Origin of the sequence: Eubacterium sp. 3_1_31 (genome assembly GCF_964249515.1) — a bacterium.
Classification (GTDB): domain Bacteria; phylum Bacillota_I; class Bacilli_A; order Erysipelotrichales; family Erysipelotrichaceae; genus Longicatena; species Longicatena caecimuris.
Genome location: NZ_CAXUBY010000019.1, coordinates 1 through 57,671, shown reverse-complemented (window position 1 = coordinate 57,671; position 57,671 = coordinate 1). Strand labels below are relative to the sequence as shown.

Here is a 57,671-nt window from a genome sequence, read left to right as displayed (position 1 = left end):
ACATATGACAATAGCATTTTCTTGCAAATTATCACGTAATTGATCATCAAGCTTGCTTTCATTAATATATAAGGATGCACTGTTTTCATCAATGATCAGATAACTTAGCATTACCGGGAAGTGGGCAATATCCCAGCCACGCATATTCAAGATCCAAGCAATATCATCCAAAGATGTTACGATATGATGTGTCGCTTTTTCTTGTTTTAGGACAGCACGAATGCGTTTCAGTTTTTCTTTTGTACTTTCTCCACTGTAGCACTCTTCTAAAAAGAACCCTTTCTTTTTGGGCAATGCCGGTCTGTCTTTCCAGATCATTCCTACCAAATCTTCTTCACAAGCAAAAGTACTTTTTTTCGCCTGTAATTTATCCGCTAGTTTTTCCACAAGGGCAGTGTTCATTACGCGCCCATCAAAGCCTACCGTACCATGTTCAAAAACATTTTCATATAAATATTCTTCCATCGTAGGGACGCCTTCTTCACCTTGTTTCATTAAATCAATCGTTGTTCCCTGTAACTGGTTTTCAGCCTGAATAAAATAGCGCCCATCCGTCCACAACGCTGCCTTATCCTGACATACGATTAAAGTTCCCTGAGACCCACTAAAACCAGACATATATTTTCTTGCCTTAAAATGTTCTCCCACGTATTCGGTCTCATGAAAATCGGATGTTGGAATGATATAGGCATCCATATGGCGTTCTTTCATCAGCGAACGCAAAGCTGTTAGTTTTTCAATAATCGTCATAGCATTTGCCTCCTCATCAATCGTCTATCCTATTGTACCTCATTTTGCATATTCTGCCCACTCCTTTACGCAAATATGCGTTTAAAAAAAGAAGTGATGTTTCATCACTCCTGTGCATCCTCCATATTTTTATACGAAAGAATAGCTATGTGATAATGCGCTATATCTTTGGCATGTAAATGCGTATAAGAGAAATCTTTACTTTCCTTAGCAAGTATCCCTTCTTTACCACAGAGATACCATTTTTCATGGAAGAGTTCATGTTTTTGCTCATCATAGAAAGTCAGTTTTGCAACTATGTAAGAAACGGCTTCAGGAAAATAATTTGTCAATGTCCCATGCAGGTGGAGCGTGTCATTCATATCGATAAAGGAAGTAAGCTTTGTGATGGATAGCCTTTTCTGCATTTGTTTCTTTACTTCTGATAATGCCTTTTCTTTTTCTTTGATTTCTTTATCCTTTTCTTCCCATCGTGTGCGTATTACACGATTTATCAGAAAAATCACTGCTAATTCTGCATACATGAGTAAACCAAAAGGGCTTTTTAGAAAGAGGAAGATCTTTCCCAAATAAGGAATATGAAACATATATTTTCCGATAATATCTGAACGTGTTGTTTCATAATTATCATAATCTTTTGCACTCGCACCTTGTGTTCGATAATAAGTTATTCCATCTTTGACCTGTGTCTTCTTAAAATAATGCGTCAATAAAATATCTTTACCAAAACGATTGGCATGAAAGGTAACGATGGTATCTGGCTGCAATGGTTCATCTTCATCAATCCGTTTACTAAATACTAGAGAATGTGTAGGAATGATCGGCTCCATGCTATCCGTTAATACCGTATAAAAACGATAACCGATGAATTGAGAAGTCTTTTCCGGCCAAAAGACAGCACTTAACAGACATGATAAAAGTACTGTCAAGAGGGCAGCACTTATCAATTTTAGCCATTTTTTTCTCAATTGCATGACAATCTCTCCTTTAACATATTCTATCTTAAAGAGAACCTCCTTTTAAAAAAACCGTCGTTCGACGGCTTTTTGCTTAGCTATGACTTGCAGTACCTGTCACTTCAACATCTAATGTATTACCAGCTAAAGCTTTATTTTTTACAGTGACTTCTACCGTATATTCATTATCACCACTTGTTAAAGTAGTATCTGTATAGTTAGCATCTGTTTTAGTTAATTCTACTTCACCTTTTTTGATTGTGACATCAACATCAGCAGCATTTACAATATTTTCTCCATTTTTCACTGTAGGTACTAATGTCATCGTATTCACATTGTTACCAGCATCTGTTACTTCAAATTTAGCTGTTCCAGTATACGCTATACTATCTTCTCCAATTGTATCTGTACCTTCTACAAACGTCATATTTGTTGCGGCAACTGTAACGCTAGAATTAGCAACAGTGATCTGACCTGTTGATGTTCCACTTAATGTATCCCAAACAGCGTAAGTTCCTGCTGATGTTAATACGATGGCACCAGCGGTAGCGAGTGATAATAATGTACTTTTTTTCATGATAATTCTCTCCTTTTCAAAGTAATGTTTTTCTTGCAGACAATTTATGTCTTTTTCTTTACATCCTTATTGTAAGCCAGAAAAGGAAAGTTGCATAATGCTAATAGCATCATATCTGGTTATGTTTTTTTCGCATAACTACATAAACCCATATTCTTTTTTCAAAATATCAAGAAAGATTTCTCCTGCACTGGATAAGATCTCTCGCTTTCTTTTTATAATAACGAAATTTTCCATGATATCGCAATTTTTAAAACGCAGACTGCGAATATTAGAATGTCGCAATTCATCTATTTGCCATTGATTTCCTAATAAAAAGGCTTGAGCGTGATTGATCATGTTGATAATAGCATGATAATTACTCATCGTAATCATTTTTTTAAAATCCGATAACAACGTTTTGTTGATGGTTAGTGATTGATTTAAATCTGAAAAGAAATCTTTCGGTAAATGTATATAAGGATACTCAATTAACTCTTCAGCATCGACAAAGCGACTATCTTGTAACGGTATCTTTTCGTTAACATGTACATATAATGGCTTACGATCCATTACCATAACTTCAATTTCTTTTATCTCTGCCATTTTTGAAAACACGCCAAGTTGTAAATCATTCAAAATCGTAATGCCGATTTCAGAGCGTAGCTGTACCACATTTTGTAAAACTTCTTCTGCTGTGGTTTCAATGAAATGTATCTCTGTTTCGGCTGAAGAAGCACGTTTATAAAATTCCAAAATCATATCATCATGTAGAAATATAGAATTTACAGAAATTGATAGTTTACTATAGATTTGCTCATTTTCTAATTTTTTCAAACGCTCTAATACACGAAACTGATTTAAAATCGAACGTGCATAATAATAAAGGAGATTACCAGTAGGTGTAAGGGTGATACCACGATTTGAGCGGATAAAAAGTTTTCTCCCCATTTCTTCTTCTAATGCGTGAATCGAACGACTTAAGCTAGGCTGACTGATATAGAGTTTTTCCGCTGCCTTGTTGATACTGCCGCAATCAGCGACCTCAACGAAATTCTTTAATTGATCCTTTTTCATAACATTCTCCCATATTGTATAATATGATTGTACCATGTTTATTTCAGATATGATATTCTTATGATTAAATGTATATGAAAGATTCTAAAAAAACGAATAAATCCATGATGATAGTTTCTTATAAAGATGACATGTCATCGATATGAAAATTAAGGAATCGATCAAAATGAAACTACATTCAAAACATCGTTAGAGAATTAAAACTTTTTAGTTTTGTCTATGGTTAACAGCATAGGAACCATTGGCTGTAGCAACAAGCGCATTGCTGTCAGAAAAGTGTGCAATTGCTCGAGCTTGAACGATGCGGCTTCCCACATGATCACAATAGCCTTCAATCACCAATGTTTCATGCTCCGCTATCCCCTTATCAAAGTTTACAGACATTTGAATCGTTGGTGTAAAGCTGGCATCACTAAAGATATAGGATGCACATCCCATCGTAATATCCATAGCGGTTGAAAGCATGCCTCCATGCATATGCCCGGCAGGATTTAATTGCCATTTTTGCACAGGGAATTGTAATATCACCTGTTTTTTATTTATGTTGATAGAAAGCACGCGCATTTCCATCATTGCATTAATCGTATTTTGGGCCTGTAAACGGCGATTGATAAAGTCATGTAAACGCTGCTGTATATAATCCTTTTCCATAACAATACCTCCCATGCCTCTATTATAGATACATTCCATAAAAATAACAACGCAAAGAGCATGGAATCTAACTGCTAAGATATTCCTTGCTCATCCATAAAGATAGTAACTTTTCTTTTAAATCATAATTCAATTGCGTAGAAAAACGTATACTCTTTTGCTTATAGAAAAAGAAAACAACCCGCTTGTACAGGTTGTTTGTGTATTGGTTTTAGTTTACCTCTTTTTCTAGCTTTGCGATACCAACTTCAATACGCTTTAATGTTTCATCTTTACCTAAGATATGCGCAATTTCAATAGCTCCACCCGGAGTGAACTGTTTTCCCGTAATAGCGGTACGTACCGGCCATAAAATCTGCCCATTTTTCATTTCCATCTGTTTCGGCAATGCTAACAGTAATTCATGAAGGGTTTCTTCATTTGACCAGTCGTTCAGCTCTGATAAAACCTCTTTCGCAGCTTTTAGCGCCTTTAAGGCAATTTCATACGTTGTCTTCATCTTCTTATGAACATACATGGCAATATCATATTCCGGCAATTCATCAATAAAGTCAATACTTTCCGGTATCGTGGATAAAACATCAGTACGTGGCTGCAAAATGCGCGCTACAGCCATCATATCCACAGGGCGATGAACGCTTTGTTCAATATATGGTTTTGCCAGTTCATAGAATTCTTCAACGCTCATCTCACGTAAATACATACCATTCATCCAAGTCAGTTTATCAATATCAAAGATGGCTGGTGATTTAGAAATACGTTTAATGTCAAATACTTTAATTAATTCTTCTAACGTATAAATTTCCTGTTCTGTTTCCGGAGACCATCCTAATAATGCGATGTAGTTTAAAATAGCCTGTGGAAGATAGCCTTTCTTGACTAGATCCTGGAAACTGGCATCCCCATTACGTTTGCTCAACTTATGCTGTTCATCCTTCATAACCGGTGGAACATGTACATATGTTGGAATGTCCCATCCATAAGACTGATAAATCAGATTGTATTTTGGTGTGGAAGACAAGTATTCGTTTCCACGTACGACATGGGTGATTCCCATTTGGTGGTCATCAATGATATTCGCAAAGTTATATGTAGGATACCCATCAGATTTTAGCAGTACACTTTCATCTAAGATACTGTTATCCACTTCGATACGTCCATATACTTCATCATCAAAATAGGTTTCGCCACTATGCTTGATGGTCTGACGTACGACATATTTCTCGCCATTTGCGATACGTTCTCTTGCCTCTTCAACAGAGATGTGTTTACATGGATCATCATATTTAAAAGAGATACCAAGGCTTTCGGCTTCTTTGCGCTGTTTTTCAATCTCTTCTTCACCGCAGAAGCAATAATGTGCACCACCAAGATCAACCAATTCATCGGCATATTTTTTATACATAGGCAAGCGTTCAGATTGAACGTATGGTCCAAAATCACCACCAACATCTGGCCCTTCATCATGGGTTAAACCGACCTCTTTTAATGTATCGTAAATAATATCTACGGCACCCTCTACTAAACGTTCTTGGTCGGTATCTTCAATACGAAGAATGAAGTCACCATCTTCATGCTTTGCGATCAAATATTCAAATAAAGCAGTTCTCAGGTTACCGATATGCATATAACCGGTAGGGCTTGGTGCAAATCTCGTTCTAATTTTACTCATATATGTATTGTCACCCTTTCAATCAGCATACTAATAATATAATAAAGAAATGGCATTGGCAATGAATTTTTTATCCATTTCCAAACTTTTTCGAAAGTTTCCTTAAAATAATGAAATTTGTTGTTGACAAATGCATGGTTTTTTATTAGAATATCGGTGTTGCCGAAATTGGGGTATAGCCAAGCGGTAAGGCACCAGACTCTGAATCTGGCATTTCCTTGGTTCGAATCCAAGTACCCCAGCCATATAAAAAATGAAGTCGCAGATGCGACTTTTTTTGTGCAAAAATGATTGCTGGGGTGCTTGGATGTGTTAGTTTATAATCAAGGTAATTACCAAAAAAAAGTGCTCGTCTTCCTTTTGGATTTCTTGCACTTTTTTCATTCTTTATCGTTTCTCCCCTAGTTATGTCCCTTACGATTACAGATGACCTATTGTATCACCTGTATCATTTTAGCCTATAGAAAAAAGGCAAAAAATCTTTTTCCTTTAAATAGACGCAATACGACATTGCATAACTTTGGTAAGAAAATCTTTCTTATATGTTCTTCCTAATTTCACTTTATTTTGATTACTTAATAAAACATGCGATTTTTCAATCTTATTTATATGACAGAAATTCACAAGCATCCCATTAGATGCCTGTATGAAAACATCCCCTTTAAAATTTTTTAACTTTTCTCTATTACGATATATCTGCTTGGACGTTGCATAATTCAAATAATTTCCTTCTGAATATATACAAATAATTTCTCGCAAGTAAACCACCATCTCATTGCCTTCCTCATCCTTTGCAATAAGATAACGATTTCTGCGATCCAGCTCCTCTTTCACATCTTTCATATAAGTTTCAAACACAGAATCCAAATCATTTTTTCCTATAAAACGGAATACTTGATATTCATAACCAACCATTGATAACTCCGTATGGCTAGTTAAAAATAATATCAAAGCATTCTTATATAATGAATGAATTTTCGTAGCTAGCGCAAAGCCATCCGTATGTGGCATTTCGATATCCAACAGATACGCATCATATTCTTGTGATAGATCAATCGTTCTATCATCAGCTAAAACAACATCAAAATTTATGTTATCAAGGCTTTTTAATTTCTTGTATATCATATCACGCATATCTTTGCTATCATCACATACAACAATTTTATAATTTTTCATAACCCATGCCCCACCTTTTTACTGTTGCATTATTTCACTGTTGCGATAAAGCGATGCATGATATCCTTTGGTAAGATAATTTGAAATGCATAGCCATCCTTTTGAAATTGCAAAATGCCTAGCGTATTTTCGGTTTGTAACTTTGCCTCAATCTTTCCTAGCTGTACCGTTTTTGCCGAAGTCAGTTGTTCTAATTCGTATCCATGACGCTCATTCACTTTATTCACAATCAAATGTAATAAAGCATGTTTTTCATTGACGTAAAAAGAGTATGTGCCACTAAGTGCTGCCCATGCATCTGATGAACAATCCTTTTTTGTAAAGGATATTTCAAATTGTCCATTGCTTACAGAATCAGCTATGTCAGCTACTGCATCTTCGATAAAAGCTACATCTACACCATAGTTTTTTTGGATATCTTTACTGTTCACATTTGTCATCATACCGTTTTCACAAACAGCTGTTTCCTTTTTTTGCATTATTACAAAAAGCATGAATATACCTATCAAAAGAATACTTATAAAGATAATAAGGTTCTTTTTTTCCTTTATCATAATTTTCACCACCGTTTATATTATACTATATTTTTATATAACATCATAGAAAGCATCACTTAATTTTACAATTCTTTACCGTTTTTTTATAATACGTAGTTTTTCCAGTATGTTCATCCCAAATTTCTGTTGGTTGCATTCCATACCTAACTCTCGCTAATAAACTACTATCTGAGAAATACTTACCTGTTTGTTTTTTCATTGTGCCTAACTCACAAGTTTTAGAAAAATGTTTACCTTTTTTATTATAACCACTAGCTAATATATAGCTTGAATACTTTTTTTCTCTAGATTGTGCTTTACCTATCCATCCATTTTCATAAATCTCACCTGTCTTAATTGTTAATATAGTATCATATTTTGTTTTACCACTAACAGATTTCGTGGTTGTGACCTCACCTTTTGGTATACCTAAAATAGTAGTTGCTATTGCCAGTAACGAAATTTTAAATTGCATGGTACTTGGAACCAAACTAGCAAAACTTAAAACAATATTAGCTAAAGTATTTAACGAACCAATCTTACTTTTTGATTGAAGATTATTATCATAACTATATAAATATTTTTTAGTAATACGTTTTTTTCCATTACTTGTTCTACTCTTTGAATTTTCATATATAACTTCTTCTTTAACAACATATTTATCAAGTTTTGCATTAATTTCTTCAATATCGGACGATTGCTTCACTATGTTTTCATATGTTTTAGGATTTAAAACTTTCTTATCTTTTATAGCCTTTTCTTTGATTTCTTCATCTAAAGAACTTGATTCTTTACCATAAACTACCTGCATACTGCTGAAAAGCATCAATAAAGCCATACTAAAGTTAATAACTTTTTTAAATTTCATATTTTCATACCTCATCTTTCACTAGCATTATAAATATCTCACCTCTTTCTTTCCATATACCTGCTATGATTTTGCATTCTCTGCTAATCTTTTACACAGTAATCATCGTAATTGCGTATTGGGATATGCTTTTCAACTATATCGCATAAAGAAAAGATGGCACATGTTTCATACCATCCATCTTATACCTTATGCATGTTTTAAGAAAGCTACATATCCTCTTGTTGTTTCATAGATATCTGCTTTTGAGGCGATTTCCCATGGTGCATGCATATTATGCAATGCGACACCACAGTCAATGACTTCCATATCATATTGTGCCAGAATATAGGCGATCGTTCCTCCGCCGCCCTGATCAACTTTACCAAGCTCAGCTGTCTGATAAGATACGTTTTCTTTTTCCATGATATTTCTTAAAGCTGCGATATATTCTGCATTTGCATCATTACAGCCACCTTTTCCACGTGAGCCGGTGTATTTATTAAAGACAATACCTTTTCCCATGTATGCGGAATTTTTAGGTTCCATAACAGATGCATAGTTAGGATCAAAGGCTGCACTTACATCACTGCTCAGCATGCGAGAATTAGCTAATGCGCGACGTACTTTTAATTCGCTGTAATCTCCCAAACAATTCATGACTTCTGCCACCATATTTTCAAAGAATTTTGATTCCATACCGGTTGCCCCGATACTTCCAACTTCTTCTTTATCCACTAATAAACAAACAGCGCTACGATCAATTTCTTGCATCTCTAATAAAGCCATTAAAGATGTGTATGCACAGATGCGATCATCATGACCATATCCCATTACCATACTGCGATCCAATCCATAATCTCTTGCCTTGCCGGCAGGTACAACTTCGATTTCCGCAGATACAAAGTCATCTTCTTCGATCTGATAGGTTTCTTTCAACAGCTTTAAGACATTCATCTTCACTGCGTCTTTTTCTTCATCCTTAAGAGGAATGCTGCCTACCGTGATATTTAAGTCTTCACCCTCAATAACCACACTACCTTTTTTACCTAGCTGATCACTTGACAAATGAACTAATAAATCACTGATACCGACAACCGGATCATTTTCATTTTCACCAATGTTCACCTGCACACTGCTGCCATCTTTACGAACGATGACACCATGCATCGCAAGTGGCAATGTAACCCACTGATATTTTTTGATACCACCATAATAATGGGTTTCCAGCATTGCCAGATCTTTATCTTCATATAAAGGATTCTGTTTTAAATCCAGACGTGGGCTGTCAATATGTGCACCAAGAATTTTCATTCCTTTTTCTAAAGGTTCTTTACCAATCAAAAATAAGGCAATGGTCTTCCCCATATTATTCGCATACACCTTATCACCTGGCTTTAAAGTTTCCTGATTGCGAATGACATCTTCCAGATTACGATACCCGTGTGCTTCCGCAATTTTTATACTTTCTGTAACACATTCTCTTTCTGTTTTACATTCCGAGATAAATTTCTTATAGCCTTCAGAGAAGTCCATGACTTCTTTCATCTTTTGCTCATCATATTTGTTCCATGCAATTTCTCTCATTTTCATTTCCTCCATTCTGTATGACATTATATAACTGTTTGCCTTTTGATTTCAACTTAAAAACTTTCTATGTTCAACAGCTTTTTACTCAATGCTATGTAAGCAGGATCCGGGGATGAATTTAATATCGTAATATCATGATGACCATCCTCTGTTTGACAAGTTCCATGCTTCTCTAGCAATTCTAAGACATGGCGGCTGGTGCCGGCATTGCCATCCACAAGAGCTATTTGATTTCCTACGATATGACGTATCTGTTCACGGAAGAACACAAAATGTGTACAGCCTAATACGATACTATCTATACCTGATAGATCATAAGGGGCAAAGTATTCCCTTAGCGTAGCTTCCACAAGAGCATGATCTTCCAACTTATCTTGTTCAACTAATTCTACTAACTTAGGAGTTGGTAATTTATAGATACAATGCTCTTTCTGATAGCGTGACATCAGTAACTCAAATTTTTTCTCTTTCAAGGTGAAGCGTGTTGCCATAACGATGACCTGTTGAGCCTGCTTTCCTTCAACAGCAGGTTTTAAGGCTGGTTCCATACCAACGATTGGTAAGTGCGGATAACGCTTGCGCAGTTCTTCTACACAAGCACTCGTTGCGGTATTACAAGCAATCACAATCGCTTTTACACCTCTATTTACCAATTCATCACATATCTGTATGCAGCGCTGTGTGATGTCTGTACGCGCTTTTTCTCCATATGGCGCAAAGGCAGAATCGCCAAAGTAGAGATATCGTTCTTTTGGCATCCATCTGCGTAATTCTCTTAATACGCTGATGCCGCCAAGTCCGGAATCAAAAACCCCTATTGCTTTTTCTATTTCCGTCACATCATCACTCTCCTCATAAATCATTACTGCCTTATCATTATACCCTTTTTTCTTCATTCTTTCATCTAGTTTCAATAAATTTTACACACGGAAGGAAAGTTTCTGCAGACCTTAAATCATTTCGCATTCTCTAGGATTCTTTTCTTACTATGTAAAATTTTAAAATTGCATAAAAATCGTGTGACAATGGTTTTTGAAGCATTAAAAAAAAGCCCATGTTAGAAAAAATAAGATTCATTGAGAAGTATATTGACAGATACTGGAAATAAAGGTATGATATGAATATATTAAGAATCATTCTTAAATATGGAGGAAAGTTTATGAGCAAACATGTAAGTATAGATATACGAGTACCAGTTGAAAATGATAATCCGGCAATACGACGAATTGAGAGCTTATGTATTCGTTGCGGACAATGTAAAGAAGTTTGTAAGAAAGAAATATCTGTCGGTCATCATTATGATTTATTAAAAACAGAGGATACCGCCATTTGTATTCATTGTGGACAATGTGTAAATGTTTGTCCAACAGGTGCTTTGGTTGAGCGTCAGGATTGGATGGAAGTAGCGGATGTCATTAAAAGCGGCAAGAAAAAAGTGGTGGCAATCACGTCGCCAAGTGTGCGCGTTGGCTTAGGTGAAGAATTTGGCATGGAAGCCGGAAGCTATGTAGAGAAACAAATGGTTGCAGCTCTTCGCAGTGTTGGTGTGAATTATGTATTCGATACAACGTTTGCGGCAGATTTGACCATTATGGAAGAAGCCAGTGAACTGATTGATCGCATTCAAAACAAGAAACCATTACCGCAATTTACCAGCTGCTGCCCGGCATGGATAAAATTCGTTGAAACCTATTATCCACAGCTATTACCAAATATTTCATCTAGCAAATCTCCAATCAGTATGTTTGCGCCGACCATTAAAACATGGTTTGCGAAGAAAGAAGGAATCGCTCCTGAAGATATTTATATAGTAGCCATTACCCCATGTACCGCAAAGAAATTTGAAATTACCAGAGAAGAATTTCATGATGCCGCAAACTATCATCATACCCAAGGGTATCGTGACTGTGATAAGGTAGTTACCACAAAAGAGTTAGCGAATTGGCTGCGTGCAGAAAATTTAGATCTAACTAGTGTTGGGGAAAGTGACTATGATAGCCTCATGCCTAGAGGTAGTGGTGCCGGTGTCATCTTTGGCAATACCGGTGGTGTTATGGAAGCTGCTGTAAGAAGTGCCTATTATTTTCTTACAAATGAACAGCCTGGTGATGATTTATTGAAGCTTGAAGCGATACGCGGGCTTGCCGGTGTACGTGAAGCCAGTGTAACGATTGCCGATATTCCTGTACGCGTTGCTGTTGTGCATGGTACAGATAATGCCCGTAAATTTATTGCGCATATGGAAGAAACCAAAACACATTATGACTTTGTGGAAGTTATGACATGTCCTGGTGGTTGCATCGGCGGAGGCGGACAGCCAAAGCATATCGGTGAAGATATGCAGGATATCCGTAAAAAACGCATTGCTTCATTATATGATAAAGATGCTTCTATGAGCTTGCGTAATTCCCATGATAATCCACATATCAAAGCTGTCTATGAAGAATTCTATGGCACACCTTTAAGTACTTTGGCCGAAGCTTTATTGCATACGACCTATCATGAACGCAAAGATTTAGGTGAAGATCCCGCTGTTTACGCAAAGGCATTTGAAGCTGATTCAACTGTAGCAGGAACACCTACATCTTCTGATGTGAAATATCGCTGTACGATCTGTGGCTACATCTATGAAGGTGATATCACAAAGGAAAGTGACGACTACAAGTGTCCGATTTGTACGGTTCCTAAAGAAATGTTTGAATTAGTTAAGGAGCCAGCTACACAAGCACCTGCAGAAGAAACAAGTACGGATGTAAAATATCGCTGCACGATTTGTGGTTACATCTATGAAGGTGATATCACAAAAGAAAGCGATGACTACAAGTGTCCGATTTGTACGGTTCCTAAAGAAATGTTTGAAAAGATTGCATAAACAATAGACCTCATTGCCAAAACAATGAGGTTTTTGATTTATTTTTATGAAAGACTTGGCTTCTTTCACATTTTTACGATACAATAATGGACAGTGAGGTATTCCTATGGAAAAAATTAATTCAATACAACAATTAAAAGATTGTTTAAAGGCACATGCCATCGTTTGTACGACAGATAAAAAGGGGATGGTGTATGCTATCCAGCATAAAGATGGTGTTCGCATACAAAATGAATATTCCCGTTTTATGCTTTCAATGGAAGACTTTCTGGCATTATATGGCAATCAGACCTTCTATATTTATGAAGAAGAAATGATAGAAGAAATCGCAAGTGAAAAGGATGAAGAATACTATAGTTGGTATCATAAATAATAGCTGCTTGAGCTTCATCGCCATCTTACGCAACTGCTTAATGAATATTATTAAGCATATGTCGTTCTTGCCTTCACCTTGACTATCATTATGAAAAAAGTACAGGTTACTGATGATCATTTCATCATCAGCTCTCTGTACCTTTTTTAGAATTGATAAGGATTACGGATTATCTTCCTATCCCATTTGCGCATCGCCATACGATACATCGCCTTTGCATGAATCGTATCGTGCCAGATAAAACGACGCATGACCTTTGCCAGTGTCCATGCTTCATCATAATTTCCTATATAAATCTTATTATCTAAAAAATGCTCTTGTTTCTCTAATAATGCAAAAGCCTGTAAACGATTCTCATATATGTTTGTCAGGTTTTGCAGTGATACCTTTATTTCTCCCATATAATAAGACGTGACATTATTGGTATGTTCATACATTGCTTGTGCTGTTGTAGGAATCTTCCCATAAAAAGTCTTACGGGGAAATAGATCAGTGTATAATTTCTTAGGTATGCTTTGATATAAGGTAAGAAAATCATGCGCTGATTGTATGCAACGCTGTTTCAATATAAGATATTCTTCGATATGTAGGCTGTTTCGTTCACTATCAAATAGCACATCACTATCTGCATCCTGCACTTGTAAGGTACTGTCCTTTTCCTGAACTATGACGATATCTTCATTAGCTTTTGGGCAGGTCTTATCTAGCGCACACCATTTTTGATATCGCTGAATATCATGCAACAGTTTACCCTTTGCTTCTTGTAACGTCTTTCCTCTACCACTTGCTCCCGGATAATCTTCACTCCATAAAATGCCACCAATGCCATTATGTTCCCAGATTCCCCTCATATCACATTTCCTGCAAAATATTTTGAATCCATGCACATAAACGGCTGCTTGCCGTTTCCGCAACTTTTAAAACTTCTACATGGGAATGTTTTTCTTTACAGATACCGGTTGCCATATTGGTTATGCAGGAAATGCCTAAGACTCGCATACCTAAATAATTAGCCGCTATGGTTTCGGGAACAGTAGACATGCCTATGGCATCGCTGCCGGCACGCTCAAACATGCGTATTTCTGCCGCTGTTTCATAATAAGGACCTTGCCACATCGTATATACACCACTATGATAAGGTATCATTAAACGATCAGCTATTGTCTTTGCCAAATTTCTTAAATCTGAACTATATGGTTCAGACATATCTGGAAAGCGTGGACCAAAGCGTTCATCATTTACACCAATTAACGGATTCACAGAAACACCATTGATAAAATCATCAATCAGCATTAAATCTCCCTGCTGAAACGTGCGATTGATACCGCCACAAGCATTGGTAATAATAAGATCATGTACCCCTAACATTTTCATCACAAACACCGGAAAGGTAATTTCCTTCATATCATAGCCTTCAAAATAATGAAATCTTCCCTGCATCACCATCACGCTTTTGCCATGCATTTCTCCGATGATAAGATTACCTTCATGTCCTGCTACACGTGAAATAGGAAAGTGAGGAATGCTGTCATAAGGTAGAGTGATAGGATGTTCGATTTGTTCACTTAACTGACCTAAACCACTGCCTAAGATCATCCCTACTTCAGGAGCCTTGTTTATATGCAATTGTATATAAGATTTAGCCTCCATTACATCATCATAAAACATAGTGCTGCCTCCTTTACTTTTTCTTACTTTTATTATAAACGATATAAGAAGAAGAAGGAATACATATCCCTATTTTATTATGAAAGGATACTGATTGAGCAATCGAGTAGGGTGAAATAAATCACCCTCTCACACCACCGTACGTACGGTTCCGTATACGGCGGTTCGTTTTAATTTCAAAGCGTGTCTCTCTATATAGTAGTCTAAACAACTGACTAGTCCTTTTTAGGCTAGTTTTTCTTTTGATATTGCTCTTACCACACATGTTTTGGTTACGACCCATTGATAATGGTCTCCCATATACGATGTCTGTCTTGCTCTATCTTTTCTAATCCCAAGTTTTTGTAATCCCCACTGTCGCTTGCTGGGTACTTTCCACTGTTTCCATATAATTACTCGCAGTCTTGTACGAAGATGTTCATCTATCCTTGTCATATGTGTTTTCATATTACATATGGAATAATAGTTTATCCATCCTCGTATTACTTGGTTCAGTTGTCTTATCCTTTCATTTAAAGCCATTGTGTTCTTTCTGATTGTTAGCTGTTTTAGTTTCCTCTTAAATCGTTGTATGGAACTTTCATGTGGTCTTGCACAATATTTCTCAGCTTTGGTATCATAATAAAATCCAAAGCCTAGATATTTTAATTTGTTAGGTCTTGTGATATGCGTCTTTGTCGCATTCACTTTCAGTCCCAATTTGTGTTCAATCCACTTTGTGATTGTATGCATCACTCTGTTCGCACTGGCTCTACTTTTTACCGCTATCACGCAGTCGTCTGCGTATCTGGTAAAGTGTAATCCTCTGCTTTCTAATTCTTTGTCTAATTCATTTAGGATAATATTACTTAATAATGGCGATAGGTTTCCACCCTGTGGTGTTCCCTTTTCACTCTTTTCATATTTTCCGTTTATCATGATACCTGCTTTAAGATATTTTCGTATGAGCGACTCTGTATCTCCATCATTTATGATGATGTGTACATAACTCATCAATTTATCCTGTGGCACGTTGTCAAACAATTTCTCTAAGTCAATGTCTACTATCCATTCATATCCATCATTGATATATTCCAATAATTTCATTATGGCCTGTTCACAACTCCGATTTGGTCTGAATCCATAACTATAATCCGAAAAGAACGTTTCACATATTGGACTTAATACTTGTACCATTGCCTGCTGGATGATTCTATCCATTACCGTTGGTATCCCCAGATTTCTAGTTCCTCCATTCGGTTTTGGTATTTCAACTCGCTTTACTGGCTGTGGTTTGTACTTCCTTTCTGTGATTTCTGCTCTGATACGTTCCCAGTTTTCTTTTATATAAACATAGGCGTCCTCAATCGTTATTTCATCAATTCCGCTTGTTCCTTTGTTCGCTTTTACACGTTTATAGGCTTTGTTCATATTTTCTCTGTTCAGTATCTTTTCTAATAGTTTTGACATACTTTGTGCACTCCTATCCTTTCCGCTTTCTTACAAATCATCATATGTGTTTTGGATATTTGCTCATTTACGTTTTCACTCATACCCCTGTCTGATTGTTGTAAGAAACACACATTTTGCTCGTGCGATTAAAACGTTCAGTCCTTCAGTATTTCTACCTACTATGACCTCGGCTGACTTCTCATTGTTCGTTGTTACTACTCCTCGACTGCCCGTCGTTCTACGTCTCGCCTACTGAGTCAATGAGACCTCGCGGGGTAAGTCACATATCTTTCCTCGTTTACTTATCTGATTTACGCCATTAGGTTACGGTTATCTTTTGGACTTTGATGCTTCATGCCATCTCATCCGCTAATGCCGCCTTATTATCAGCCGTCTGAATTTAATGTTCAGACTTCCTGTCCGTTAAGCCACGATTTCGCTATTGCTTCCTCTCTCCCATACCTCACGATATGAAACTTGCAAGTCGCTCTTGGGTTCGTCGATAACTACGCCCCGAGGGATTTTCACCCTAGATATGTGGCATGCCCGCCACACAATAAAAAAGTGGCAATTGCCACTCTTCATTGCTTATGCGATATAAGGCAGTATCCTTACATGCGCGTTCATAAAGGATTATGAGAATCAGATTTTCCTATCTTTTAGCTTCTGTTTCTTAATAGTCTATTCCAGTACCCCTAATTCTTCTTTTCCATCTTCATCCTCAATCTGCTTGTCCAATTTCTTCATTTCATGAGAGATAAAACCGAATACAACAATACCACTTGTTATATCGGCTATCGGACCGGCATATAAAATACCATTTAAACCAAAGATCATAGGTAAGATTAAAATTAAAGGGATCAATAAGATCAATTGCCGCATCATCGATAAGACACTCGCCTTTAATGGCTGCCCGGTTGCCTGAAAATAGCTTGTCGCTGTTATCTGGAACCCTGCACAAAAGATTCCCATCATAAAGATACGCATACAGCGGATAGCAAATTCGGTAAATGTCGCATTGCCACTGCCAAATAAAGATAATATGATATGAGGAATGGTAATGCATAACAACCAGCCAACAATGGAAGTAATTGTCGCAATACCAGCCGCACGCTTATAAGTACTTTTAATGCGCTTTGGTTGATTTGCGCCTTTATTAAATCCCAAAATGGGTTGCGCACCAATACCAATGCCCACACAAATAGCAGTAATGATCATCGAAACCTTTAAGACAATGCCCATAGCACTTAATGCCACATCTCCACCGGTCGATGTCATATCACCATAATATACCAAAGAGTTATTCATGACAACCTGCATAATTGTCGCTGCTGTCTGTGTAATACAACTAGAGATTCCTAATGCGAAAATCGCTTTACAGATGGATGATTTTAACTTCATATGATCAAAGCGTAAACGCATATGACCTTTTTTCAAGAAATAATATAGTAAGATGACAGCACCAATGATTTGTGATGTTATGGTCGCAATCGCAGCACCTTTTACTCCCCAATGCAAGACAAAAATATAAAATGGATCGAGCATCGTGTTTAAAATAGCACCTGCCAGCATACTATACATGGCGACATTAGGACTGCCATCCGTTCTTGCCATATTGGATAATCCGATACCTAACAAATTAAACGTAGATCCTAACAAAATAATGCTTGCATAGTCTTTCGAATAGGCCATATTTTTCGGTGTTGCGCCAAATAAGTTTAATATAGGTTCTAAGAAGACTAAACCAATTACAGTAATCAAAAGACCGATGACCAACAGCATCAAAAATTCATTTCCCAATGTATTTTCGGCTTCGTCTTCTTTCTTTTCCCCTAATTTGATTGCCGCATAAGCACTACCACCGGCTCCCAACATCGTGCCTATTGCCAAAAGAATTGTCATCAAAGGAAATGTGACCGTTGTTGCGGCATTTCCCAGATAACCAACACCTTGCCCGATGAAAATTTGATCAACAATATTATATAATGCATTCACCAGCATACTGATGACACTGGGAATAGCAAAACGCATTAACAGCCGTCCAATCGGCTGATACCCTAATGGATTTCTTGTTTTTGGATGTACATGTTGTTCCATAGATTCCCTCCTTATTTCTTTTTAACGAAAGCAGCTGCATTCGCTGCTACTCTTCCCATGAGGCGCGCTGTAACTTCGCATTCTTCATCACTTAACCCATCTGTGATGATCGCATGCCAATCAGCAAGCACTTGATTGATCATCTCAACAATGGCCTCACCTTTTTTTGTCACATACAGTTTCGTGATACGACGATCATGTTCATCACTGCGTCGCAATACGTAACCCTGCTCCTCTAATTTTTTTACTGCTCTGGCCGTCGTTCCTTTATCATAATGATCTTGATATGCAAGCTCATATTGATTAATCCCCGGATGACGATAGATATGTAATAGAAAAAACTGCTGTCCACAGCCAATATGATAGGGTGCCAGTTGTTCATCGAAATAAATCTGACTTAGCCGATATACCATGGAAGAATATTTACTAATAGCAGGCATTTCATCACCTCTTAACTTACCGTTGCATAAACAACTATTGTATTATACCGTATGAAAGTTGCATACGCAACCATAAAATGTAAGATTTTTTGACGATGTCTTGCTTCAGTAAAGTCATATATATTTTCATCAGTAAATGAAAAAAGCTGCCAACATCTTTGCTTCCGATGTATGCGCAGCCTTTCATCACATTTTATTTTTTATCATGCAGTTTTCCATCAGCATAGTATTTTCCTTGGAAATCATCCTTCATATATTTATAGTCTTCTACTCTTATTAATTGTTCATCGTAAAGGGCACATTTACCATGCAGACAAGCTGCATAATATTCACTCTCCCCATCTTTGCCTTTCACAACCAAAATGTCATCATATACCTCATCCATGACTTGACGATATGCAAGGTCATAAAAATGCCAACCGTCTTTAAGCTTCACAATGCGATAATTACTTTTATTGTTACGATAATCTTTAACTTCTAGCAATTCTTCATCACCCTGCATCAAAATCTTTTTACCTTCTTTTTCTTCGACATAAATGATAAAGCCTAAATCATATATATTTTCATCAAAACTAGAATGAACAATATTGCTATACTCCTTCATTCTATCTTTTTCCTCTTTTGCTTGGTAATTCATAGCAGTCATAATGCTAAACAATACGGCCACTGCAATGATATATGGTAATTTAGATGGAGTCTGTACTTTTCTGCTTTTCGACAAGTACTGATGCAATTGAAAGACAGCTTTCTTTACGTCTTGCTCAGGTGGGATACCTTGCGCTGCTTTGTTTTGGATAGACAGTAAATAGGATGATAATTTTAATTGTCTATCCATAAGATCTTTGATAGATTGACGATATCGTTTCTTTGGTAAGATATACTCTGATAAGCGTTTTAAGAATTGCCCATTTGTCCTAGCTTCTAAAAAGGCATTCGTACTTAAAAAGGTTATCCATACCGCTGTATCGTTTCGTTTAGTTGATTCACTCAGCATTATCCATCGCTCCAACACCGTATCTTCAACAGGTCTTTGTTTACTCATCAAATCAGAGAAATCAACTATGTCAAAACATTTTCCACTTATATGAGCAAGCACTTCACTTTCCTTTGGCAAGGAAAGCTGCTCTTGCATCATCTGTTGTACCTCGCTTTGAAGTGGCTTTGGACGATCCAATGTCTTCCATAAGAGTTCATGGAATTTAACTTCTTGTTTCACCAGCTGAAAACTTACTGTCTTAAAAAAAGCTTGCCAGCTGGATGGCTGTGTCCGCAGCGGACTTTGGTCGAGTGCTGCCCAATCCATCAATACGAGATGCAAAAGTGCATAGAAATACTTTTCTTTTATGGACAGCAAAACAGCAGTCGGTGTCTTTAGCTCCATCATCGTCTGCCTTTTTAATTGTTCATCAAAGGCTTCGATAGGAACGCTTGTTTCTATTCTTTTAAATTGATAGAGTGAAAGACGCAAGCGTAGAAGAAGCGCTGTATCGCATGAAAATACGCAATTGTCTTTATGATATGGTATTAATTCCTCTAACGCTTCGAATAAATAGTCTTCAAAACCTTTATACTCTTGAAAAAATTGTTCCCATTCATTGTATGTGGCTTGTGTTTCATAGAGCTGTTTCCACTTTTCAACAAAGTTATTTTGTATATACTGCAATACATCAAAAACATCTTTGTACGCTTCTTCATCATCATTCGCATGAACTTCCTCTTTTTCAAAAGCAAATAACCTTTCATAGATGCTATGCATATCTTCATGTTCCGCTTGATTGTTACTTTCTGCAGATTGCGACATAGCGCTTTGTTTGGCTATTTTTAGGGCGCTTTCATAAGCTTGGCGTATCGTTTGATACATTTCGGGGTCATCTTCAGGATGATATTGTCTCACCATTTTACTATAGGCTTTTTTAATGGCTTTTAGATCTGTTGTTTCTGTGATTGCTAAAATTTCCCAACAAGATTTCATACTTCATTCCCCCTATGCTTGAAAATAACGAGGAATCGTCGTTGTATCCCCATCCCCTTCTATGCTATCCAGGCGTCGGCTGACTTCATGATAAGCATGATCAATCGCACGTTCATTCTGACTTTCCAATACCTGTTCAAAATAGCGCATCAGATCTGCTACCATTTGACGTTCTTCTTTTACAAGTTCTAAAAACATTCGTTCACCACGTGCCAGTAATAAGCGATTACGTTCTTTATCACGTGGATGTATCTTCAACTCCTTTAATGCTTGGAGCTTTTGCTTAATTTCTGCCTCACTCATACGATTATTTTTCGATAAGATCATCTTATGAAAACTTTGCCGGGTAGAAATTACAAAGGCATCCACCTCTAAAATGCCATTTATATCATAAGTTAGACGAACCTTTACGATTTCCTTACCTTTTTTATTGGGTGGTACCTTAACTTCTAAATTGCCTAATAACAGATTATCTTCTGCATGGTAATGTTCTCCCTGATAAATTTCAAAATCAATGACTTCTTGTTGATCATGTATAGTCGTATACAAAGATTCCCGACTACATGGCAATACACTGTTACGTTCAATCAAAGGACTCATAATTGCATCCTTCAGCCCGTCGGGATATATAGCAGTGCCTAAAGTGAAGGGACAGATATCACTAAGGAGCATATCTTTGATTTCTTGATTGCGTTCTTTAATACCGGCTGCTGTTCCACATCCATAAGCAATCGCCTTATCCGGATCCAAGTGCATAGTTACGGTATGCTTAGTCAGATATTCTATATAATGCTGAACGACTGGCATCTTACAAGAGCCCCCGACAAGGATGATATCATCAATATCTCCAATATCATCACCAGCATCCTTTAATGCTTGTTTTAAGGGACCTTCCATCCGTGTTAAGATGCTATTACCCAACAGAATCAGCTGCTGATTTGTAAGTTTCATACTCAAAAGCGTATCATGGATGCGTACTTTCATGTTCACCTCATCCTGTTCACTCAGTTTACGTTTGCATATTTCTGCCTGCTTCATTAACATCGCTTTTTCCTGGACACTGATATCTGTAGCATACAGACCATGTTCCCTTAAAAAGGCTTCAGCGATCACGGTGTTAAAATCTTCCCCACCTAAATGATTATCGCCGGCAACCGCAGCTATTTCAATCACATTATCAAAAGCATCTACAACGGAAATATCTAAAGTACCACCACCAAAATCGATAATGAGAAAAGTTTTGTCTTCCCCATCATCATGAATATGCTGTGCTAACGCAGCAGCACTTGGCTCATTGATAATTCGTTCCACTTTTACTTGCGCCAATGCCCCTGCTGTCTTTGTCGCCCAACGCTGATCATCGTTAAAATATGCCGGCACACTGATAATGACCTCTTCGATGTCTTCCTGCAAATACATTTTTGCATCTTCAATCAGTTGGCGTAGGATAAAAGAACTTAACTCTTCAGGTTTAAATGTCTTATTACCTAACGTATATTGCTTGGCTGTACCCATGTCCCGCTTAAACGCAGCAACACTGTCTTGGGGATGGGTAATCAGACGTTCCTTTGCTAATCGTCCTACTAAGATTTCATCATCCTTTACACTGACGACACTTGGTGTTATATATTCCCCTAATGCATTTGGGATCAATTCTGCTTTGTTATTTCGCCAAACACAGGCCAATGAATTGGTTGTACCTAAATCTATTCCAATAATTGCCATATAAAATCTTCCTCTCTTAACTACGAAGGCGTGTATCCATTTGCTTTTTTATTTTATCATACCCTTTGCACATGAGTAAAATTTTCACATTTTCTTATCGCATGTTTATGGCATTACTCTATCATAATCACTTCCATCTTATGAGCCTTTGCCCGACGATTTGATATCGCGTTGTAAAAACCTCTTCTATGAACTTACGATCATGTGATACCGCAAGGATACAGCCTTTAAATTCCTTTAAGATCTGACGAAGAAGCGGATTTGTAAGTGGTGATAAATTGCGGGTCGGCTCATCTAACAGTAAGACATTGCAATTGGTTTTAATGAAGCGTAAAAGATACACTTTTGCTTTTTGTCCTTCACTTAATTCCATGAGGGAATGTATCATTTCATCACTCGTAAATTTCATTCTTCCTAGTAATTCTCTGGCTCTGGTAACATCCTTTTGATCACCTTCTTCCAAGAGAAATTGAATAGGTGTCTCATGTTCTTGAAAACATTGTGCGTATGCTTGCGGCATATACCCAACCTTAAGATCATCGCGCAGCTTGATTTCTTCATAAAGTCTTTTCAATAATAAACTTTTTCCACAGCCATTGCGTCCTGTAATTACCACTTTTGCTTGCCCCTTTATCAATAAATCAACATCTTGTAACAGTATTCTTTCTTGTATGCGCAATTCCTTTAGCTGATACTGCATAACTATTTTCGCAGCCGGTAAAGGTGTTGCTTCAAAATAGACATCAATGGCTTCTTCTACTGTATCCACCTTATGAACCCCATCTCTTTCATGACGGTTTTCCAGTGCCTTGATATTTTTCATTTTCTTTTTCAATAATTGCCCCATGGATGGGTTGCGCACCGTATCATTCAATGCATCATGTACCGCATTACGCATATCGTTCAATTTGATCATCTTTTTTTGATATTCCAACTGTTCTTTCGAAGCTAAGGCGGCTTCTTTATTTAATTTCATTGCTCTGCTGTTAACATACTCTTGATAGGTACCACGATAGATCGTATGCACACATTTTGTTTTCTTATTTCGCTGTTCCAGATGGATGATGACATTGGCCGCATGTTCCAATAATGTTTCATCGTGTGATATAAAAATAACCGGTATCGTCTGTTGAACGATGAATTGTTCCAACCATTCCAGTGTTTCAATGTCCAAATCATTGGTCGGCTCATCGAAAAGTAATAGCTCCGGATGACTGGCTAGCAACTTTATCAGTTGAAGTTTAACCTTTTCTCCACCGCTTAACGTTTTGATTTTTTGTTCTGATGTCAAACAGGTGGCATCCAGATGTACCTGATGACATAATTGTTCAAATTCTTTTAGGCGATTATAGTCTTCTGCTTCTATGATATCCGCAACATCATTTTTTAAAACATATTCATATACATAGCTTTCCTGCCATTTGTCATTTAACTGTTGTTCAAAATAGCCGATATGTTTCATGTCTGTAATAATCGTTCCACTTACCTCTGCATAGTCTTCTATTTGTTTTGTATTATAAATTGCTTTTAATAAGGTTGATTTTCCATTTCCCTCTTCACCGATAATTCCTACCTTATCTTCATTTCCCAGGGAATAATTAAATTTATCAAGTAATATATGATTCTTTTGATCTTTTATTATAACATCTTTTAGAATAAGCAATGGACATACCTCCTTTTGACACAAAAGAAAAGAACGTCAGACGTTCTTTGTGTGATTGTTCATCAGGATAAGTGATCATACGATAATGACACGACAAAAACGATTCTGTTTACGGATTCATTTTTAAGTTTCATTATCGATTGTACATCCTATCACTCCTTCATCTTGCTTTTTATGATAGCGTAAATAAAAATGAATGTCAACTTATAAAAAACCATGTATGGGGCATGATAAAGGATAACGAGGTGAGAGCATGAACGATTCTTATTGGATCAACAAACAAAAACAACAGCTCCAATTTCCACAAGTCACAAAGGAATTGGATACGAATATTGTCATTATCGGTGGTGGTTTATGTGGGTTAAGCAGTGCTTATTATCTTTCTAAAGCAAAAGAAGACATCATTGTTTTAGAGGCTGAGGAAATTGGTCGTGGAGCCAGCGGACGCAATACGGGAAAGGTCACATCGCAGCATGGCTTAATCTATCGTCATTTATTAGAAAGCTATGACAAACATTTTGCGCGATTATACTATCATGCAAATGAAGAAGCAATCACTTCCATCGAAGAAATCATTCAGGAGCATGGGATTGATTGCGATTTTCATCGTTGTGATACGATGCTATATACAAATGATGATGTACAAATTGCCCAGTTGCAAGATGAATATCAAGTGTATTTGGATCTGCATATTCCTTGTACCTATGTGGAAAAACAAACAACGCCTTTTGCGATGAAAGCTGGACTTATCATGCATTATCAGGCAGTGTATGATCCTTATGCATATGCTTGCGGTTTGGCTAAGGTGCTTCGTGATGCAGGCGTTTCACTTTATGAGCATTCTCCCGTGAGTGACTTGCAAGAAGAAGCAGATGGCAGTTATACACTGCTTTGTAACAATCAACGTATTCATGCTAAAAAAGTCATTCTTGCCACGCAGTTTCCTATATTGGATCATGGACATTTCTACTTCGCCCGCATGCGCTGTGATCAAGAAACAATTTTACTTTGTGACTATCATGGAGAAGACTGTACGGCATTATCAATCGATACCCCGATGCGTTCCTGGAATTCCATCAGAGATGGCATTTTAATCGGAGGAAACAGCGGTAAAAGCGGTCAGCAGGATAGCAGCGATTTGCAGGAAATGCTCAAAGAAGTTGCCCAAAGTTCTAGCATTGGTGATGTAAAAGCCGGTTGGAGCAATTCGGATTATATCTCTTTTGACCATATCCCCTTCATTGGTAAATTAGATAAGCATAATGAAAACTTGTTATTTGCCAGCGGTTTTTCTAAATGGGGCAATACCAGTGCAAATATCGCCGGAAAGCTTTTATGTGCACATGCACTAGGTAAACGCAGCCAATATCGCGTAATATTTACACCACAACGGATGTCGGATATCTTCTCCCTACCTTTTGTAAAGGAAAATCTAAACGTTGCCTATGAATTTATTAAAGGTAAATTTAAACATCCCGATGACCAATATCCTGATATCGGTGAAGGGAAACTAGTGCAGATTGACGATCATACTTATGGTGTATATCGTGATGAGGAAGAAATTCTGCATATCGTCGATGTGACTTGTCCGCATTTAGGTTGTGTTTGCCATTTTAACGCCATGGATAAGACCTGGGATTGTCCATGTCATGGTTCTCGTTTTTCCTATACCGGTGAATTGATCAAAGGACCGGCTACCTATCGTCTACATCGTTACGGCGAAGGATTCAATGAAATTGATCCGCATATTATTGATTGATCTTTTAAAATTACTCCTTCATAAAGACATAAGAACACCCTTTAAGAAGACTGCTGTTTTGCGAACAGGTAAGCGAAGGGTGTTTTTCTTATATTTTCTACATAACGATACAACGACTGTATTTTATTATCAATTTTTCATAACTTTTTTAACAGCCAGAAACCACTGAGTACTGCCAATCCTTCTGCCAGCGTAATCGTAAACCAAATGCCATTCATCCCAAATAGATGGACCATGATAAATAATGATATGATCACAAAGACAAATCCTTTCAAAAGAGCCAAAATAGTAGCAGCACGGCTACATTCAATGGCTTGCAAGTAATATAGAATCATGGTGATGATGGCCGTAAAAAACAAGCTTGTAAAATAAAAGCGAATGCCATCCCCGGCACTGGCAATAAGCTGCATATCTCCATCACTGAAAATGGCAGCCACAGTGTTAGGAAAAAGGAGAAAAAGGATGTATAAAAGTAACGCAAAAAGAGAGCTGGCAATTAAGGATATATGAAATGCCTGCTGGGTACGCTTTTTTTGTCTTGCCCCATAATTCGTCGATATAATTGGCTGTGCAGCCTGGGCAAAGCCATTTAATAACCCTTTGGTAACATAAGCGATATTGGTGACGATGGCATAAGCAGCTAAGAATAGCTGATCTGCCTCTTGGACAATAACATAATTAAAAATGAGCACTACACTTCCGGCACTGATTTCCAACACACCGCTACCGGCTCCATTCATCAGCATACGTTTCCATACTTCAATAGAAAAGATATCCTTACAAAAGTGCACCGTATTTTGCTTAAAGAAAAAATGTGGCAACATAAACAATAAACTTAATACGGCTGATAAAGCAGTCGCAATAGAAGCGCCAAAAAGCCCCATGCCAAAGACCATGACCAAAAGATAATCTAAGATGATATTCGTAATATTGCCACATAAGGTAGCCTGCATGGCAAGCTTGGGGGCATGATCATTACGTAATAAGATACTGCCGGCATAATTAATGACAAAAAACATGGCACAAGCATTGATTGGACGCATATATTCCATAACATGTGGCAAAAGCTCTTGACTGCTTCCCAACATGTAGGCAAAAGGTTGAGCAAATATCGTCCCAAAAACCGCAATGAACAATCCTATTACACTCATGCCCAACACACTGCAAGTAAATGCCTGATTTCTTTCTTGCATATGTCCTGTTCCTTCCGCAATGGACATGATCGTAGCTCCCCCAACTCCAAATGTTAAGCCGATAGCAGAATATAGTGTAAACAATGGCATAGCAATATTCAATGCCGCTAAACCGGTACTGCCGGCACCTTTGGAAATAAAGAAGACATCTGCCAGGCAATACAAGGAATTGCTCGCCATCGCAATCAGCGTAGGGAAAAGATAATGCAGATATAGCCGATGCACACGATCATTCAATAGCCGATTTGAAGATACCTTAGTCGACATGAACCTGTTCCTTCACTTTCCGCAAAACACGTCGTGTCTTATGCGCATCTTCTATCGTAAAGACAATAAGTGCCGAAGTGATACCAAGCTTTTGATACGCCTTCCATTCTGCGATATGATCATAGGCATCCTCACTCAATAAATGTATACGACAGTGTACATCACTTAAAATCGGATAGCGATGCCCTTTCAAATCCTTCAGATTATAGCGTGTTGCTTTTCGACATAAACCACACTGTTTCTTACCATCATCCTTTAGACATGCCTGTATCGGGCAATATTCACTCAGCATCAATTCCACATGACCATATAGTTGTACAGCAAAATTGCCTGTTCTATGATAACGCTTTTGAAATGCCGTGGTTAATTCCTGTATGGTATCCGGGGTATGTTCCACTGATAAGGTAAGAATGTCCACACCGTTTGCAAAGGCAAAAGCAGCGCTATAAGAATTTGTGATATTCAAAGAAGTATCTCCGGCATGAGCTTGAGCAAAACTTAATCCTGCCGTTTCTTGAATTAAAGTATGAGGTTGTGTATAAGCATCTTTTTTCACGCGCTCTTCACGTAAATAAACTGTTTCATTGGCTTGTCGTAAAGTTTGATATAAGCTGACATCCGCTATGTAAATAGAAGAAAAACCTTCTTCACGACATACTTCATATTGTTCTTTTGTATGTACGACAATCATGACTTCACGCATTGATGGCAAAGCGATAACCTTTGCTTTTTCTTCTGCAAAACGTCGTACACCATTTCGTACTTCACGCAGTTTCTGCAATTGCTCCAATGCCTTTCTGCGCATGCGATTCAATTCCTTAATAGGCAAAATGCCATCACTTGTAACATCACTCATATCACAGCAGCTGATAGCAAATGGCGTATCCTTTGTTTTTTGTAGTTGTGCCAGGATGCGTTCCTTAGATAAAGGGGTTTTCATTGCTTTTTCACATGGCATATCGGAAAAGACTTCCACTTGATGCTGTTGCTCATCTTTAACGATCAATTTTGCTTTTTTCTGAAGCTGCATGGAAAAGGATGCTTGAATGGGAATGGTACGTGAACGCTGCTCATAGGATGCTCGCAAAGCTTCCAGCTGTTGACAATCACTCGTCTTTAACAATATACTGCCTTTTTCCACATAACCGGTTTTATCCAATTGAATGCGTTCATTCTTTTTTGCGTGATTCACTAATAAGCCATTTTGATACATACGATTGACACGAAAGCCCTCATCCCCTTTGGCTTTCAAAATACGCACACCATCTCCTTGATGTAAATCATCTACCAATTTTACGGTCATCTTATCTTTGCTGATCTGTTCAATGATACCTGCACGCACGCCCATATGATTGGGACGCAGCGGATTCATTAACGCACTTCCAACCTGGTGAAAGAGATGTCCGCTGGTAAAGCCACGATGAAACACTTTTTCCATTTCCTGTTTCATAGCAGCATCTACATGAAACGTTTCCTTACGAGTATACGCATCTATTGCTTTACGATATAAGGCACACATTAAGGCTACATATTCTGGACGCTTCATTCTGCCTTCAATCTTAAAGGATGCTATCCCTGCCTCAATTAAGGTTGGTACTTGTTCTAAGGTATTTAAATCCTTTGGGCTTAACAAATACTGCCCTTTGGTCGTGATTTCTTTGTGTAAACCATGATGATCTTCTTCCAATGTATATTGCATTCGACAGGATTGGGCACATTCTCCTCGATTTCCACTGCGTGCCAAAGTCAGAGAAGACATCAGACACTGCCCGGAATACGATACACATAAAGCCCCTTGTACAAACACTTCCAAATCTACGCCAAGTTTTGCATATTCGCGAATTTCTTCAATCGTTGTTTCTCTTGGAACAACCACTCTGGCTGCCCCCATTTTCTGTAACATCGCAATGCCTTGCGGATTATGAATATGCATCTGTGTAGATGCATGTAACTCCATATCCGGAAATCGCTCATGCAGCAAGGTAAATAAGCCGACATCCTGAATGATCAAAGCATCGACATCCATATCCTGCAAACGTTTTACATACGCTATGACTTCTTCCATTTCCTTCTCATAAAGCAGTGTATTCACGGTTACATATACCCGCACACCATATACATGTGCATATTTAACAGCCGTTTCCATCTGCGTATCATCAAAATTATGCGCAAATGCTCTTGCGCCAAACATAGTTCCTCCTAAATATACTGCATCACAGCCATTTTGAACGGCTGCCTGCAATGCCTCAAAGCTTCCTGCCGGAGCTAATAATTCCACATTAGTTCTCACTTCTTTTCACCTGCCGTTTCGTTTTAAAAACTGAGCGCATGATTGTTGAAACCATTAAGATACCTAACACCAAAACGCCTGCAATACTAATCGTATCTAAGCCAATATTTAATGCCTCATCTACATGTCCCTGGATCGCCTGTAACATCATGCGATACATACCACCACCGGGTACCAAAGGAATTAAGGCGCAAATGATAAAGGTCGTGACCGGTGTCTTACAGATACGTGCTAAGATTTCTGAATAAAGTGAAAAAGCGATAGATCCCAAAAACATCGCCATCATTTCACTACAGCCATACTGCATGGACAATTGATACACAACACCGCCAATACTGCCGCCAATACCAGCTAGTAATAATTTATTTCCTTTGATATTAAATAACACCCCAAAGCCTAAGCTGGCAAGAAAACTGGAAATCATCACACTGCCCAGATTCAGCATATCAGACACCTCCTTGTACCATGAAAATACTTAAGATAAAACCGATGCCTACCGCAATGGCAATCGCCACTAAAAATGCTTCACAGGCTCTGGCAACTCCGGATAAATAATCACCGGCAACCGTATCCCGTATGGCGTTGGTGATTGCCAGTCCCGGCACTAATAACATAATGCTGGAAATAATCATAATATCAACATCCGTATTCGTTAACAACTTATGCAGACCTAATGCAACCATCGCCGCAAAAGCCGCTCCAATCGCATTAATGAAAAAATTATTTAAATCTCGCTGTTCCATAAACCACGTAATTGCTTTAATGATCAAACCGATGAAAAAGGCACAGCCTGCCTCTAACATACTGCCTTGAAAGAAGATGGCAAAACCTCCTGCACTAAGCGCACTGAATAGTAAGGTCATCCCAAATGAATAACGCTCTTTTCGACCAATTTCCTGCAATTGTTGATTCAATTCTTCTAAAGAAAAAGCAGTTTCACTCGCTCTTCTTGACAATGCATTGATACGGTCAATGCAATTTAGATCGACCCCTCTTGAATGTACGCGCATGATTTTTGTCGAAGTCTTACCATCCACCGTGATTGACAACATGATACCGGTTGGCGTAACAAAACTTTCCGCATCCTGTACCTCATGAAAACTGTGGCATAGGCGGACCATGGTTTCTTCCACCCGATAGATTTCCGCTCCACTCTCAATTAATAATTTACCGGCATATCCTACGACATTCAGCAGTTGATCACTCTTCATTCTTTCACTTCTTTCTTTCCTTAAACAGTATATCAAAATGGGGTCAAAAAAGAAACCTTTTTTCTTTGAATTTTCAATTACGTCTGCTTATATATATGCGTAAGTTTGACTGCTACATGAACGAATAGAAAAAGATTACGATAAATTATTGGTAATTTTTGGCCTTTTTCATTATAATGTTAGTTATATGCAGGAGGTGATACCATGCGGCAAGTCATGCTTATTGTCAATCCAAAAGCCGGTAAAGGAAATGCCAAAGCAAATTTATTTACCTTATGCAATGCATTTTGTGCTATGGAAGATGAAGTCAAGGTATTTGTGACACAGTATGGTAACCATGCACGCCAATTGGTTGAAGAAAAGGCCGAACAATTTGATTTACTGTTATGCTGTGGAGGAGATGGCACATGGAATGAAGTTATCAGCGGTCTAATGAAGGTGGCACAAAAACCGGCAGTCGCTTATCTTCCAACGGGAACCGTTAATGATTTTGCCTCAACACTGAAATTAGCAAAAAGTCCTGGTAAGCTGATGGAACATCTGGCAACACCAACGCCTTTTGCTTGTGATATCGGTCAGTTCAACAAACGCTATTTCACCTATGTTGCCGCCTTTGGTCTGTTCACCGAAATCTCCTATTCGACACCTCAAGGAAGTAAAAACACCTTTGGCAAGGCTGCTTATTTTTTGGAAGGCATTAAGCAGCTGACCCATATCCCACGTTATCATATAGTTTTAGAAACAAAAGATATGCGTATTGAGGAGGATTGTATCTTTGGCTGTATAACCAATTCACGTTATGTGGCAGGCTTTACTTCTATCACCGGGGAACATGCCAAATTAGATGATGGTTTATTTGAAGTACTTTTACTGCGCGTACCGAATAATCTATTAGATGTGCAAAATATTATAACGGCCTTATTAAAACGCGAAGTAAATACTACCTGGATGCATTTTCTGACAACTTCTGCTTTGACGATTACTTGTGATCAAGCAATACCATGGACCTTAGATGGAGAAGATGGTGGAAGCGTGCATTGTGCCAAGATCCAAAATCATCATAAAGCGATTACCATACTGCTATAACACGATGCAGAGAAATAACAGAATTCTTTCCATTGATCATGATGATAAAGATAAGCAATTTTTTACGCTTTTATCACGCCATTCATAATATCAAATATTACCCATACAAACGTAAAAGTATGCTAAAACACTTAACCTTATCAAATAAAAAAAACAGGAAGCGTTCCTGTTATCCATTGAAATTCACTTTACCAAACTTTGCGCCATTTTTCTTATTTTTCAACTTACGTTCTAACAGGGAGCCTTGTGGCTTCTGTTTTACGCTGCGACTTTTTTCCAGCAAAGCTTTCGTATCTAATTTCTTTTTTTCACTCATGCATTTCACTTCCTATCTTTTACTAAGTAAATATTGTTTTAATTCTTCAACATCGTTCACGATGACATCCGCACCTGCAAGTTGTAATTCCTCTTCATCTCCATAACCAAACAATACACCGACACTGGCAAGATCATGTTCCTTTGCCCCCAATATATCATGCTTACGATCACCAACCATCACACAATGCTCTTTTTCTAGGTTTTCCTTTTCCAAAATATAGGCGATGACTTCACCTTTACGACTTCTTGTGCCATCCAATTCACTGCCATAAATACCATCAAAATATTCAGCAAGTTGATAATGATGTAAAATCGTTTTCGCAAAAACATGTGGCTTGCTTGTTGCCACAAACAACTGTCTTCCATCTTCCTTCAGTTGTTGCAACATCGTTTTTATACCAGGATATACTTTATTTTCCAGCATTCCCTTTTCTTTAAAATAAACGCGATATTGTTTGATTGTTTCATCGCACTGTTCCTTATTAAAACCATAAAATTGTGCAAACGAATCTGCTAAAGGCGGACCGATAAAGGTAATTAAATCATTTTTATCTTCGATAGGGATACCCGCTTTTTCTAAAGCATATGCCACGGAATTTGTAATGCCTTCCTTAGGATCCGTTAAGGTACCATCTAAATCAAATAGAATTGCTCGCATTATTTTTCATCCTCCTCTAATATAGAATATAACTCTTTTAAATTGGTTATTTCATAGGTAATTGGTAAATCCTGCACATTTGGTTTTTGTTTAGGATTCATCCAACAGGTCGCAATACCTGCATGAATACCTCCCTGCATATCACTTGATAAGGAATCTCCGATTATTAATGTCTGCTCTTTTTCAAATGATGGAATATGAGCAAAACAATAATCGAAATATTCCTTCATTGGTTTTCAATAACCGATTTCTTCTGATATGAATGCTTTACGGATATGTTGATCTAAGCCTGAATCATGCAAACGTGAATGCTGCGTTGCACTTACCCCATTTGTTACGATATACAATTCATAATCTTTCTTCAAATGTTTCACAAGTTCGAGCGCATGTGGCATGAGGGCATGTCCTTTTCCTAATTCTTTTTGATATATATGCTCAAATTGAACACCATCTTCAGCAATATGGAATTCATCAAACAGCTTACCAAAGCGTGTAAAGATAACTTCTTCCCTTGTCATTCTTCCTTCTTCATAGGCATTCCATAAAGCAGTGTTAATCTGCAGATAACGGTTTTTCATCGCTGGAGTAAAGGGAATATTCTGCATGGTAAAGGTTTTACGCAGAGCTTCTTTTTCCGTCTTATCAAAATCCAACAAGGTATTATCTGCATCAAATAATAGCGTTTTATATTTCTTCATACTGACTCCTTATGCGTAACGTTCATAATGCCATCATAACTTTTACAGCGGCATCACTTTATCACAAACTTCATTCTATTCCTTTACGTATTTATTTTAATCCCACATAACTATATCATAAACAGGAAATAAAACCTATAAAAATTGCTGATCCTATGCTTTTCTACAACTTAGAACCATGATACAATCATTACCATAAGAGCAGGAGGGCATGTGAATGAAAGAATTAATTTTAGTGGGATGTGGAGGCGCCTTAGGAGCCATATTGCGTTATGGTTTAGGACTTCTTCCGATGCGTACTTCTTTCCCCTTTATGACTATGCTAATAAATATTCTTGGTGCACTCTGTATTGGTATGATAATAGCTTATGCTCAAGAAACAAATGCACAACCGGATATCATACTTTTCATTAAGACTGGATTTTGTGGAGGCTTTACGACTTTTTCTACCTTTTCTTTAGAAACGGTGCAGCTTTTTGAAACACAACGTTATCTTAGTGGCAGTATATATGCATGTGGCAGTCTGCTGTTTTGTATCCTTGCTGTCTTGTTAGGACGATGGCTGATGCTGTTGTTTCTTTCTTGATATACTATAAAAGATGATTACAGAAACCACTGTATTTATCGATGATTACTGTATTAGCACTCTCATTTATAGAGTGTGTTTATACAAGTGATGTTGATGGATGTTGATCAAATAAGCTCTTGTAGTTTTTCTAAATCAAATAAATTTGTCGGTAAGGTTAATAACGCTTTCTTCCTTCCATCATTATAATTATCTAATAAATATTGAATTTACGACGCACTCCCACCATTTCCTAATGAAAGGTTTTTTTCCTCATATGTTTTAAGGATAAAATCATTTATAAAAGATACCCATTTTTTGTATACAACATCGGAATATAACGAATGCCTCCGGCTTCAATTTCATGATTGATGGCACGAAAGCCTAAATGTTCGTACACTTCTTTTGCATAGAGTGAGGAATTCACCGTGATGATCATTTGTTTTTGTAAACGCAACATGCTTTGAAACAAAGCTTTCCCTACCCCTTTGCGATAGTAGTGTTCATCTACAAAGAAAAGTGAGATGTGTCCCTCGCACATTGCCATTACCCCAATCAAAATATCCTCTTCATATGCCCCTAAAAAGATGAGACGCTCAAAAAGATCATCCCGCATCAGATAGGCATAGAAATCCTTCACACCTTCTTCACTATAATCAACTGCATCAAATCGCAAAAAGGTTTTCCATATCAGCTCCCTCACTTGAACATCTTCTTGTTTCGATATCCGATCAATTCGCATTTACGCTCATCTCCTTTCCATATTTGCGTATATGCAATGTTTTTTAAACCCACCGTTATACTTGCTGATAGATAAAAATATTATTTCATTATCAGATTATTTTTCTTACCTATAGCATACCATGAGCAAAAGAAAAAATCACTGGCTTATGACATATCCAGAATCCTAGACACATTGAAATTTTACTAACTTTTACCACATGGATTTGGCGATGTAATTGTTGCTTCCGGTATCCCTCCATCTGTATTTCTGCCAGGTAGCCACTGTAAATTTGCTCCTAATTCATTTCCAGATGGAATTCTTATATTCCCAGGATTTTTTATATCAACTCTTACTGGTGATGCACCTAATGTACCAGGCTCGTAACTTTTTCTAAATTAGAAATTTCTTCTCAGCTTGCTCTATAAGGTCGTCTGCAACAGATGATGGCATAACAAAAGTTCCTCCTGGAGGTCCAGCAGTTCTGATTTTAGCCTGTATCATTATTTTTGCGACATCTCCATCAAATTGTACCTTCGCCGAATTGCTTTTGTAGTTCCTTAATTTCTAGAGGTAATTTATCTATAATATTATCTATTTGTTTTTCATTAGGTTTGAAATCATTGAAAATTTTAAATTTTATATTTTTACACCTTATATCAATATGTTAATTTTATATTCAATTTAACATTATCCCTTGCACTTTGGAAATTGTAATTGCATAACCCATAATCTGATTTTCTAAATCATCTATTCGATAACGCCATTCTGACCCAACGGATAAATTTATATTTCTATCACCTAAATTAGTTGAATTCATTGGTTTACAATACTTCATTATCGCGTCTGGACATCTTTTAAAGCTTTTATAATATCCTCATAGTTTGTAATTAACTCTGCTTCTTTTTTTTCTTTAAGCTGATAGTATCCTTCCATTCCCCTATGAATTATTGCATAAGTAGTTGGATTATTTTCTCGATCTGTACAATTGATAACATATTGACAGAATTCCACAGCTTGATTTGTTTCATACCCCAACTCATGAATTGAAAGTTCAATCATCATTCCTTGAACATCTGTAGGTGATTTCCCCATCTCATAAGCAAGCGCATTTAGTACTCCAAACATAAATGCTCCATACACTTGACGTGCCAGTTCATCTTGAAATTCTGTTATTCTTAAAATTCTAGAAATATCATTGCTGGCCTCTTTAGCTTTTTTTAAAAAATCTGCCTTTCTTTTCATTTTTTCCTCCTAAAATACCAATATTCTTCCTTTGGGATAGTTACCTTCCCAGCCATATGGCAAATGCCCTAATAAATAAATTTCTAACATTTCACTATAAAATTCTGAGCGGATAATGTCACAATAACTATTAACCATAATTATATTTATTACATCGAAAACAACAGCCGTTTTAATTGATTCTGTTATCTTATCTTCTAATAGCATGGCATCTAATTTAATGATAAGATCTGGTATAACTGTTGCTTTAATTTGATTGACCATATCGTTCCAATACAAATTATACTCATTTGGATTATTTACCGATAGCCATCCTGTTACTTGATTAACTTCTTCTAAACAAATATTTTCCCATTTCAACCCAGCAATTGATTTACTTATTTTTTTAAACTTTTAGTTTTAATATCGCCTTTATAAGCTTCACCCATCTTTGATAAAAGATTAGTTTCATTAAATTTTTTGATCAGTTGCTCATCCAGTTGCATTTCAATCACCTTTCTATAATTTCAATACGTTAATCCGTATCCATATAATATTATCAAGCAAGCATTTTAATCGTTCAACAATAGTATTTACTACCTTATGAATAACCTTTAAATAGGAAATATTTCTAATTATCAATTTTTTCTTACCTATAGCATACCATGAGCAAAAGAAAAAGCATATCCTAAGTATGCTTTTTCTTTAATCATTAAGCTGAATTCTTACTTTCTTGCATATAGTGTTTGTTTATAACTCATGCACGTAAATACATAATAGCTTCCATAAATTAAGATAACGACAATGGCACAGAAGAAATTAGCTAATCCTATATCACCGATTCCCAAACCGGACATTAAAGATGTAGATACTACAGGAATACCAACAGATGCATGAATAACAGCCAACACTAATGGCAACAAGAAATAAATAGATATCTGTGCATAGATGGAATGATTCATCATCTTTTCACTTGTACCGATTTTTCTTAAAATCAAATAACGTTTTTGATTATCCTCAGCCTCAGAAAGCTGTTGCAATGCTAATACTGCTGCACTTGCCACTAAGAAGACTACTCCCAAATACAAACCGACATACGTGAACAGCATACCTAATCCTGCCTGATTATCAATAATCAATTTACGAGTCATAGAAGAATAGCGAAGAGTTTGTTCATTCGTTCCCAACAGCTTCTTTGCATTCTCATGTACCTTCGTATCATATGCCTCGATCTTACTTTCATCTTTAACATCAATATTCCAGAAAGTATGATGGCTAGCTATTTGCGGTGGCAATATGGCATCAGGCACAACGATGGCAGCCCCTGTACTAAACCCAAATTCTGTGGCAATATTGATGGCTTCCTCTTGCTTTACTTGTAAATGCAGTTTATGATTAAACACCTGCAGTGGCTTTTTCGTCTGTTCTGCGATTTCATTTAAGGTTGGAATGATACTAGATGAGCCGCTGATAAAGAAAGTTTCATCCTGCTTTAACTGCATGGGAGATAACTTCCAGGCACGTCTGGCTTTATTAAAGTCACTTAATGTGATAATTTCCAGATCTGCATCTTTATACAACATACCAGTGTCTACATCTTTCGCATAATTAAATAAATCCTTTAATTTCAGATGATCCGTATAAACGGAAATTGTCTCACTACTCGTTATATTTTTATCCGTGTCTAGCATCAAGATCTGACGCATCTTTTGTGTATCAGCTTTTTGATATTGGGTAAAGGAATAAGCATATGGTGTCTGTGTATCCAAGGATGTTTTTAATGAATCATTCAGATTCCATCCTACAGATAAGGCTCCTACACTTAATAACAGCATAAGGCAAACTATGCTCATAGAAACAAAACTAGTATTGATTTTGGCATTTACCTGACGTAATACAAACATACGCAATCCGCGATAGTATAAACGCTTGCTGGAACGTATGAACTGTAAGAGGAAACCCGATAGGGACAAAAAGAAGAACAATGTTCCTAAGCTTCCCATAATTAGAATAGGAACTAAACAGCTCGCAAACATCTGAGTAGAGCGTGTCGCCAGATAATAAGCTGCCCCTAACAACAACAACGAAACGATAAAAATGAGTACAGCGATGAAAGGTTTTTGAATTCTAGCTTTTTCTTGTTTACGCTCAGCCTGCAATAGTTCTATCAATTTTACTTTCGCTATAACTCTGGTATTCAGCATCATGATAACCAGAAAAATAATCGTAAAGGAAATAGCAGTGATAATAGCTGCTGATGGCGAGAAGACAAAGTTATAATTTACTTGAACTGAGAACAGATGTGCGGTAAAGATGCCTAAGCCTTGTGAGCACAATATACCTAGTAATAATCCAACACCAAGTGATACCACACCAATGCATACGGTTTCATAAATTAAAACCTTAGAGATATCTTTTTTCTCCATGCCCAACAACATATATAAACCAAATTCTTTTTTCCGTCGTTTAATCAAAAAGTTGTTGGCATACATGACCAGAAAGGCCAGTACGATAGCCACAAAAACGGATAAGATTCCCATGAAAATGCCAAGTGTTTGTAGCATGATGGATTGTGAGTCATTTAATGACATGATTTCCTTTTGCGCTTGAAAGGAATTAAAGGTATAGAATAAACAGATAGAAAACATCAGAGTTAGAAAATAGATCATATAATCTTTATAGCTTTTTCTGACGTTATGCAGCGCAAGTCTGGTTAATTTCATTTACATCCCTTCTTTCACTGTAATTATAAAAGAACAAGTATCTCGCTGCCATCGTTGTCACTTACACTTTCCTTACAAATTTGAAATAATAATAAATTTTTCCACATAGCATTGGCCAAAAAAGCATAAGAGGGGTTATGTATCTAGAATGTCTTATGATACGTTATGTTATAACTATATTTATAGGAAGTAGTCAAAGCGAAATTAGGCAACAGAATGCTGAACATGGCATGTTTGTTCCTATAAAACAAAAAGACAATATTTTCCATCCGTATGAATACTATTTTACCATATGCTGGCATGTTAGAAAGTACATATTTTTCCTTATTTTATTATTGCCAGATTTTATTTTCTATGGTAATATAGTTAAGCAGTTAAATCTTAGGGGTATAGTACAATGGTAGTATAACGGTCTCCAAAACCGCTGATGGGAGTTCGATCCTCTCTACCCCTGCCATGAAAAATAGCCAGACACCGAAACGGTGTCTTTTTTTATAAACTGGCAGGGGCAGAGAGGTCCTTATAAACAGACCATATCTTTCCATAGCAAAAGATAATACTCAATATGCTATAATAAACGCATGAAAACAACACATAAAGAAAAATTATATCTGAATGAACATAATAAAAAACAATTAGGCGCTATGATACGATGGCTGCGTTTACAAGCCGGCTGGACACAACAACAGCTTGTTGATAAAGTAGGGATCCTCTCTTTACGGACATTGATATCTTTAGAACAAGGAAAAATTGTAAAAGATGATGATATTTATGATACGTTACTGGATCAATTTGCATTATCCTTTAATTATACGCACCCTATGGATAAACATATCGAGCAAATGCTATCGGCTATGCTTTCTGCTTATGCGCATTATGATGACGAAGCTATGCGTGCCATCTGCATAGCTTTATTGCAATCCTTACTTCCTTATCAGCAACATGTGCAGGAATTCTTTTATATCCGCATATTACAAGTCTTTACTCGCCTTTGGACAAGTCAGGAATATCTTTCATCAAAAGATTACCAATTATTTTTATCCTGTCATGATTTTCTAAGTGAATCCTTGCAAATCATGATGGAGGATGCTCTTTATCAATGGCAATGTACTTTTCCCCATAATAACATTGTATTAGAACAACTTTATCAACAATTCCATATGCATTACCATCATCATATCACCCGCTTTTCAATTGGTATTGTCTTACATTTAAGTGATAAACATCACGACTATCTACAAGCTTTTCTCATCTTAAAGGAATGTGAACAATATGAGCTAATGCATAAGGACAATCCCCATGCGCTTTTTTCCATATATCATTGGATGAGTAATCTTGCCATTTTTATAGAGACCCAGCAATTTGAATTCTATAAAGAAAAAGCTTTATCTTATATGAAACAAACAAGCCTTTCTTCTCATACGCTTGCTATCTTCTATTATAATATTGGCGGATGTTATTATTATCAGAAACAATATGCCAAAGCGCTGACATGTTATCAATCTTCTTTCGATACAAAGAGCCATTCCCCCTTGCCTTTATTGATATGGATGTGTCATGCACAATTCTGTCTTGATAAAACATTGCCAGCCTGTATCATGCAAAAAATTGATGTACAAGCCTGCAGTAAAGCATTACGCGATTGTTGGCACTATTTTATCTTAAAGCGTGATGGTCAAAATGCCCAGACATTGGAAACCTATATCATGAAAACACTGTTACCTGTCTTACAGACTCTGGCACCGGAATTTCATAAGGTTTACCACGATGAGTTAAAAGCTCTGCTTCCTCTAACACGCAATTATAAACAACTATTGTTATTTGAAGAAAAATTAAATCTCGCCTAACTATCTTTTCCCATTTCTTTTGCATATGCCTTGTTTTTTTCTTCTTAACAAGCGTCTTTTACCTATACATGCAGATTTATTGGAAGGCATTTTATCAGTGGTACAATAAGCTTTACAGGAGGCTGATATTTATGAATTTAGAAGAACTTTATCAACATGTTCATGAAGAAGAACGATTACAGAAATCACCCGCAGCGCATATCGAATTTCTTACGACCATGCAGTATCTTACACAATATTTGCATGGACATGAACGTATTTTAGACTTAGGAGCTGCCACTGGAGCTTATGCTTTACCGCTTGCTGAAGCAGGCTATGAGGTATGTGCCATGGATCTGATGCCCCATCACCTAAATCGTTTGAAACAACAAAAGAAGAAACAGATGAAGCTGACCCTTCACCAAGGAAATGCTATGGATCTCTCCAGGTTTTCAGATGATAGTTTTGATATCATACTATGTATGGGACCTCTATATCATCTTAAAGAAGAAGAGCAACGAATCTGTTTGGATGAAATGCATCGCGTTGTAAAAGATGGTGGAATTATCTTTTGTGCATTTCTTAGTAACCTTGCCGTGTTTACCACGGAAGCCTTATATCCGAATAGTTCTTTTTTGAATAGCTCACAATATGATCCAACTACCTTTAAAGTCATCAATGATCCCTTTGTAAGCACCTATGTGCAGAAAGCAGAGCAACTCTTTCAAAGCATGGGCTTTACGCTTTTAAAAACCTTTAGTCAAGATGGACTTTCAGAAGTATTGGCAGAACGGATCAACGCATTAACAAAACCACAATATGAAGAATGGCTGCGTTTTCATCTGGCCATTTGTGAACAAAGAGAGCAACTTGCACATTCCAATCATCTCATTAGTATTTTGCAATCCCATAAAACACGTCAACGTTTACAGGATACAACGCGTTTACGGCTGCAGCGACTGTCTATGCAAGATCATGTACAAATGTACGAGATGGCTAAAGATCCTGACGTTGCTCGCATGTGCGGATGGAAGCCGCATGCTTCTCTGGAAGAAACAAAACAAATCTTATCTAATTTTCTGATAAACGATCACACATGGGGCATTTATCAGAAAACGGATAATACTCTGTATGGACTCATCAGCTTAGATGCGGATCAACATCGTCCTCGCAATGGCTATCGCATGTTGGGCTATTGGATCGGAAAACCCTATTGGGGCAAGGGCATTGTTGTCGAGGCTGCAAAAGAAGTCTTACGCTATGCATTTGAAGATCTGCACTGCACAATAATCAGTGTCTATCATTTCCCTTTTAATACACAAAGTAAACGTGTTATCGAAAAACTGGGATTTCAATATGAAGGCACCTTGCATGATGCTTATGAATATTACGATGGTACCTACTTTGATGAAGTATGTTATTACCTAAAGCAGGAACCGTCATAGCCATCTTGTGATTTCTCACTTTATAAAAGTTAAAAAGGTAAAATCTTGAATATGTGATGCTATACTATTGCATACAAAGTATTCACAAATTGGTGGTATTTGCCAATACGAATGGTGGTAGCATTTCTACGCTTTCTTCTGATGAATTCTTTCCTTCTTACATCGATAAATTTTTTAATCTTCATCGCGTTTCATCTGAAATAATGATACAATAATAAGATGAAAGATAAGGTGATGGTATGGAATTTACAATAGCTCAGATACGTGACTTTGCAGGCGATGAGCAAACATTTGAAAAGGGAGAAAAATTGATGAAGGAAAAAGCCATCAAATCGTTGGATATCGATGACTTTTCAAGTCCTGAGATCATTATGGTCAATGCTAATGTCGTAGATAAAAAAGTATATCGGGAAGTGAATATGTCAATCGATAAGGATGACTTCATCGTAAGAGCTCATTTGTGTGGCTGTGAAGAGCATGCCCAAAAAATGACCTGTGCACATTGTGTCGCTGTTTTGCTGCGCCTAATGGAAGACAGTAAACGCAAAAACGCGGAAAAGGAACAGATGGAAAATAAAGTAGTCGATAAACATGCCATTCAGATCATGAATATCTACGAAGAACAAATCGTCTATTCTTCATTGGCCATGAACTTAAAAACAGCCATTCATTTGGAACCCGTATTAGAAATACGTAAAAAAAACATTCTTGCGTTAACCTTAAAAATCGGCAATGAAAAACAATATATCGTCAAAGACATCGCATTATTTCTGGATGATATTGCCCATAATGTAAAAAAAGCCTATGGTAAGGAACTGGAATTCATGCATAATTATTATAGCTTTGATGAAACGAGTCAAAAGCTGATTGATTTCATGCGTCATCATGAACATGATGTTTTGTATTTTTTAAATCATCCTGCCTTAGAAAAAGCCCCGCAATCCCGTAATATGTGCATGACGCCGGATGCTTTAGATGAATTTTATGAATTATATACCAATCAGGATGTCATGCATCGCATGAAAGAAAAAACATTAATCAACATGCGCTTTCTTGCTATCAATCCCCCTTTTTCTTTACAGATACACAAAGATGCCCAGCAGATTTTTCATATTTCTCTGAATGAAGGAGACTATCGTCTGTTTAAAGGACGAAACCATCTATATGTTCTTATGAATCATATCCTTTATCGTTGTGATAAAGATTTTACAAAAGCCTGTGAGCCAATGCTCAGCGGATGCTTAGAACATCATAATACCTTAACCGTGTCAGATGGCTTGATGAGTGCTTTCTATAATAATGTTATTTTAAATGTCAAAAAATATCTGCCTCTGCATGGTGAAGATATTTCTATGTATGCGCCATTACCATTAGAATGTAAGGTGTATATCGATATGCCGAAACAAAATGTCATATCTGCACGTTTGCTGTATTGTTATGGAGATGATATGTATAATGCGTTCAGTGATACTTCCTTATCCGCCAGTCGCAACTTCAATGATGAAATTGCCGTACGTCTGATTTTTACCAAATATATGACACGGATTGACGCGATGGAAGGACTTGCCTATATTGAACATTCACAAGATGCCATATATGAATTTTTAAATAAAGGCTTTGAAGAATTATCACAGACCTGTGAAATGTTTGCCAGTGAGAAATTCCGCAAACTGCAGATACGTGATAGTGTGAATATCTCCATGGGTGTACGTATTGAAAGTGATTTGCTAGAAATTGATTTTGATACCTTTGATTTTCCTGTCGAAGAGTTGCAAGAGGTATTAAAAGCATACCGTTTGAATAAAAAATACTATCGTATGCGCAACGGTTCTTTTGTCAATATTGAAGATAGTGCTTTGCAAGAGTTGTCTTTTATTTTAGATGGCATGCATGTAAGTGAAAAAGAGCTCGAAAGTGGTAAAATCAAGGTTCCCAAATATCGTTCTTTATACATCGATAAAAGCCTAAAAGATGCTGAGATGATCAAGGTTGAGCGCGATGCGACTTTTAAAGATATCATCCGTAGTATACGCAATGTTAAGGACTCTGATTTTAAGGTTCCTCACAGTCTGAAAAACATTTTGCGAAATTATCAAAAAGATGGTTTCCGCTGGCTAAAAACGATGGCCAATTATGGTTTTGGAGGAATTTTAGCTGATGATATGGGCATTGGTAAGACCTTGCAAGTAATTACTTTATTGGAAGATGAAAAGCTCCATGATCCACAGGCTATCTCTCTTGTTGTCTGTCCAAGTTCACTGATTTTGAACTGGCAAAGTGAAATCGCGAAATTTTCTGATGCCTTAACGAGCATTTTGATTACCGGGAATATGGAGGAACGAAAAGCCTTAATCTACAAAGCGAAAGATTATGATGTCGTGATCACCTCTTATGATTATCTCAAACGTGATATTGAACACTATGAAAATTTCCACTTTACTTATCAAATCATTGATGAAGCTCAGTATATCAAAAACCATAATACGAAGAATGCCGTATCTGTCAAACAGATTCAGGCAGCCCATCGATTTGCCTTAACCGGAACACCGATTGAAAATTCATTAGCGGAATTATGGAGCATTTTTGATTTCTTAATGCCAGGTTATCTATATACTTACCCTTACTTCAAAAAGCAATATGAGATTCCTATCGTGAAAGAAAATGATCCTATAACCTTAAAGGAATTAAAGCGAATGGTAGAACCGTTCATCTTGCGCCGTGTAAAGAAAGATGTCTTAAAAGAACTTCCTGAAAAAGTCGAACATACGATGATGATCGAATTAGATGAAGAAACCCGAAAATTATATATGGCAAATGTATCTTTGATACGAGAAGATTTGCATAAAAGCTTTAAACAAAAAGGCTTTGAAAATAGTAAGATCATGGTGCTGAGTATGTTGACCAGATTGCGCCAATTGTGCTGTGATCCCCGCTTGCTGTATGAAAATTACCAGGGGGTAGGCAATAAAATTAACGCGTGCATGGAATTTATCGAAAACTGTCGTGCATCGGGTAAAAAAGTCTTATTATTCTCACAGTTTACCTCACTGTTATCGTTGATTGAAAAAGAGCTAAAGCAACGCGAAATTGATTACTATCTATTAAAAGGCAGCACCCCAAAAGTACAGCGTCAGCAATATGTAAATGCCTTTAATGTTGATGCTACACCGGTTTTTTTGATATCTTTAAAAGCCGGAGGAACCGGGTTGAATCTTACCAGTGCCGAAGTTGTCATTCACTTTGATCCATGGTGGAATGTATCTGCCCAAAATCAAGCTACCGATCGAGCCTATCGCATCGGACAGCACAACAATGTACAGGTCGTTAAACTAATTGCCAAAGATACAATCGAAGAAAAAATCATGCATTTACAAGAATTAAAACAAGATTTAAGTGATAGTATCATTCACTTGAATGACGGTTTGATTACTAGCATGAGCAAAGATGAAATTATGGATTTGTTCTAACTTACAAGAACAAGAGGCTGGATCCTTGCAAAGCGCATATACTTTTAAGGACAGCCTCTTTCATTTCGTCTATAAGATTTTCAACGTTTTTTTAGTTATAGAAACAAGCTTTTTTTCAACGCTTTTTTTATTTCTTTGTTAACATGGATTGTGCCTTTGTGAATAATATCGGCTGTATCTGAGGATATGTCCACTCTGGTATCTTCTTTACATCCGTGAAGAAAGCAATTTCCTGTATCTCACTTTCAGGAAGTTCATCAAAGTCATACACCTCTGCATAATACAACATACCAAATGTTTCATGCTCATCACTGCTTTCTTTTACGCGTGTTTTACCAAGGCAGGAATACACACACAAGGGAATCAGTTGATATTCCTTCGCTCCACTCTCTTCATAAAACTCCCGTCTTGCACAATCCAGAATAGACTCATTTGCTTCTCGATGTCCGCCGCATAATTCATAGCTGTTGCGCTGTTTGTGTTTACAAAAGACCCATTGTTCCTTATATTTAGCCACTATGACAGCAAATAGCAACTTTTCATCATCAACCTTTTCATAAAATTTGATTTTCATAAGACCACCTCTTCACATTTTTCATGCAATTGTTATGGTTTTATATAGGTAAAACCTTTTTCTTGCAATGCGACAATATCAGCCACACCTGCTTCAACAATGACGATATGCTCAAGAAGATCGACAGCTTCTAACTGCTGTGCACGCAACGCATTTTGACATGCGTGAAAAGATATTCCCTTAGCAAATAAAGCAAGGATTTCCTTTGCAATATTTTCCTGTGTGTCCTCTTTCCCATATCCTTTTACGGCTTCACCATTTGCTACGACGACGATTTGAAACACCTCATCATGGTGTTCATAAAACGTGATAAGATTCTTCACATTTCCTAATGTTAATGACCAATTCTTCATTTCATCTATATGAAATACAACTTTTTTCATATTCAACACTTCTTTCTGTGCATTCTTTTTTTTATTATAGCACATCTATTCTTACACATAACGATGATTGCTAGGAAAGCATGTTTTCAACAGATCATTTGACTATTTTGTTAATGGCGAGCATACCTATTTAACAGGTGATACTATGCTGTTTGCATTAGAATTTGATGAGGAAGTCAGTGCTCGCTCTTATTTAAAAGAATTATTAAAATGTTATCCATACGATATTGAAGAGACCATGGTGCTTTCTCTTTTAACAAAAAATCCTTTCCCTTACCGTCCTTTATTAATTTTTCTGCAATACTTTTCTGCTATTGGTAAAATTCACATCATCACCAAGCCAGATGTTCCTTCTCCCTCTTTACAGCATCTTTGGGAAAATATGAGTCGTCTTGTTCAACAATCAGGCTCCATTTTACCCATGCATCAATTTGCTTTTGATGCTACCTATCAAGTAAAGAAACACCCCTTATCGCATCCCTATGCGCATCTTCCCTTGAGTCATATTCCTTTCTTAAGCGAAGTACAGTTACACAGTGTTCCGGTCATCGCTATGGCAAAACATTCTCATCAATATCCGATACGAAAAAGCGATACTTTTTTATATCGGGATATCAGTATGGATGCCGCTAGCTATCTTGGCATCTGTATCCGCATCGGCAATTTTCAAGGCATTGTTTTTTTACATCGTAAAGCATTGTGGTTTGCGGCAGCTCTATCCGCCATGTATCCTATTACAGAACCAGGTGTTACTTATGATTTCCTTCTCTTGTTTGGGTTACAAAGCCATCGTAAACAGCGGAGTTACTATTACGATCAGACAAATGCCTTATACATCGGTATGGTCAGCGGTGGGGATGAGATGTTACATTTTCTCTACTTAAAAGAAATGATCTTAACCTTATACAATGCGCTTTGTATTCAAAAGCATGATCTCCCTATTCATGCCTCCATGGTGCATATTGCATATTCGCAACAGCAACAAAATCTTGTCTTTGCCGGGATGACCCACAGTGGTAAGAGTGAATTATTAGATGCCATATTGAAAAGTTGTCATACTCGCAAGATAGCCGCAAGTGCTTATTATGATGATAGCGGCATTTTGCACTATCTTGATAATGCCATCGTCAGTACCGGTAGTGAGGTCAGTGCCTGTAAAGATATCTCTTATGTAAAAAAGCAACAACTATTCGCACATTATGCATCCGGCATCTTTCTAAAAGAAGAAGATACTATTCGTTATCAGATCACTCCTTTGACAACCTATGAAAGCAGTCTGCAATTTTATCCGGTCCATGCCTTATTCTATTTAAACGCAAAGGCAAAGTTTCAAGGATGGCGAAAAGTTGAGAGTTTGGATGATGCCATCGCTTTATTTCTCGGTCATCATGATAAAGAAGATTTCTTCTGTCAAACCTTAGCTGCTTATGATCATCAGGTAAAAAGCCAAGAACTCATTCATGAATTTTTAACCATTCTATATACACAAAACGTAGGTATTTATGAGCTGAGTACGAAGGGAACACCGTATCAGAAACAATTTCTTTTTGAGCGATTGGCAAATGCTATTCTTGATGAAATCCTGGACGGGAAATGATTGCGTTTAAAGGCGGAAACAGGTATACTATGAGTAGTGTTTTCAAGGAGGATCTGCATGGAAACAAAAGAGATAATCGACGCTTTAGGATTGCGCCGCAGTTTAACCAGAATTACACATGAAATCATTGAACATAACAAAGGTGTTGAGGATATCGTTCTTGTCGGCATCAAGACCAGAGGTGAAATTCTCGCTCAGCGTTTAGCTAAAATGATTGCGCGTGTAGAGCAAGTACAGGTACCTTGTTATGCATTGGATGTTTCCCATTGGCGTGATGATCTGGAGCAGGCACACCCTTTACCAAACCAAACCATGCCGGTAAAGGATAAGAAAGTTATTTTAGTAGATGATGTCTTATTCAAAGGACGAACCGTGCGCGCTGCCATGGATGCCATTATGCATTATGGAAGAGCAAAAGAGATACAATTGGCCGTCTTGGTTGATCGCGGTCATCGTGAATTACCGATACGCGCAGACTACATCGGCAAAAACATTCCTAGCTCTTTACAGGAACAGATTCGCGTAAAAGTTGAAGAAATTGATGATTGTGATGGTGTGTACATCTCACGTTAAATCACTAAGTAAAAATAGAAAGTAGGTAAGATGATGATGAATAAAGAATATGTTGTAGCATTCGCAAAAAAGTTATTAGCAATTGATTCCCCTACCGGGTATACCAAAAAAGCCATCGACTTCGTTGAAGAAGAAGCAAAGCGATTCGGATATCAGACAAAACGTAATCACAAAGGCAATTTATGGATCTATGTAAAAGGTAATCATCATCATAAGACACTTGGTTTATGCGCCCATTGCGATACCTTAGGTCTTATGGTCCGCTCGATAAAAAGTGATGGAAAGCTTGCCTTAACCAATTTAGGCGGTCCTATCATTCCGACACTGGATGGGGAATATTGTCGTATCTATACAAGAGATGGTCAATGCTATAGCGGAACGATTTTATCCACTTCTCCAGCAGCCCATGTCTATAAAGATGCCAGCACGAAGAAACGTGAAATTGATGAAATGGAAGTCCGCATTGATGAAGTCACTTATACAAAGGAAGATACGCAGAAACTTGGAATTCAAAATGGAGATATTGTTGCCATCGATCCAAAAGTACAAATTACCGAAAGTGGTTTTATTAAATCTCGTTTCTTAGATGATAAAATCAGCGTTTCTGCGTTGATGGGCATTTTACATCATTTAAAAGAAAATGCCATTACCCCTGCTTATGATTTGATCTTTATGATGAGCACCTATGAAGAAGTCGGACATGGTATGGCGCATATCCCGGATGAAATTGCTGAGCTTTTAGCTGTCGATATGGGATGCATCGGCTTAGATTTGGCATGCACAGAACAAGATGTTTCTATCTGTGCCAAAGATTCCAGTGGTCCTTATGATTATGATCTTACCAGCAAACTTATTGAGCTGGCTAAACGTGAAGCCGTATCTTATGCAATTGATATTTATCCACAATATGGTTCAGATGTCAGTGCCGCAAGAAATGCCGGAAATGATATCAAAGGGGCATTGATTGGTCCGGGTGTTCACGCTTCTCATGGTATGGAACGTACACATATCGATGGTGTCCTTAACACCATGAAATTGATCCTTGCCTATATTTGCGAGGAATAAAGAATGCATTTCTTACCCGTATGATTCGTACGGGTTTTCTTTTGCTTAGGGCTTTTTCAAAGTAATCCCTATTTTACTGACGCTTACACCTTTCCTTCTTCATATTTATTTTGTCGCAGCAGGGAAAGGATGATTTTATACATGAAAGCTCTTTATTTCACATATAGTAAAATAAGAGGTGATCTTATGTTGCTGCATACGTTTTTATTTGTTTTTATCGCGGAAATGGCTGATAAAACACAACTTATGATGATGGCGCTCACCAATCGCTATCGTATGAAAAGTGTGATATTAGGGATGATGTTAGGGGTCATCATCATCAGTGCTTTTTCTACATTGGCCGGAGATCTGATAGGCGATATGATCCCTATGCAGTTTATCAAATTGGCCGCTGCCGCAATGTTTTTAGGCTTTGGTTTTTTTAACTTACGCATTACAAAAGAAGAAAGCAAGGGGCATCATATTTCCTTAGGATTGCCTATTTTTTCTATTGCCTTTACCTTTATTCTAGCTGAGCTCGGTGATAAGACGCAATTAGCAACCGTAGCACTTTCAGCCGATCACATGGACCAGCACCTACAAGTTTTTCTGGGAGCATCCTTAGGCCTTATCATGGCGAATATTTTTGGTATCTTTGCTGGAAAATTTATCTTTGCCCATTTAAGTGAAGATAGTGTTAAAGTAGTTTCTTCCTTTTTCTTCTTTCTCTTTGGCTCCATTACCTTGTTTGAGGCCTATCCAGCAGCCCCCTTTTTCTATATCATCTATTCCATTCTCATCATCAGCATTGCCTGTATGATTTATGAGAAAAGTCATAAAGAGATAGCATAGTATTATCTTCACATTCATCAAAAAAGAAGAATTGCTTACGGTTTACACACTCTTCCTTCTAAGAAAATAAACCTTCCATAATCTTCTCCTTCATTTTGGAATTTCTATGCTATAATAGGGGTAATCTAACAGAGAAAGAAGGTCTAAAATGAAAGAAACTTGGTCACTTGATGTCCTCTATAAGGGTTATGATGATCCGCAATTTGAAGCAGATATCAAGAAACTTGATGAATTGATTGCACAATGCAATACCTTGGCAGACACCTTATCCCATAAGGATGAAACTACTACCTTGAAACAAATTCTAACTACATTAAATGAATTAGAACAGGTCAGCTACCAGCTGTTGGCATATGCCAATCTGCGCCAAAGCTGTGATACCACTGATGCGCAAACAGCAGCTTATTTAGATAAGATCACTAAGAAAACAAGCAACGTGGCAAAAGCAAAAGCAAAATTCAATCGCTATATTGCACAAATAAAAGATCTTGATGCTTGCCTGGAAAAAGAAGAAGCATTACAGGAATACACCTACTTGTTACATTCGATTCAAGAAGATGGTCGTTACTTACTCAGTGATGATGTAGAAGAAGTATTATCCAAGATGGATATCTCGGCAGGACAGGCTTGGGAAACCATGCAAAGCTATCTGACCAGCACCTTAGAAGTAGACTATGATGGAAAAACAACTACCCTTTCACAGATTCGCAACTTGGCATATGACTCTGATAAAAAGGTGCGTAAACGCGCTTATGAAGCAGAATTAGCTGCTTATGCCAAGATTCGTGATGCTATTGCCTTTTCTTTAAACAACATCAAAGCACAAGTCTTAACAGAATGTGAATTGCGCGGTTTCGCTTCTCCATTAGCAATGACACTGCATCAGTCCCATATGAAACAGGAAACCTTAGATGCCATGCTATCGGCCATGGATGATTATATGCCGGTATTCCGTAAATATTTAAAACGCAAGGCGGAAATGTTAGGTTATCAAAACGGACTTCCTTGGTATGAGCTATTTGCACCTATTGGAAAAGACGATACAAAATTCACGATTGAAACAGCGAAAGACTATCTGTTGAAACATTTTGCGCCTTTTGCACAGGATATGGCAGATATGATGGAAGAAGCCTTTGCAGATGAATGGATTGATTTCTATCCACGTAAAGGTAAGGTTGGAGGAGCATTCTGCGAAAATCTCCCTTTCTTGAAACAAAGTCGTGTTTTAACTAATTTTGATGGTTCCTTAGGCGATGTTGTGACATTGGCTCATGAATTAGGACATGCATATCATGGTATGATGATCCAGGATCACAAGATGCTTAATACGGATTATTCTATGCCAGTTGCCGAAACTGCTTCTACCTTTAATGAAAATATCATCATGAATGCTGCAATTGATGAAGCAGAAGGTGAAACAAAGCTGGCATTAATAGAAACACAGCTTCAAGATCTTACACAGATCATGTGTGATATCTATTCTCGTTTCTTATTTGAAAAAAAGGTATTTGAAAAACGTAAAGAGGGGTTCCTATTCCCGGATGAACTAGAAGCGATGATGTTGGATGCACAAAAACAAGCATATGGTGATGGCTTAGATGAGCAGTATTTGCATCCTTATATGTGGATCAATAAGAGCCATTATTATTCATCAGCTCTGAGCTTTTACAACTTCCCTTACGCTTTTGGCGGTTTATTTGCCCGTGGCTTAATTGTAAAATATCATGAAATGAAGGATGCTTTCGTACCAAAATATCGTGAATTGCTACATGCGACAACGGTATCCGATGTTGAAGATGTTGCTAAATTGGCTGACATTGATCTGACTTCTAAAGATTTCTGGATCAGTTGTTTAAAAACCGCTGAGGAAAGAGTAAATGAATTCTTAACTCTGAGCGAGTCCTTTAACAAATAAACCCTATGTTCATATAAAAACGGTAACTATTCGCCATATCTTAACATGGCATGTAGATACCGCTTTTTTTGCATATTCTAATTGTATTGTTTCATAAAACACAAACAACAAAATGCTGTATCATACATCGTTTTTTTAACTGCTAGGTATCAAAATAGAGAAGCTTATTCTTCTCTATTTTGATACTAGAAAATACTCTATATGTATATGCATCATCTTTTTTATTTTTCATAGTATCATATACGGCCTGATTCATAATTTCTAAATAATCCGTAGTTATGATTTCAACATCTACTGTGACTTTCTTTTTTGACACTTTTTGCTTGCCTACTTTGAATACCATAGCGGCATAGCTTTCTTTCGTTGTCTTTTTCTGCAATGCCGAGCTTTTATCATAGGATGTTTGATCAAAATTAATACCTGCATATTCACAAGCTTTTTTGTAATCATCCGTCTTCATGGAAGTCAAAAAAAAACTCTATATTGGATTATCCAATATAGAGGTACATATACCTGTAAGATTCATTTCATAATAGGTATTCTTAAATAGTAACTGTCTTGACAGGTCTTTTATAAGACTTTCGTTTCTCATTAAATAAGCGATAAGCTTTATTGAAGGAAGTAATTACTTCTTGATCTGTTGTTTTTTTCAGTCGATAATGACGATGAAAATACTGACTGAGCTCCATCGTCACCTTTTCTGCACCAAAGATATTCAAATGTACTCCGGAATCATTCGTATCCCTTCTCCAATCGATGTTCTTCTCCATATTCGTATTTAAATCTAAATATGGCAGATGTCGTTCTTTTGCATACAACTCTACTGCCTCTTTTTTACTTTGATTCCATTCTTTGGCACCCGGTACTTTTAATAACATAAGCTTAATATGATTCTTTTTACATATATCATGAATCATATCCATATATTTTTTACTATTCGCATCAAACATCGCCTGTGAAGATGCACGCATATAATTGGTCTTCCCTTTATACGGTTTTTGCTTGTAGCTGCTAATAAAGCCCTTCGTATCATTCATTGGCGAACCAAAGGTTTCAGCTATATCAACCGCATTTATTTCATTATAACGATTATGATATAAAAAGACAGGGAATAATAAACTTATTTTATCAGTTAAAGAAAATTGAAATGCTGCATCTTGAATCATATTAATTTTATTCATCGAAAGTTTCATGTGATCGATAATCTTTCGTTTATTTCCCATAGAATATTTATGATCATTAAATGCGCAATTCACTTCCATAACGACTACTTTTGGCTTTTGCGTTTTTAATGCTTCTTCCAATAAATAATACAAAGCATAGGTTCTTACCGAAGGAGCGCCCAGTGCATAACTGGTAAAACCATTTTCCTTCCACAACTTAGCAGGTATGATACTGCGATACATACTACTATCACCAAGAAATAAAACATCTAATGAGTTTTTCTTTTCTTCATAGAAGCCACGTATCGTTTTGCTCATCTTATTATCTTTGGGAATTAATATCATGGAAAATAAGTTTAATAATAGAGCAAAAATAACAATAAAGGATGTAAAGGCTAGGATAGATTTACGTCTGTTTTTCATGATGTTTGCTCCTTTCACTAAAATTCACCATATATAAAATCGCTTGCTTGATAACCATGACCATAAATACCAAATACGATAATGGATACCCCTATGATAAGGATAATACCATAACGCAACAACAGACTTTTCTGATCAAATAATGCAAATAAATTTACACGTCTTTCCTTTAAGCCTGCTATTATAAACATCAATACCAATCCCCATATCAAAATGCCAAAATCAACAAGAGTCAGCCCATGTGCTAAGATATCTGTTTCCTGCATCGTAAAGATCCGCAACAGCATTTGCAAGGCATCATCTAGTGAGTGCGCACGAAAGATCAGCATGCCACCAAAAACAATCAATACCGTACGTAAGATACAAAAGAGACGATAGCCTTTTCGCTGTTCATGAAGATGCCATGTATCTTTGATTTTCGTAAAAACAGGGGCAAGCAACAAACCCATCATCATAATTAGATAATAATATAAACCATATACAATATATTTCCAGCTGGCGCCATGCCAGAATCCATTGAAAAACCAGACAAAAAAGAGGGGAAATGCGCTTAGGATAAATCTTCCGAAATTCCCTTTCATATGCTTTTTCACAGAACGGTTCAAATTCATATTCATTTTAGATAATGATATTGAATAAAATACGTAATCTTTTAGCCAAGTCCCTAACGTACGATGCCAGCGACGCCAGAATTCAGCTATACTTTTTGAGAAAAACGGTTGTTCAAAATTTTTCTCCATGTGAACACCAAACAAATAGCCAATTCCACGTACGATATCCATAGCGCCACTAAATTCAGCATATATTTGTAATGTATATAAGGCAACAGCTAAAAAAGCGGTAAAACCTCCATGCATACCACTAAATACTGGATTCACATATAGCGCAGCTCGATCAGCGATGACTAATTTTTTAAAAAGTCCCCAAAGAATTAGATATAAACCACTCTTGAATTTTATAATGTCAAATTCATTGCCCGCATACAATTGATCGGCTAACTGATCAAAACGTGAGATCGGACCTTCTGTCATTTGTGGGAAGAAGGACAAATACAAAGCGACTTTCCCAAGCTGAGGGCTTGCTTCGTATTTGCCTCTATACACATCTACCATGTAACTGATGGCCATTAAGGTATAATAGGAGATTCCAAGTGGCAGTACAAATTTTTTTACTGCGATATTAACATTAACATGCAGTAAAGCATTTATGGCATTCAGATTACCGGCAAAAAAACCGTAATATTTTAAATAGCATAAGATACCAATATTGATTGCCAATACGACGATCAAAATCAGTTGCTTCCGTTTCTTCATCATAGCCTTATAGGCTTTCTTTTGGTCTTTTTCTAAACTTTTTATGGTAGCTTTTTGCAGCTTTATCTGTTTGTTAATAGCTAAGCCGCCGATATATACACTCAAAATACTACCTATCAGGAAAATGATCAATGCCTGCGAGGCCGCAACATAAAAGATGACATTTGCTAAGAGCAAAATACACCATCGCCACTGTTTCGGCGCAAGATAATAAAGCACACAAGATGCTGTCACTAACAGCATGAATGGCAGCGATATCAATGACATGATACAAATCCTATTCTTCCATTAATCGCTCAATCAGCGCATATAGCTTTTCTACATCATTGAAAACCTCTGGCTGCACTTCCATAACTGGAATTTCAACATCAAATTCATCATCGATAGCCGCAATGATTTCAACGATATCGAAGGAATCTAAAATACCATCCTCAATAAGTTTTTTTTCTTTTTTAAAATCGACTCCTGGCTTCATATCTTCTAAGATTGCTAGTAATTTCTCCATATTTTTTATCCTCCTGCATACATAGCTTTTAAAGCTTTCCGATCTATTTTCCCATTTGCATTATAAGGCATGCGTTTTATAGGAATAAATTTATTGGGCCACATGTAATTGGGCAGCTTGGCCTTTGCCTGTTCCAAAATTGCTTTTTCCGTTAAATTTTTGCCCTGATAATATAAGATGATCCATTTCGCTTGTGTATCATAGATACACGCACAGGCATCCATCCCCTCTATCGCAAACATAGCGGTTTCAATTTCACCAAGTTCAATGCGATATCCCATATGCTTGATTTGAAAATCCTTACGTGATAAGTACATCAACTCACCGTATTCATTGTATTTCACAATATCACCACTGCGATAAATAAGCTCTGGATAATGAGGCTGCAATGGATTTTGAATAAACACTTCGCTTGTTTTCTCCACTTGATCATAATATCCATTTGCCAAAAAACTTCCTCGTACACAAAGTTCACCGGCTTCATCGCCTTTTGCTTGTGTACCATCTTCTTTTAGCACAATAACATCACAATTGTTACAAGCATTTCCGATTGGCAAAGCTTCATCATCCGCAAAATCACGGTTTACAATATAATACGTACAAATATCGGTAACTTCTGTTGGACCATATAAATTTGCATATAAAGCATCAGGTAAATGTCTGCGCCAGATATTTAAAATCTTTGTTGGCATTACTTCACCTGCAAACAACACCTTTTTTACATCTTTAGGCGGCAATACTTCTAAACCTTTTAAGTTTGCCACGATACCTAAAGCACTCGGCACCCAGTAAATGGTATTGATCTTATTTTGAATCATGCAGTCCAAAAGCTTTGCTGGAAAAGAGAAATAAAGTTTTGGCAGCAAATAAAGACTAGCACCTGATAAAAGGGTTGCATAAATATCAAGCACAGACATACTGAAATAAAACGGTGTCTGATTACCAAAGATCGTTGTTTCATCGATTGCAAAGGTTTCAACAACCCAATGGGCATAGGCAAGGACACTGCGATGTGATACAACTGTTCCTTTCGGAATACCGGTAGAGCCGGAAGTAAACAATACATATGCCGGATCCGTATCAATCATCTTTCTTCGCCTGGATAATAAGTTTGCTTCTTCTATCGCATAGGTCTTGTTTTCTTCATAAAGCAACAAATCTCCTTTAAAATTTAACTTTTCGGCTGTTTTCCATTGCTTATGATCGCTAATAAGCAGGCTTGGCTGCAACGTATTCAGTATACATTCCATACGCTCAACGGGCATCTTTACATCTAAGATCGTATAATAATTTCCACTATATAACACTCCCATCATTGATACGAGAGCCTGAATGCTTTTATCAATCAAAATGACAACAGGCTGATTCTGTGATGGTATTTTTTCTATAATCTTACAAGCAATCGCTTTTGCTTCATTGACAAACGCTTTATATGTAATGCTCTTTTCCGGTTCCATAAGCATTGTTTTATCAGGATAACGAGAACAACTGTTTTCCAGCATCTCAACTATATTCTTCATAACAATTAGCTCCTTTACATAAGAAGGAAACACCCTTCCTGTTCACCTGTATTATAGCATCTAGATGCATTTTTACTTCTTAAGGGTTCTTAATTCTAAATGACATATATGTCACTTTTATCCTTACATTCTCCTACAAAGAAAAAAAGTCATTTTTACTTATGTTAGAATTATCGGTAAATAAAACCTAAAAAAAGTAAGCTAACATGCTTACTAGACAAACACATCATGTAATAAATATCCACCAGCTTAGCTGGTGGTTTTTACGTAATCGCCCCAAGGGGCTCAGATTCAGGCTACGCTTAC

General features: G+C 37.1%; 52 protein-coding genes and 2 tRNA genes (1 of these 54 running past the window's edge). 15 read left to right on the top strand and 39 right to left on the bottom strand.

The window, feature by feature from the left end; all coding sequences use genetic code 11:
- The 6 genes from ACESSZ_RS09250 to gltX form a co-directional block, all read right to left on the bottom strand.
- Positions 1-750 carry the 5' portion of an aminopeptidase P family protein gene (locus ACESSZ_RS09250; protein ID WP_331866905.1) on the bottom strand. It extends 1,041 nt beyond the left edge of the window, so only the first 750 of its 1,791 coding nucleotides appear in the window; it begins with the start codon at positions 748-750; its stop codon lies off the left edge, out of view.
- A gap of 104 nt (positions 751-854) precedes the next feature.
- On the bottom strand, positions 855-1,724 hold the full coding sequence (locus ACESSZ_RS09245; protein ID WP_331866904.1) for a S24/S26 family peptidase: 870 nt from the start codon (positions 1,722-1,724) through the stop codon (positions 855-857).
- A 76-nt stretch (positions 1,725-1,800) separates the two neighbouring features.
- Positions 1,801-2,283 carry a hypothetical protein gene (locus ACESSZ_RS09240; protein WP_331866903.1) on the bottom strand — a complete coding sequence of 161 codons (483 nt, stop codon included), beginning with the start codon at positions 2,281-2,283 and terminating at the stop codon, positions 1,801-1,803.
- A 138-nt stretch (positions 2,284-2,421) separates the two neighbouring features.
- Positions 2,422-3,339, bottom strand: coding sequence for a LysR family transcriptional regulator (locus ACESSZ_RS09235; RefSeq protein ID WP_196029887.1), 918 nt, complete (start codon positions 3,337-3,339; stop codon positions 2,422-2,424).
- 207 nt (positions 3,340-3,546) lie between these two features.
- Positions 3,547-3,990 (bottom strand): PaaI family thioesterase, encoded by a 444-nt coding sequence (locus ACESSZ_RS09230; RefSeq protein ID WP_008689746.1) that lies wholly within the window; start codon positions 3,988-3,990, stop codon positions 3,547-3,549.
- A 211-nt stretch (positions 3,991-4,201) separates the two neighbouring features.
- Entirely contained in the window at positions 4,202-5,662 is a 1,461-nt protein-coding gene (gltX, locus tag ACESSZ_RS09225; protein WP_008689747.1) for a glutamate--tRNA ligase, read from the bottom strand.
- A 169-nt stretch (positions 5,663-5,831) separates the two neighbouring features.
- Between gltX and ACESSZ_RS09220 the strand changes: the two genes are divergently transcribed.
- Positions 5,832-5,907 (top strand) — tRNA-Gln (locus tag ACESSZ_RS09220).
- 244 nt (positions 5,908-6,151) lie between these two features.
- On the opposite strand, the gene ACESSZ_RS09215 is transcribed toward ACESSZ_RS09220, so the two are convergent.
- The 5 genes from ACESSZ_RS09215 to murI all read right to left on the bottom strand — a co-directional run bounded on the left by ACESSZ_RS09215 (position 6,152) and on the right by murI (position 10,707).
- On the bottom strand, positions 6,152-6,838 hold the full coding sequence (locus tag ACESSZ_RS09215) for a LytR/AlgR family response regulator transcription factor (RefSeq protein ID WP_008689749.1): 687 nt from the start codon (positions 6,836-6,838) through the stop codon (positions 6,152-6,154).
- Positions 6,839-6,867: 29 nt separating this feature from the next.
- Positions 6,868-7,332: a hypothetical protein gene (locus ACESSZ_RS09210; RefSeq protein ID WP_128130491.1), complete on the bottom strand. Its 465-nt coding sequence runs from the start codon at positions 7,330-7,332 to the stop codon at positions 6,868-6,870.
- 115 nt (positions 7,333-7,447) lie between these two features.
- Positions 7,448-8,242 (bottom strand): hypothetical protein, encoded by a 795-nt coding sequence (locus ACESSZ_RS09205; protein WP_008689753.1) that lies wholly within the window; start codon positions 8,240-8,242, stop codon positions 7,448-7,450.
- 189 nt (positions 8,243-8,431) lie between these two features.
- Positions 8,432-9,823, bottom strand: a complete 1,392-nt coding sequence (locus tag ACESSZ_RS09200; RefSeq protein WP_318250282.1) for an aminopeptidase — start codon at positions 9,821-9,823, stop codon at positions 8,432-8,434.
- A gap of 41 nt (positions 9,824-9,864) precedes the next feature.
- Complete coding sequence (gene murI, locus ACESSZ_RS09195) at positions 9,865-10,707, bottom strand: glutamate racemase (RefSeq protein WP_017144569.1); 843 nt, start codon at positions 10,705-10,707, stop codon at positions 9,865-9,867.
- Positions 10,708-10,970: 263 nt separating this feature from the next.
- On the opposite strand from murI, the gene ACESSZ_RS09190 reads away from it, so the two are divergent.
- Both ACESSZ_RS09190 and ACESSZ_RS09185 read left to right on the top strand, forming a co-directional pair.
- The gene (locus ACESSZ_RS09190; RefSeq protein WP_008689757.1) at positions 10,971-12,683 is read left to right on the top strand and encodes a [FeFe] hydrogenase, group A; all 1,713 of its coding nucleotides are present in this window, start codon (positions 10,971-10,973) and stop codon (positions 12,681-12,683) included.
- A gap of 106 nt (positions 12,684-12,789) precedes the next feature.
- Entirely contained in the window at positions 12,790-13,056 is a 267-nt protein-coding gene (locus tag ACESSZ_RS09185) for a hypothetical protein (protein WP_008689758.1), read from the top strand.
- Positions 13,057-13,202: 146 nt separating this feature from the next.
- Here ACESSZ_RS09185 and ACESSZ_RS09180 read toward each other — a convergent pair whose 3' ends face one another.
- From ACESSZ_RS09180 to ACESSZ_RS09145, 8 genes are all read right to left on the bottom strand, one after another.
- Positions 13,203-13,907, bottom strand: coding sequence for a hypothetical protein (locus tag ACESSZ_RS09180; RefSeq protein WP_008689759.1), 705 nt, complete (start codon positions 13,905-13,907; stop codon positions 13,203-13,205).
- A 1-nt stretch (position 13,908) separates the two neighbouring features.
- A complete protein-coding gene (locus ACESSZ_RS09175; protein ID WP_331866902.1) occupies positions 13,909-14,724 on the bottom strand; it encodes a purine-nucleoside phosphorylase in 816 nt (271 codons plus the stop codon).
- 225 nt (positions 14,725-14,949) lie between these two features.
- Entirely contained in the window at positions 14,950-16,173 is a 1,224-nt protein-coding gene (ltrA, locus tag ACESSZ_RS09170) for a group II intron reverse transcriptase/maturase (protein ID WP_499842763.1), read from the bottom strand.
- Between the two features lie 663 nt (positions 16,174-16,836).
- The gene (locus ACESSZ_RS09165) at positions 16,837-18,252 is read right to left on the bottom strand and encodes an MATE family efflux transporter (protein ID WP_008689763.1); all 1,416 of its coding nucleotides are present in this window, start codon (positions 18,250-18,252) and stop codon (positions 16,837-16,839) included.
- A gap of 11 nt (positions 18,253-18,263) precedes the next feature.
- Positions 18,264-18,692, bottom strand: coding sequence for a MarR family winged helix-turn-helix transcriptional regulator (locus ACESSZ_RS09160; RefSeq protein ID WP_008689766.1), 429 nt, complete (start codon positions 18,690-18,692; stop codon positions 18,264-18,266).
- Between the two features lie 193 nt (positions 18,693-18,885).
- Positions 18,886-20,664, bottom strand: coding sequence for a J domain-containing protein (locus ACESSZ_RS09155; protein WP_008689768.1), 1,779 nt, complete (start codon positions 20,662-20,664; stop codon positions 18,886-18,888).
- Positions 20,665-20,676: 12 nt separating this feature from the next.
- On the bottom strand, positions 20,677-22,389 hold the full coding sequence (locus tag ACESSZ_RS09150; RefSeq protein ID WP_008689770.1) for a molecular chaperone HscC: 1,713 nt from the start codon (positions 22,387-22,389) through the stop codon (positions 20,677-20,679).
- 127 nt (positions 22,390-22,516) lie between these two features.
- Complete coding sequence (locus tag ACESSZ_RS09145) at positions 22,517-24,052, bottom strand: ATP-binding cassette domain-containing protein (protein ID WP_331866918.1); 1,536 nt, start codon at positions 24,050-24,052, stop codon at positions 22,517-22,519.
- Between the two features lie 253 nt (positions 24,053-24,305).
- Between ACESSZ_RS09145 and ACESSZ_RS09140 the strand changes: the two genes are divergently transcribed.
- Positions 24,306-25,811: an FAD-dependent oxidoreductase gene (locus ACESSZ_RS09140; RefSeq protein ID WP_008978828.1), complete on the top strand. Its 1,506-nt coding sequence runs from the start codon at positions 24,306-24,308 to the stop codon at positions 25,809-25,811.
- A 137-nt stretch (positions 25,812-25,948) separates the two neighbouring features.
- Here ACESSZ_RS09140 and ACESSZ_RS09135 read toward each other — a convergent pair whose 3' ends face one another.
- Genes ACESSZ_RS09135 through ACESSZ_RS09120 form a run of 4 tightly spaced genes read right to left on the bottom strand, consistent with a single transcriptional unit; the run spans position 25,949 to position 30,772 of the window.
- Entirely contained in the window at positions 25,949-27,271 is a 1,323-nt protein-coding gene (locus ACESSZ_RS09135; RefSeq protein WP_020991031.1) for an MATE family efflux transporter, read from the bottom strand.
- Complete coding sequence (locus tag ACESSZ_RS09130; RefSeq protein ID WP_132225304.1) at positions 27,261-29,561, bottom strand: U32 family peptidase; 2,301 nt, start codon at positions 29,559-29,561, stop codon at positions 27,261-27,263. Before ACESSZ_RS09130 ends, ACESSZ_RS09135 begins: the two co-directional genes overlap by 11 nt.
- Positions 29,551-30,006: a threonine/serine exporter family protein gene (locus ACESSZ_RS09125; protein ID WP_008689777.1), complete on the bottom strand. Its 456-nt coding sequence runs from the start codon at positions 30,004-30,006 to the stop codon at positions 29,551-29,553. Before ACESSZ_RS09125 ends, ACESSZ_RS09130 begins: the two co-directional genes overlap by 11 nt.
- A gap of 1 nt (position 30,007) precedes the next feature.
- The gene (locus tag ACESSZ_RS09120; RefSeq protein WP_331866917.1) at positions 30,008-30,772 is read right to left on the bottom strand and encodes a threonine/serine exporter family protein; all 765 of its coding nucleotides are present in this window, start codon (positions 30,770-30,772) and stop codon (positions 30,008-30,010) included.
- A 204-nt stretch (positions 30,773-30,976) separates the two neighbouring features.
- Between ACESSZ_RS09120 and ACESSZ_RS09115 the strand changes: the two genes are divergently transcribed.
- A complete protein-coding gene (locus ACESSZ_RS09115) occupies positions 30,977-31,858 on the top strand; it encodes a diacylglycerol/lipid kinase family protein (protein WP_008689779.1) in 882 nt (293 codons plus the stop codon).
- A 169-nt stretch (positions 31,859-32,027) separates the two neighbouring features.
- Here ACESSZ_RS09115 and ACESSZ_RS09110 read toward each other — a convergent pair whose 3' ends face one another.
- From ACESSZ_RS09110 to ACESSZ_RS09095, 4 genes are read right to left on the bottom strand one after another with little or no spacing between them, the layout of a single operon-like run.
- Complete coding sequence (locus ACESSZ_RS09110; RefSeq protein WP_008689780.1) at positions 32,028-32,174, bottom strand: hypothetical protein; 147 nt, start codon at positions 32,172-32,174, stop codon at positions 32,028-32,030.
- 12 nt (positions 32,175-32,186) lie between these two features.
- Positions 32,187-32,834 (bottom strand): HAD family hydrolase, encoded by a 648-nt coding sequence (locus ACESSZ_RS09105; protein ID WP_331866916.1) that lies wholly within the window; start codon positions 32,832-32,834, stop codon positions 32,187-32,189.
- On the bottom strand, positions 32,834-33,064 hold the full coding sequence (locus ACESSZ_RS09100; RefSeq protein WP_499842762.1) for an HAD hydrolase-like protein: 231 nt from the start codon (positions 33,062-33,064) through the stop codon (positions 32,834-32,836). Before ACESSZ_RS09100 ends, ACESSZ_RS09105 begins: the two co-directional genes overlap by 1 nt.
- Positions 33,065-33,070: 6 nt before the next feature.
- Positions 33,071-33,532 (bottom strand): YjjG family noncanonical pyrimidine nucleotidase, encoded by a 462-nt coding sequence (locus ACESSZ_RS09095; RefSeq protein WP_499842761.1) that lies wholly within the window; start codon positions 33,530-33,532, stop codon positions 33,071-33,073.
- A gap of 217 nt (positions 33,533-33,749) precedes the next feature.
- Between ACESSZ_RS09095 and crcB the strand changes: the two genes are divergently transcribed.
- Entirely contained in the window at positions 33,750-34,118 is a 369-nt protein-coding gene (crcB, locus tag ACESSZ_RS09090) for a fluoride efflux transporter CrcB (RefSeq protein WP_331866914.1), read from the top strand.
- 277 nt (positions 34,119-34,395) lie between these two features.
- On the opposite strand, the gene ACESSZ_RS09085 is transcribed toward crcB, so the two are convergent.
- From ACESSZ_RS09085 to ACESSZ_RS09065, 5 genes are all read right to left on the bottom strand, one after another.
- Positions 34,396-34,839, bottom strand: coding sequence for a GNAT family N-acetyltransferase (locus ACESSZ_RS09085; RefSeq protein ID WP_331866913.1), 444 nt, complete (start codon positions 34,837-34,839; stop codon positions 34,396-34,398).
- A 658-nt stretch (positions 34,840-35,497) separates the two neighbouring features.
- Positions 35,498-35,638, bottom strand: a complete 141-nt coding sequence (locus tag ACESSZ_RS09080; RefSeq protein WP_415162157.1) for a polymorphic toxin type 15 domain-containing protein — start codon at positions 35,636-35,638, stop codon at positions 35,498-35,500.
- Between the two features lie 17 nt (positions 35,639-35,655).
- The gene (gene imm48, locus ACESSZ_RS09075; protein ID WP_331866912.1) at positions 35,656-36,063 is read right to left on the bottom strand and encodes an Imm48 family immunity protein; all 408 of its coding nucleotides are present in this window, start codon (positions 36,061-36,063) and stop codon (positions 35,656-35,658) included.
- A 9-nt stretch (positions 36,064-36,072) separates the two neighbouring features.
- Positions 36,073-36,423, bottom strand: coding sequence for a hypothetical protein (locus tag ACESSZ_RS09070; RefSeq protein ID WP_331866911.1), 351 nt, complete (start codon positions 36,421-36,423; stop codon positions 36,073-36,075).
- A 344-nt stretch (positions 36,424-36,767) separates the two neighbouring features.
- Positions 36,768-38,765: an FtsX-like permease family protein gene (locus ACESSZ_RS09065; RefSeq protein ID WP_331866910.1), complete on the bottom strand. Its 1,998-nt coding sequence runs from the start codon at positions 38,763-38,765 to the stop codon at positions 36,768-36,770.
- A gap of 383 nt (positions 38,766-39,148) precedes the next feature.
- Between ACESSZ_RS09065 and ACESSZ_RS09060 the strand changes: the two genes are divergently transcribed.
- The 4 genes from ACESSZ_RS09060 to ACESSZ_RS09045 all read left to right on the top strand — a co-directional run bounded on the left by ACESSZ_RS09060 (position 39,149) and on the right by ACESSZ_RS09045 (position 45,503).
- A tRNA-Trp gene (locus tag ACESSZ_RS09060) sits at positions 39,149-39,222 on the top strand.
- A gap of 124 nt (positions 39,223-39,346) precedes the next feature.
- Positions 39,347-40,612, top strand: coding sequence for a hypothetical protein (locus ACESSZ_RS09055; RefSeq protein ID WP_331866909.1), 1,266 nt, complete (start codon positions 39,347-39,349; stop codon positions 40,610-40,612).
- Between the two features lie 131 nt (positions 40,613-40,743).
- Positions 40,744-42,036 carry a GNAT family N-acetyltransferase gene (locus ACESSZ_RS09050; protein ID WP_331866908.1) on the top strand — a complete coding sequence of 431 codons (1,293 nt, stop codon included), beginning with the start codon at positions 40,744-40,746 and terminating at the stop codon, positions 42,034-42,036.
- 239 nt (positions 42,037-42,275) lie between these two features.
- Positions 42,276-45,503: a DEAD/DEAH box helicase gene (locus ACESSZ_RS09045; protein ID WP_331866907.1), complete on the top strand. Its 3,228-nt coding sequence runs from the start codon at positions 42,276-42,278 to the stop codon at positions 45,501-45,503.
- Positions 45,504-45,630: 127 nt separating this feature from the next.
- Here the strand turns inward: ACESSZ_RS09045 and ACESSZ_RS09040 are convergent, their stop codons facing one another.
- Both ACESSZ_RS09040 and ACESSZ_RS09035 read right to left on the bottom strand, forming a co-directional pair.
- The gene (locus ACESSZ_RS09040; protein ID WP_008689795.1) at positions 45,631-46,077 is read right to left on the bottom strand and encodes an NUDIX hydrolase; all 447 of its coding nucleotides are present in this window, start codon (positions 46,075-46,077) and stop codon (positions 45,631-45,633) included.
- A gap of 32 nt (positions 46,078-46,109) precedes the next feature.
- Positions 46,110-46,505, bottom strand: coding sequence for a DsrE family protein (locus ACESSZ_RS09035; protein WP_008689797.1), 396 nt, complete (start codon positions 46,503-46,505; stop codon positions 46,110-46,112).
- A gap of 100 nt (positions 46,506-46,605) precedes the next feature.
- Between ACESSZ_RS09035 and ACESSZ_RS09030 the strand changes: the two genes are divergently transcribed.
- The 5 genes from ACESSZ_RS09030 to ACESSZ_RS09010 all read left to right on the top strand — a co-directional run bounded on the left by ACESSZ_RS09030 (position 46,606) and on the right by ACESSZ_RS09010 (position 52,441).
- Complete coding sequence (locus tag ACESSZ_RS09030; RefSeq protein WP_331866703.1) at positions 46,606-48,057, top strand: hypothetical protein; 1,452 nt, start codon at positions 46,606-46,608, stop codon at positions 48,055-48,057.
- Between the two features lie 57 nt (positions 48,058-48,114).
- Positions 48,115-48,630, top strand: coding sequence for a bifunctional pyr operon transcriptional regulator/uracil phosphoribosyltransferase PyrR (gene pyrR, locus ACESSZ_RS09025; protein WP_008689801.1), 516 nt, complete (start codon positions 48,115-48,117; stop codon positions 48,628-48,630).
- 36 nt (positions 48,631-48,666) lie between these two features.
- Positions 48,667-49,695 (top strand): M42 family metallopeptidase, encoded by a 1,029-nt coding sequence (locus tag ACESSZ_RS09020; RefSeq protein ID WP_008689802.1) that lies wholly within the window; start codon positions 48,667-48,669, stop codon positions 49,693-49,695.
- 186 nt (positions 49,696-49,881) lie between these two features.
- Positions 49,882-50,526, top strand: a complete 645-nt coding sequence (locus ACESSZ_RS09015; protein ID WP_008689804.1) for a TMEM165/GDT1 family protein — start codon at positions 49,882-49,884, stop codon at positions 50,524-50,526.
- A 148-nt stretch (positions 50,527-50,674) separates the two neighbouring features.
- On the top strand, positions 50,675-52,441 hold the full coding sequence (locus ACESSZ_RS09010; RefSeq protein WP_270373360.1) for a M3 family oligoendopeptidase: 1,767 nt from the start codon (positions 50,675-50,677) through the stop codon (positions 52,439-52,441).
- 142 nt (positions 52,442-52,583) lie between these two features.
- Here the strand turns inward: ACESSZ_RS09010 and ACESSZ_RS09005 are convergent, their stop codons facing one another.
- The 5 genes from ACESSZ_RS09005 to ACESSZ_RS08985 all read right to left on the bottom strand — a co-directional run bounded on the left by ACESSZ_RS09005 (position 52,584) and on the right by ACESSZ_RS08985 (position 57,365).
- Entirely contained in the window at positions 52,584-52,910 is a 327-nt protein-coding gene (locus ACESSZ_RS09005; RefSeq protein WP_499842760.1) for a hypothetical protein, read from the bottom strand.
- Between the two features lie 73 nt (positions 52,911-52,983).
- Complete coding sequence (locus ACESSZ_RS09000; RefSeq protein ID WP_331866704.1) at positions 52,984-54,027, bottom strand: SGNH/GDSL hydrolase family protein; 1,044 nt, start codon at positions 54,025-54,027, stop codon at positions 52,984-52,986.
- 17 nt (positions 54,028-54,044) lie between these two features.
- The gene (locus tag ACESSZ_RS08995; RefSeq protein ID WP_008689810.1) at positions 54,045-55,607 is read right to left on the bottom strand and encodes an MBOAT family O-acyltransferase; all 1,563 of its coding nucleotides are present in this window, start codon (positions 55,605-55,607) and stop codon (positions 54,045-54,047) included.
- A 10-nt stretch (positions 55,608-55,617) separates the two neighbouring features.
- The gene (locus tag ACESSZ_RS08990) at positions 55,618-55,845 is read right to left on the bottom strand and encodes a phosphopantetheine-binding protein (protein ID WP_008689811.1); all 228 of its coding nucleotides are present in this window, start codon (positions 55,843-55,845) and stop codon (positions 55,618-55,620) included.
- Between the two features lie 5 nt (positions 55,846-55,850).
- A complete protein-coding gene (locus ACESSZ_RS08985; protein ID WP_008689812.1) occupies positions 55,851-57,365 on the bottom strand; it encodes an amino acid adenylation domain-containing protein in 1,515 nt (504 codons plus the stop codon).
- Between the last annotated feature and the right edge of the window lie 306 nt (positions 57,366-57,671).

What these genes read in the sequence shown, in the direction of transcription:
- ACESSZ_RS09245 (WP_331866904.1), bottom strand. Translation starts at nt 1,724, where the DNA reads ATGCAATTGAGAAAAAAATGGCTAAAATTGATAAGTGCTGCCCTCTTG.
- ACESSZ_RS09240 (WP_331866903.1), bottom strand. Translation starts at nt 2,283, where the DNA reads ATGAAAAAAAGTACATTATTATCACTCGCTACCGCTGGTGCCATCGTA.
- ACESSZ_RS09235 (WP_196029887.1), bottom strand. Translation starts at nt 3,339, where the DNA reads ATGAAAAAGGATCAATTAAAGAATTTCGTTGAGGTCGCTGATTGCGGC.
- ACESSZ_RS09230 (WP_008689746.1), bottom strand. Translation starts at nt 3,990, where the DNA reads ATGGAAAAGGATTATATACAGCAGCGTTTACATGACTTTATCAATCGC.
- gltX (WP_008689747.1), bottom strand. Translation starts at nt 5,662, where the DNA reads ATGAGTAAAATTAGAACGAGATTTGCACCAAGCCCTACCGGTTATATG.
- ACESSZ_RS09215 (WP_008689749.1), bottom strand. Translation starts at nt 6,838, where the DNA reads ATGAAAAATTATAAAATTGTTGTATGTGATGATAGCAAAGATATGCGT.
- ACESSZ_RS09210 (WP_128130491.1), bottom strand. Translation starts at nt 7,332, where the DNA reads ATGCTTTTTGTAATAATGCAAAAAAAGGAAACAGCTGTTTGTGAAAAC.
- ACESSZ_RS09205 (WP_008689753.1), bottom strand. Translation starts at nt 8,242, where the DNA reads ATGAAATTTAAAAAAGTTATTAACTTTAGTATGGCTTTATTGATGCTT.
- ACESSZ_RS09200 (WP_318250282.1), bottom strand. Translation starts at nt 9,823, where the DNA reads ATGGAGGAAATGAAAATGAGAGAAATTGCATGGAACAAATATGATGAG.
- murI (WP_017144569.1), bottom strand. Translation starts at nt 10,707, where the DNA reads ATGAAGAAAAAAGGGTATAATGATAAGGCAGTAATGATTTATGAGGAG.
- ACESSZ_RS09190 (WP_008689757.1), top strand. Translation starts at nt 10,971, where the DNA reads ATGAGCAAACATGTAAGTATAGATATACGAGTACCAGTTGAAAATGAT.
- ACESSZ_RS09185 (WP_008689758.1), top strand. Translation starts at nt 12,790, where the DNA reads ATGGAAAAAATTAATTCAATACAACAATTAAAAGATTGTTTAAAGGCA.
- ACESSZ_RS09180 (WP_008689759.1), bottom strand. Translation starts at nt 13,907, where the DNA reads ATGAGGGGAATCTGGGAACATAATGGCATTGGTGGCATTTTATGGAGT.
- ACESSZ_RS09175 (WP_331866902.1), bottom strand. Translation starts at nt 14,724, where the DNA reads ATGTTTTATGATGATGTAATGGAGGCTAAATCTTATATACAATTGCAT.
- ltrA (WP_499842763.1), bottom strand. Translation starts at nt 16,173, where the DNA reads ATGTCAAAACTATTAGAAAAGATACTGAACAGAGAAAATATGAACAAA.
- ACESSZ_RS09165 (WP_008689763.1), bottom strand. Translation starts at nt 18,252, where the DNA reads ATGGAACAACATGTACATCCAAAAACAAGAAATCCATTAGGGTATCAG.
- ACESSZ_RS09160 (WP_008689766.1), bottom strand. Translation starts at nt 18,692, where the DNA reads ATGCCTGCTATTAGTAAATATTCTTCCATGGTATATCGGCTAAGTCAG.
- ACESSZ_RS09155 (WP_008689768.1), bottom strand. Translation starts at nt 20,664, where the DNA reads ATGAAATCTTGTTGGGAAATTTTAGCAATCACAGAAACAACAGATCTA.
- ACESSZ_RS09150 (WP_008689770.1), bottom strand. Translation starts at nt 22,389, where the DNA reads ATGGCAATTATTGGAATAGATTTAGGTACAACCAATTCATTGGCCTGT.
- ACESSZ_RS09140 (WP_008978828.1), top strand. Translation starts at nt 24,306, where the DNA reads ATGAACGATTCTTATTGGATCAACAAACAAAAACAACAGCTCCAATTT.
- ACESSZ_RS09135 (WP_020991031.1), bottom strand. Translation starts at nt 27,271, where the DNA reads ATGTCGACTAAGGTATCTTCAAATCGGCTATTGAATGATCGTGTGCAT.
- ACESSZ_RS09125 (WP_008689777.1), bottom strand. Translation starts at nt 30,006, where the DNA reads ATGCTGAATCTGGGCAGTGTGATGATTTCCAGTTTTCTTGCCAGCTTA.
- ACESSZ_RS09120 (WP_331866917.1), bottom strand. Translation starts at nt 30,772, where the DNA reads ATGAAGAGTGATCAACTGCTGAATGTCGTAGGATATGCCGGTAAATTA.
- ACESSZ_RS09115 (WP_008689779.1), top strand. Translation starts at nt 30,977, where the DNA reads ATGCGGCAAGTCATGCTTATTGTCAATCCAAAAGCCGGTAAAGGAAAT.
- ACESSZ_RS09110 (WP_008689780.1), bottom strand. Translation starts at nt 32,174, where the DNA reads ATGAGTGAAAAAAAGAAATTAGATACGAAAGCTTTGCTGGAAAAAAGT.
- ACESSZ_RS09105 (WP_331866916.1), bottom strand. Translation starts at nt 32,834, where the DNA reads ATGCGAGCAATTCTATTTGATTTAGATGGTACCTTAACGGATCCTAAG.
- ACESSZ_RS09100 (WP_499842762.1), bottom strand. Translation starts at nt 33,064, where the DNA reads ATGAAGGAATATTTCGATTATTGTTTTGCTCATATTCCATCATTTGAA.
- ACESSZ_RS09095 (WP_499842761.1), bottom strand. Translation starts at nt 33,532, where the DNA reads ATGAAGAAATATAAAACGCTATTATTTGATGCAGATAATACCTTGTTG.
- crcB (WP_331866914.1), top strand. Translation starts at nt 33,750, where the DNA reads ATGAAAGAATTAATTTTAGTGGGATGTGGAGGCGCCTTAGGAGCCATA.
- ACESSZ_RS09085 (WP_331866913.1), bottom strand. Translation starts at nt 34,839, where the DNA reads ATGCGAATTGATCGGATATCGAAACAAGAAGATGTTCAAGTGAGGGAG.
- ACESSZ_RS09080 (WP_415162157.1), bottom strand. Translation starts at nt 35,638, where the DNA reads ATGAATTCAACTAATTTAGGTGATAGAAATATAAATTTATCCGTTGGG.
- imm48 (WP_331866912.1), bottom strand. Translation starts at nt 36,063, where the DNA reads ATGAAAAGAAAGGCAGATTTTTTAAAAAAAGCTAAAGAGGCCAGCAAT.
- ACESSZ_RS09065 (WP_331866910.1), bottom strand. Translation starts at nt 38,765, where the DNA reads ATGAAATTAACCAGACTTGCGCTGCATAACGTCAGAAAAAGCTATAAA.
- ACESSZ_RS09055 (WP_331866909.1), top strand. Translation starts at nt 39,347, where the DNA reads ATGAAAACAACACATAAAGAAAAATTATATCTGAATGAACATAATAAA.
- ACESSZ_RS09050 (WP_331866908.1), top strand. Translation starts at nt 40,744, where the DNA reads ATGAATTTAGAAGAACTTTATCAACATGTTCATGAAGAAGAACGATTA.
- ACESSZ_RS09045 (WP_331866907.1), top strand. Translation starts at nt 42,276, where the DNA reads ATGGAATTTACAATAGCTCAGATACGTGACTTTGCAGGCGATGAGCAA.
- ACESSZ_RS09040 (WP_008689795.1), bottom strand. Translation starts at nt 46,077, where the DNA reads ATGAAAATCAAATTTTATGAAAAGGTTGATGATGAAAAGTTGCTATTT.
- ACESSZ_RS09035 (WP_008689797.1), bottom strand. Translation starts at nt 46,505, where the DNA reads ATGTGCTATAATAAAAAAAAGAATGCACAGAAAGAAGTGTTGAATATG.
- ACESSZ_RS09030 (WP_331866703.1), top strand. Translation starts at nt 46,606, where the DNA reads ATGCTGTTTGCATTAGAATTTGATGAGGAAGTCAGTGCTCGCTCTTAT.
- pyrR (WP_008689801.1), top strand. Translation starts at nt 48,115, where the DNA reads ATGGAAACAAAAGAGATAATCGACGCTTTAGGATTGCGCCGCAGTTTA.
- ACESSZ_RS09020 (WP_008689802.1), top strand. Translation starts at nt 48,667, where the DNA reads ATGAATAAAGAATATGTTGTAGCATTCGCAAAAAAGTTATTAGCAATT.
- ACESSZ_RS09015 (WP_008689804.1), top strand. Translation starts at nt 49,882, where the DNA reads ATGTTGCTGCATACGTTTTTATTTGTTTTTATCGCGGAAATGGCTGAT.
- ACESSZ_RS09010 (WP_270373360.1), top strand. Translation starts at nt 50,675, where the DNA reads ATGAAAGAAACTTGGTCACTTGATGTCCTCTATAAGGGTTATGATGAT.
- ACESSZ_RS09000 (WP_331866704.1), bottom strand. Translation starts at nt 54,027, where the DNA reads ATGAAAAACAGACGTAAATCTATCCTAGCCTTTACATCCTTTATTGTT.
- ACESSZ_RS08995 (WP_008689810.1), bottom strand. Translation starts at nt 55,607, where the DNA reads ATGTCATTGATATCGCTGCCATTCATGCTGTTAGTGACAGCATCTTGT.
- ACESSZ_RS08990 (WP_008689811.1), bottom strand. Translation starts at nt 55,845, where the DNA reads ATGGAGAAATTACTAGCAATCTTAGAAGATATGAAGCCAGGAGTCGAT.
- ACESSZ_RS08985 (WP_008689812.1), bottom strand. Translation starts at nt 57,365, where the DNA reads ATGAAGAATATAGTTGAGATGCTGGAAAACAGTTGTTCTCGTTATCCT.